The sequence below is a fragment of the Mediterranea massiliensis genome (assembly GCF_900128475.1).
Taxonomy (GTDB): domain Bacteria; phylum Bacteroidota; class Bacteroidia; order Bacteroidales; family Bacteroidaceae; genus Bacteroides; species Bacteroides massiliensis_E.
In genome coordinates, this window is the sequence record NZ_LT635836.1 from 369211 (window position 1) to 426881 (window position 57671).

The window sequence follows — 57671 nt, forward strand, 5'->3', positions numbered from 1 at the left end:
AACTATCCCAACTCCCCTCTTTCGGGAAGGAGGGGTTCCCAACGGGCGGGGTGGTAGGTTTTCGCGGGAGCTTATCAATCAACGCGTGATGTTTTTACCTACCACCTCCCCCTATCGGGGACTCCTCCTTCCAGAAGGAGGAGAGTTTCAGATGCTCCTGTTTTTTTGATACTTCCTTTATCCATATATTTATTTCAATTCTCCATTGACTTTACATTTTACTCAAAAAATCCTCCAGCGACACGATGTCCGTGAAGTAAACGTCGCGCGGCTTGCTGCCCTGCGCAGGCCCTACGATGCCCGCCTTCTCCAGCTGGTCCATCAGGCGGCCGGCACGGTTGTAGCCGATGGAGAACTTGCGCTGGATGAGCGAAGTGGAGCCTTGCTGGTGCGTCACGATGAGGCGTGCGGCGTCGTCGAAGAGCGGGTCCTTACGTCCCAGGTCCACATCGCCCAAGTCGCTGCCACTGGCGTTCTCGTCCACGTATTCGGGCAGGTAGAAGGCCGTCGGATAGCCCTGCTGGCGGGCAATGAATTTTGTAATCTCGGCCACCTCGGGCGTGTCGATGAAGGCACACTGTACACGCACAGGGTCGGCTCCCTGCAGGAAGAGCATGTCGCCGCGGCCTATCAGCTGGTTGGCGCCCGGCCGGTCGAGGATGGTGCGCGAATCGACCATCGCCGACACGCGGAAGGCGATACGCGCGGGGAAGTTGGCCTTGATGGTACCCGTGATGATGTTCGTCGTGGGTCGCTGCGTGGCGATGATCATGTGGATGCCCACCGCACGTGCCAGCTGGGCGATGCGTGCTATAGGCAGCTCCACGTCCTTGCCCGCGGTCATGATGAGGTCGCCGAACTCGTCGATCACCACCACGATGTAGGGCATGTACTTGTGTCCCTTCTCGGGGTTCAGGCGGCGGTTGATGAACTTCTCGTTGTACTCCTTGATGTTGCGCACGTGGGCCGCCTTCAGCAGATCGTAGCGCGTGTCCATCTCCACACAGATGGAGTTCAGCGTCTGCACCACCTTGGTGACGTCGGTGATGATGGGTTCGGCCTCGTCGGGCAGCTTGGCCAGGAAGTGGTGCTCGATGACGGAATAGATGCTGAATTCCACCTTCTTGGGGTCGACGAGCACAAACTTCAGCTCGGCGGGGTGCTTCTTGTAGAGCAGCGAGGTGATGATGGCGTTCAGGCCGACGGACTTCCCCTGACCGGTGGCACCCGCCACCAGCACGTGGGGCATCTTGGCCAGGTCCACCATGAACACCTCGTTCGTGATGGTCTTGCCCAGGGCGATGGGTAGCTCGTAGGTCGATTCCTGGAACTTCTTGCTGCCGATGATACTCTGCCCCGACACGATTTTGGGGTTCGAGTTGGGCACCTCGATACCGATGGTACCCTTGCCCGGTATGGGCGCTATGATGCGGATGCCCAGCGCCGAGAGGCTCAGGGCGATGTCGTCCTCCAGTCCGCGTATCTTCGAGATGCGCACACCCTGTTCGGGAGTAATTTCGTAGAGCGTCACCGTGGGTCCCACCGTCGCCTTGATGGAGCTGATTTCGATGCCGAAGCTGCGCAGCGTACTCACGATCTTGTCCTTGTTGGCATTCTGCTCGTCCATGTCGATGGTAGGCTCGGCGTTGTCGTAGTGCTTCATCAGGTCCAGCGTGGGGAAGTGGTAGTTCTCCAGGTCGAGGCGCGGGTTGTAGGGTTCCAGCTCGGGTCCCTGGTATTCCTCGTCCTCGCGCGCCTCCACCTCGAAGGCCGGTTCGGCGGCCGGATCGGGGGCGGCCATTTCGGGTTCGGGCGTCTCCACCGTCATGGCCACGTCGCCGCCGTCGGGGCGCGATGCGGGTGCCGTGCGGGGCAGGTCGTCCAGGTCGAGCGATATCTCGTGCGGGGCTTCCGCCTCGGGTTCTTCCGTTTCGGGTTCAGGTTCCTCTTCGGGCTCCTCGTGCCTGGGGGCTTCCGGCTCTTCCTCCGCCATCACAGGTTGGGGCGCAGGCGTCGGTTCGGGTCGGCGGCGTCCGTCGGCCGTCCACGAGGTGGTAAACTCCTCGGGCACCTCGCCCTCAGCGTCCGCAGCTCCCTCCGCCCCGCGCTTCTTCTTGAGGAAGTCCAGCGCAAAGACGCCGCGCAGCCACACGATGGTTTGCGCACTGAGGTAGATGAAGAAGCAGATGGCCGTCACCAGCAGCAGCATCCACACACCCGGCGCGCCGATCTGCGACACCAGCCAGCGGCTCACGTTGTAGCCGTGCATGCCGCCCAGGTAGATGAACGAGTCGGCATAGAGGCTGGCAAAGGCGAAACCGAAGAACACCGAGAACCACACCAGCAGCAGCGTGCAGCAGATGAACCAGCGCCTCAGCCGCAGGTGCCGCACCTTCATGAGCTTCAACCCGGCCGCGGCCATAAACACCAGGATGAAGAACGAGGCCACGCCGAAGCAGTCGTTGATGAGGTAGCTGGCCAGCTGTGCGCCGCGCGAGCCCGCATAGTTCTTCACGCCGTTGTCCACCGCCATGAGGTCTTCGGAACGCCCCGAGTCGATGACGCTCTGGTCCGCCGCCCCTGTGAAGAAGAACGACGAGAAGGCCAGCAGCAGGTAGACGGAGAAGATGACGAGCATCAGGCCCACGATGAAACGCAGTGTCTCGTTGTGCCAGGCGGCCGCCACCTTGCGGAAGAAGGAGGGCGATGCCGTCGTGTCTTTTTTATCTTTGTCCGATTTGTCTCTTTCTCTTTTCATTGTCTTTATTAGTAAGGATCTGTTTGTACGGGTTTTCTTTTTTTGCAGTACAAAAATACGGAAAAATAGGCGGAGAGACAAACGAAAAACCAAGTTTTCGGGGCCTCTTTTCCGAAGCACATCCATAAATATTATAAATAAGCTGGCTATCAGCTTGTTGCAAAGGCATTTTCAAGCCTCCGACAACACTTTTTCTTTTTCATACACCCCTGCCATACGGAGTCCCGCCTCCTGCCTGCATCTTCTCTCCTCGCCCAACTCGGAATTACAGATTCCAGTTTCCCGATAATGAAACTACCATTACAGAAAATGCTATTACGAATTACAGATTACAGTTAGCTAAAATCGAAAATGTGCGCGCCACTTATATAGTTATATTATATATATATTTATATATATAATATAAAATTCTGTACACACTTTTTCAAATCGAAATTCACTTACTGTAATCTGTAATTCGTAATAGCACGCTGTCTTTTCCTGGATTCAAAACGACTCTTACGAATTACAGATTACAGTTACCAGACAATCTTTTCACACTACTTCATAAAGAGCGCAAACGAAAGAGAACATCATGCCATCTGTAGAAAAACAATACTTTCCGCGCGCGAAAACGTCGCTTTTCACACTGTAAATCAATGCATTATTTTTATTAACACAATTCATCTGTTTCGTTAACACATTTTCACACACCAGCGGCCGTTTTTATTTGGCCAGCCGGAAAAGACCCCTTATATTTGCCTTTGCGAATGAGGAATGAAGAACGAAGAATGAAGAATTTGCCTGCGGCCAAGGCACCATCCATTCTCAATTATCCATTCTCCATTCTCAATTAACCAAACACAATTTAAAACAACAAAGCTATGTCAACAATCGGAACATTGAAGTACAGACGTTATCAGGCCAAGTCGCCTCAGAACCCCGACGCACCCGCCAAGTGGTACGCCCGCGCCGTGCAGGACCGCACGGTGGAATTCGAAGACTTCGTCACCCACATTTCTGAACACAACTCGCCCTACTCGCGCGGCGTCATCCACGGCGTGCTCATCGACATGCTGTCGTGCCTCAAGGAGCTGGTGCTCGACGGCAAGTCCGTCCGCCTGGGCGACCTGGGCCTGTTCTCCGTGGGCATCTCCTCGAAGGGCGCCGACACGGCCGACGCCTGGGACACCAGTCTCATCACCGGCGTCCACCTGAACGTGCGCAACACCAAGACCTGGAGCAACACCGAGCTGCGCAAGTGTACCCGCGTCACCGAGCTGGCCGTCTACACCGCCGGCGGCACGCTGACGGACGACGGCACCGAACCTGAGCCCGGCGGCGGTGACGACGGACAGGACGAGAGCCCTTTGTAAATTGAAAATGGAGAATTGAAAATTGAGAATGCGGCCGAAATTAATTCTCAATTCTCCATTATCAATTATCAATTAACGAAGATTTTCAATTCTCAACTTTCAATTGAATTAAAATTTTCAATTCTCAATTAAAGAAATGGACAAGAAAACTATTTGGAAAACCATCATCCAGACGCTGGTCACCATCCTGACCGCCATTGGAACTACGCTGGGCGTTACCAGCTGCTTGTAAACAATCAGCGGTGAACGGTAAGCGGTGAGTATCGCTAACCACTAACCGCTAAATAAAGCACCCGCCGCCTCAGAGAAGAATGAGGGGCGGGTGATTTTGTTTTAGAAATATCTTTCATTTATAGTGATTAGTTTCAAAAATGATTATCTTTGTAAAAAACGATATGGGAGCTTTAGTCATGTTTGCAATGGTGATTGTCATCGCCAACGTCGGCGGCTTTTATTTTCTGTTGAAGTATTTGCAACCAATTATTACTCAATATTTTGTGAGTTATAAGTCAGAAATATGGGCATAACCTTTAGGGGTACATTCTAAAAGGTGAAGATTTAACCTTTTTATAATTTCTTAACACTCAAAGAGCGGTGGTAGAGGGTATTTTCCCTCTTTTCGGTACTTTATTGATGGTTCGATGTTCCCATCTTTCCACATTGCTTGGCTCGTTCGCACAAGCCACTACAAAGGTACTACAATTTCCAATAAAGGCAAGAGGACAGCAATTCAAATCTATTATTTTTGAGGGAGTGAAATCTGCCGCTTGCCAAATTTCTCTCTGTCGAAAATAATAGTCCTCTGAAAAGAATGAAAACAGCATTGATAAAATTGCCTTATTAAGGGGGGGGCTATGCTGTTTTATGCTATTATTTCGTCAGTCGTTTATCTCCGTTGCCGGATGCAGTTTTCAGCCAAGCCGATGAATAAGAAAAGGTTTTGGAGCTGTTTACTCTCCAACGGAGGACGAAACTGCTCCAAATGGTTTACCGCTTGAACTTTTCGTTTTCTAAAAGAGGTTTGGCAACCTTTGCATCCGACAAAAGGAGATAAATGACCAGATATATAACAGTAGTATTACATTAAGGTAAAGAACAACCATGGTATAGTATTATTGCAATTTAACTATTTAAAGTTTGTTTATAATCAAATCATTTAAAGATTTTTGTCCTTCTATGATTTTTTGTATTTGATAAATGTCGTAATTAAATAAAAAAATATCACGCATAATGACTTTTTCTTTTTTCTAAATTTCCTCAAATGACAAATTATTGTTACCTTTGTAATGTAATGTAGTTAATGGTTGCGCTTATAAAGTCCTTGGAAAGGATTTATGTATAAAATTTACTCTGTTCTTGCCTGGATTATCAGCATCACTGATATGAAATAACAGAAAAAAATATACAATGGCTAAGCGGACGGACAGGCAGGGAAATAGTACAGATTCCCAATCCCCCTCTTTATAATACATTGCGTATAAGATTTATTAACTGTCTAGTCTGGGGAATCTACAGAGATTTAACGAATCAAGATGGGAAGAGTCAGTCTTTGTCTTGTCATAATGTTCTTCATCTGTAGTGCTCAAAAAATTGATGCACAAGTACAGAATATCAGAGAGAAACAAGATACCATTTCGGCGACTAAATCATTAGAGCATATCAGGCCCGAGAATATCAAGAAGGGACCATTGAATAATGCTTTGGATGTATTGAGTGGTCAGTCTGCCGGTGTGAACGTCACCACTAATGGGACTGACAGGCTCGCTATGCTGAATAGTATCCGTGTGCGTGGTACCACATCCATTATGGGTGGCAATGACCCGTTAGTAATTATTGACGGAGTGACATCTGACATCGCTACGCTATCTACCATATATCCCGCAGACATCGAGAGTTTCACTATTTTGAAGAATGCTACCGAAACGGCAATGTACGGTTCCCGTGGTGCTTCAGGTGTAATTGAGATTAAGACCAAGAAAGGAACGGGGCGAGGTTTCGAAATATCATATGATGGCAACTACGGATTCGAGTCAATGTATAAACATCTGCAAATGCTCAACGGCCCGGAGTATATAGCTACAGCAGAGGCACTTGGATTAGATTACAATAATGGTGGCTACAACACCAATTTTCACGATGTAATTACTCGTACGGGCTTGATACATCAGCATCACTTGGCTTTTAGCGGTGGTTCGGAAAACTCAAACTATCGAGCATCGTTCGGTTTTATGGATCATAATACAATTGTCAAAGTTAACGATTACCGAAATTTAGTGGTAAAACTTGATGCTACACAAAAGGCTTTCGATGGTCGCTTAGTTGGCGATTTTGGTGTATATGGCTACTCGTCAAAGATACACGACATTTTCGATACACGAATGCTGTTTTACTCGGCAGCTGCACAGAATCCTACATATCCAGCAGGAACTGATGTTAATGGCAACTGGGTGAAGAACTCGGCTGCATCACACATCAACCACCCCGGAGCACTCCTCTATGAGAAAAATGACTCCGAAGAACGGAATTTCAATACACATTTGGGGCTGAAATTTAATATCCTTGACAATTTGATATTGTCGGCTTTCGGCTCTTATTCATATTCATCTACGGGAAATGCTCAATTTTGTCCTACATGGGTGTGGGCGCAAGGCAATGTTTATCGTGGAGAGTTCAAGGGTGAAGACTACTTTACAAATGTGTCCCTCTCATATAACAATGCTTGGGGAGACTCACACCTTGATGCTGTTGTTGGCGCAGAATATCTTAAACAGGTAAGGACTGGTTTATGGGTGCAGGCAAAAGGAATAACAACAAATGATTTCTCCTATAATAACATCGGAGCAACATCATCGCGTCCTTTCGGTGGTACGAGCAGTAGCTATGAAGACCCGTCACTTGCTTCAATAATGGGTAGTGTCACATATAGTTACAAGGATAGATATTCTATTGCGGCAGCACTCCGTGGAGATGGCTCTTCAATGGTAAGCGATAACAATACTTTCGGATTCTTCCCATCAGTATCACTGGGTTGGGATGTAAAAAAAGAAGGCTTCCTCTCTGATACTGACTTTATAACAATATTGAAACTAAGAACCGGATATGGTCGGTCAGGAAATCTTGGAGGTATAACATCCTATACAACACTTAATACCGTAAAGGAGAATGGTATCGTATCCATCAACGGTGCACCTACCGTAACAATGGGAAGTATACGCAACACGAATCCGGAGCTTAAGTGGGAGACTCGTTCAACATTTAATATCGGTTTTGACTTAGGTATATGGGATAATCGGTTGATGCTTACCTCGGAATTATATTACTCAAAGACAACGGATATGCTCTATGAGTATGATGTTCCCGTTCCGACCTTTGCGTTCGATAAACTGATGGCAAATATCGGCTCGATGTCTAACCAGGGTGTCGAACTAGGAATCTCGGTAGTTCCCATTCAACGAAAGGATATGGAGATGAATATCAACTTCAATATGTCCTACCAGAAGAATAAGTTACTTTCGCTTAGTGGAGAGTATAATGGTATGCATATGACAGCTTCAGATATTACTCCGATTGGCTCGCTTTATGGTGCAGGTCAGAACGGTGGAGACAATAATGTAGTATATCAGATTGTAGGTCAGCCATTGGGGGTATTCTATCTACCTCACTGCAAAGGGCTTAAAGAAAATGAACTTGGTGGCTACAGTTACGATATTGAAGATTTGAATGATGATGGCGAGATTGATTTTAGCGATGGCGGAGACAGGTATATAGCAGGTCAGGCAACCCCTAAGGTAACTATTGGATCAAACATCAGTTTCCGTTACAAGTCCTTTGATATTGCCATGCAGATAAATGGTGCTTTCGGTCATAAGATATTCAATGGCACGGGCTTGGCTTATACCAATATGTCTATATTCCCTGACTACAATGTATTGAAGGGTGCTCCTGAAAAAAATATTATTGATCAGAATGTTTCAGACTATTGGTTGGAAAAAGGTGACTATGTAAATATTGAACATATTACCATAGGCTACAATATTCCAATGAAATCCAAGGCTGTGAAGTCATTGCGTCTTTCGGCAGGCATTAGCAACCTTGCAACAATCACAGGCTATAGCGGTCTTACTCCAATGATAAACAGTTATGTAGTAAGCAACACTTTGGGCATTGACGACAAACGCACCTATCCTTTATATCGTACCTATTCGTTAGGTCTTAGTATTCAATTATAACCGCTTACAGTTATGAAAAGATATATAAACATATTGATGGTTGCTTTGGCAACGATGATGACCTCTTGTCTTACTGAAGACCCTAGAAATCAACTTTATGAAGAAGACATTTACAACAATGCCAACAACATATATATTAATGCAGTGGCTGTGCTCTACAATTACATTGGTGGCAGTGCAGACAGTGAGGGTTTACAGGGGACCTGTCGTGGGATTTATGACTATAACACACTTACTACAGACGAAGCCATGATACCTATTCGTGGTGGCGACTGGTACGATGGAGGTTTGTGGGCGAATATGTATCAGCATAAGTGGAGTCCTAATGATTTACCACTCTACAATACTTGGAAATACCTCTACAAGGTTGTTGTGTTATCGAACAAATCTCTGCATATCATCGATAAGTATAGCCATAACCTATCTGAGGAGCAGAGAGTGGCCTACGAAGCTGAGGTGCGAGCTCTGAGAGCACTTTTCTACTACTACATTATGGATATGTATGGCAGAGTGCCCATCGTAACATCCTATGAACAACCGCAGGATGAAGTTGTGCAGAGCGAGCGTAGCGAGGTTTTCCGTTTTATCGTGAATGAGTTGCAGGAGGTTGCCGAGTTGTTGCCAAATGAGCGTAGTAATAAGATGGGTAACTACTATGGTCGTATAACAACACCTGTAGCTAATTTCCTTTTGGCTAAGTTGGCTCTTAATGCCGAGATATATTGTGATGATAATTGGACTGATGGCGTTCCACGGAACGGTAAAGAGATATTTTTCACCGTCGATGGTGAGAAACTCAACGCTTGGCAGACCTGTATCAAATATTGCAATAAACTTGCCGAGGTAGGTTATCGGTTGGAGGACGATTATAGCTATAATTTCTCTGTGCATAACGAGAACTCCAACGAAAACATATTCACCATTCCGTTGGATAAGAACCTCTATGCTGCGCAGTTCTGGTATCTCTTCCGATCACGACACTACAACCATGGCGGTGCGTTGGGTGGCTCATCGGAAAATGGTACCAGTGCCAATATCTCAACAGTCTTAGCCAACGGATACGGCACAGATGATGTAGATGCTCGCTTTGAAAAGAACTTCTATGCCGGCATCGTAGAGGTTGATGGAAAGCCTGTAATGATGGACAATGGACAGCAGTTGGAGTATTTCCCATTGGAGCTAAAGTTGAATCTTACGGGAAGCTCCTATGTCAAGACAGCTGGTGCTCGTATGGCAAAATATGAGGTTGATAGGACCTCACATTCCGACGGTAGACAACCGGATAACGACATCGTGCTATTCCGCTATGCCGATGCTCTCCTGATGAAGTCCGAGGCAAAGGTACGTAATGGTGAGGATGGCTCGTTGGAGTTGAACGAAGTCCGAGGTCGTGTTGGTATGCCATATCGAGAAGCTACGCTTGAGAACATATTGAAAGAGCGTTTGTTGGAGTTAGTATGGGAAGGCTGGCGACGACAAGATATGGTGCGTTTTGGAGTTTATCACAAATCATACGATCAGCGAGTCCAACTGGCTGATGAGAAAAATGGGTATACCACAGTTTTTCCTATTCCACAAAAAAGTATAGACTTGAACCCAAAATTGAAACAAAATGTTGGATATAAATAACTTTAGCCTATGAGTATTCAATTTGACATTGCAAAACAGATTATAGCTGAAACATGCCCTAATCGCAAACTTAAGTTGGAGAATATTCGCCTTTTTGCAGATATTATTCAGCCTAAGAAATATCAAAAAGGTGATATAATTCTAAATGAAGGTGATTTACTTTGTTTTCATCCATTCCTAAACAATACGGCCTTACTCACAGAAAAATTACAGTTAGCCGAAAGTGATTCGAGATTCTTCGCTGCGCTCCCTTAGACAGGTGGGGATAGAAGAATAAGACAGGCGGCACCTCCGAAGCAAAAGCTGAAAACTGTGTTTTCGCTTTGTGCTTCCCTCGGTTTGCACTATCTTTGCAAAACGTTACAATAAAAATACAGGTATGAAGAAAGATAGTCAAGTGATATTCGACCGAAACGTGATAGAGTTCGTCACCGTGGCGGCCGAGTTCTGCAAGTTCGTCGAACAGGCCGAGGGAAGCAAGCGCAAAGCCTTTGTGGACACCACCCTGAAGCTGCTGCCACTGCTCTACCTCAAGGCGTCCATGCTGCCGCCCTGCGAAACCATCGGCGACGAGGCACCCGAAACGTTCGTCACCGAAGAGACCTACGAGATAGTGCGCATGAACCTGGCCGACATATTGGCCGACCGAGACGACTATCTGGACGTCTTCGTGAGCGACATGAAGTACAGCGACCAGCCCATCACCCGATACATCTCCGAAGACCTGGCGGATATCTACCAGGACATACGCGACTTTATCTTCGTCTTCCAGCTGGGACTGAACGAGACGATGAACGACTCGCTGGCCATCTGCCAGGAGAACTTCCGCCTGTACTGGGGGCAGAAGCTGGTGAACACGCTCCGAGCCCTGCACGAGGTGAAGTACGGCGCACAGGACGACGAAGAGGGAGTTGAGAGTGGAGAGTTGAGAGTTGAGAGTTGAGGGTTGAGAGTGAAAAAAGAAAACTGAACCGTATGATTATAAAAAGAACCATTGCCAAAGAGGCATTGAACGATCTGCCCAAAGCGGCCTTCCCCGGCCAGATACACGTGGTGCAGACACCGCAGGAAGCCGAAAGGGCGGCCGCCTACCTGAAGACGTGCCCCATAGTGGGCATCGACACCGAAACCCGCCCCTCCTTCAGCAAGGGGCGGGTCTACAAGGTGGCGCTGCTGCAGGTGTCCTCCGAAGACCACTGCTTCCTGTTCCGCCTGAACCAGACGGGGCTCACGATGCCCGTCATCAAGCTGCTGGAAAGCCCCGCCGTGACGAAGGTGGGCCTCTCGCTACGCGACGACTTCATGATGCTGCACAAGCGGGCACCCTTCGAGCCGAGGGCCTACGTGGAGCTGCAGGAGTATGTGCGCCCCTTCGGCATCGAGGACAAGAGCCTGCAAAAGATCTACGGCATCCTGTTCAACGAAAAGATATCGAAGTCGCAACGCCTGAGCAACTGGGAGGCCGAGACGCTGACGCAGCCGCAACAGCTCTACGCCGCCACCGACGCCTGGGCCTGCCTCAACATCTACCACAAGCTGCAGGAGCTGAAGGAGACGGGGGACTTTATAATTGAAAATTGAGAGTTGAAAATTGAAAATTCATAGCTGACGGCCCAGTCATCCCGCACTTGATGCGGGATCCAAGCCACCCCCACGTATACGGAGAAGTGGATTCCGGCTCAAGGCCGGAATGACAACAACGAAAACAAACTGAACGGAAATTAATATTTGATATTTGATATTTAATATTTCATATTTGATATTTGACATTTGATATTTCATATTTGATATTTGATATTTGAACCCATGTATAAAGTATATCTGAAATCGGGCAAGGAAGAGTCGCTCAAGCGCTTTCATCCCTGGGTGTTCTCGGGCGCCATCGCACGCATCGACGGCGAACCCCAAGAAGGTGAGGTCGTGGAAATCTACACGTCGAAAAAGGAATTCATCGCCAAAGGCCACTACCAGATAGGGAGCATCGCCGTGCGCGTGCTCTCCTTCCGACAGGACGAGGCCATCGACAAGGACTTCTGGAAACGGCGCCTGACCGTGGCGCGCGACATGCGCCGCAGCATCGGCGTGGCCGGACGGGCCGACAACAACACCTACCGACTGGTGCACGGCGAGGGCGACAACCTGCCGGGCCTCGTCGTCGACGTGTATGGACGCACGGCCGTGATGCAGGCCCACTCGGCCGGCATGCACCTGGACCGCATGACGATAGCCGAAGCGCTGGCCGAGGTGATGGACGGCGAGGTGGACAACATCTATTATAAATCGGAAACGACCCTGCCCTTCAAGGCCGACCTCTACCCCGAAAACGGCTTCCTGAAGGGAGGCAGCGCCGACAACGTAGCCACGGAGTATGGACTGAACTTCCACATCGACTGGCTGAAGGGACAGAAGACGGGCTTCTTCGTGGACCAGCGCGAGAACCGCGCCCTGCTGGAGCGCTATGCCCGCGGACGCAGCGTGCTGAACATGTTCTGCTACACAGGGGGCTTCTCGGTCTATGCCATGCGCGGAGGGGCCAAGCTGGTGCACTCGGTGGACAGCTCGGCCAAGGCCATCGACCTGACGAACAAGAACATCGCGCTGAACTTCCCCGACGACACGCGCCACGCGGCCTATGCCGAGGATGCCTTCAAGTTCCTGGACCGCATGGGCGACCAGTATGACCTCATCATCCTGGACCCGCCTGCCTTTGCCAAGCACCGCGACGCCCTGCGCAACGCCCTTCAGGGCTACCGCAAGCTGAACGTCAAGGCGTTCGAGAAAATCAAGCCGGGCGGCATCCTGTTCACCTTCTCGTGCTCGCAGGCCGTCAGCAAGGAGAACTTCCGCACGGCGGTCTTCACGGCGGCAGCCATGTCGGGGCGCAACGTGCGCATCCTGCACCAGCTGACGCAGCCGGCAGACCACCCCGTAAACATCTACCACCCCGAAGGAGAGTACCTCAAGGGCCTGGTATTGTATGTAGAATAGGCCGAAAGGTTAAACAATGCTAACAAAACGCATTTTTTCGTCGATTTGTTATGTTGTATAACATAAACCGCTTACCTTTGCACTGTGTTTTTCATGGTATTAGATTTAAGGTTAATAAAGATTGGGTGTCTGGGATAGATGCCCTTCTTTTTTTTATATACCTTCCATCCCTGAATCGGCCCCCGGCCGACACCCGCCGCAGGAAAGAAAAAAACGGTGGGTCGCTTGTTTTTCTCCCCCTGGTATTGTACTTTTGCAAGGTTATGTCAAAAACAAAGAACTTGTTAATTTTTAAAACCCAAGCAAAAGAACTATGAACATCAAGATTCGCTTAGTCATCATGAACTTCCTGCAGTTTGCCGTGTGGGGAGCCTATCTGACATCCATGGGCAGCTACCTGGTCAACGTAGGCCTGGCCTCGCACATCGGCATCTTCTATGCCATGCAGGGCATCGTGTCCCTCTTCATGCCCGCCATCCTGGGCATCATCGCCGACCGCTGGATACCCGCCCAGAAGCTGCTGGGCCTGAGCCACTTCCTGGCGGCCCTGTTCATGGCTCTCACCGGTTACTACGGCATGACAAGCGGACAAGACGTGGACTTCGGCCCCCTCTTCACCTTCTACGCCCTGAGCGTGGCCTTCTACATGCCCACGCTGGCCCTCTCGAACTCCGTGGCCTACACGGCCCTCGACAAGGCGGGGCTCGACACCATCAGGCACTTTCCCCCCATCCGCATCTTCGGCACCATCGGCTTCATCTGCTCCATGTGGGCGGTCGACATCCTGGGGCTGCAGAACAACTACGGGCAGTTCTTCGCCTGCGCCGCCATCGGGCTGGTGTTCGCCTTCTACGCGCTGACCCTCCCCGCCTGCCCCACGAGCAAGGGCGGACAGAGCAAGTCGCTGGTCGAGGCGCTGGGGCTGCGCGCCTTCACCCTGTTCCGCCAGAAGAAAATGGCCATCTTCTTCCTCTTCTCCATGCTGCTGGGCGTGTCGCTGCAGATTACCAACGGCTTTGCCAACCCCTACATCAGCAGCTTCGGCAGCATACCCGAGTATGCCGACACCTTCGGCGTGCAGCATGCCAACATCCTGATATCGCTCTCGCAGGTGTCCGAGACGCTCTGCATCCTGCTGATACCTTTCTTCCTGAAACGCTTCGGCATCAAGTACGTGATGCTCATCGCCATGCTGGCATGGGTGCTGCGCTTCGGCCTCTTCGGAGCGGGCAATCCGGGCAGCGGCGTGTGGATGTTCGTCCTCTCGATGATTGTCTATGGCGTGGCCTTCGACTTCTTCAACATCTCGGGCTCGCTGTTCGTCGACCGCGAGACGGACAAGGACATCCGCTCGAGCGCGCAGGGGCTGTTCATCATCATGACCAACGGCTTCGGAGCCACCATCGGCACGCTGGGCGCGCAGGCGGTGGTGAACCACTTTGTGGACTTCGGCAGCGAGGCGTCGCAGGTAGCCCAGTGGCAGTCGGCGTGGTTCACCTTCGCAGCCTATGCCCTGGTGGTGGCCGTGGTCTTCGCGCTGGTGTTCAAATACAAGCACCGGCCTGAAAACGCCTGACGCGCCGCCTGCCCCTCACCACCACATACTACAAACAACTGAACAAGCAACGAATATGAACCGAAAGAAGACAGAATTGCAGGTGCTGAACATCTCCTACAGCAGTTCGCAGGGAGGTGGCGCCTATGCCCTGGTGCTGGGCGAGGTCGGCGGAAGCCGGCAGATGCCTGTCATCATCGGGGCGGCCGAGGCGCAAGTCATCCTGCTCGAAATCAGGGGCATCGTGTCGCCACGCCCCCTGACGCACGAACTGTTTGCCTCCGTACTCGAGGCACTGTGCACCCGCCTGCTGCGCATATTGATCTACAAGGCGGAGAAGGGGCTGTTCTACTCGTACCTCTACCTGCAGGCGGCAGACGGGAGCCTGGTCCGCGTGGACGCCCGCACGAGCGACGCCGTGGCCCTGGCCATGCGCATGGGATGCCCCATCCTGACCTACGACGACATCCTCGAGGCCGAATGCATCCGCATGGACGAAGGCGAAGCCCCCGAAAAGCGCGAGGAACAGACCCTCGAGGAGATGCAGAAGGAGCTGGACAAGGCCATCGAGCAGGAGGAGTATGAAAAGGCTGCCGCCCTGCGCGACCTGATAAACAAAATGAAAGATTCAAATACCCAAGACTGATGCACGTATTCTATACACCCGACATACAGACACGGGCCGAGCTGCCCGAAGAAGAAGCCGCCCACGCCGTACGCGTGCTGCGCCTGCAGGAAGGCGACGAAGTGATGCTGACCGACGGAGCGGGCAACTTCTACCGCGCCGCCATCAGCGCGGCCTCGAACAAGCGCTGCCTGGTGCAGGTCCTCGAAACCCTGCCGCAGGAACCCCTCTGGACAGGCCACCTGCACCTGGCCATGGCTCCCACCAAGAACATGGACCGCACGGAGTGGCTGGCCGAGAAGGCCACGGAGATAGGCTTCGACGAGCTGACCTTCCTCAACTGCCGCTTCTCCGAGCGCAGGGTCATCAAGACCGAACGCATCCAGAAGATACTGGTGTCGGCCGTCAAGCAGTCGCTCAAGGCCCGCCTGCCGCGCCTGAACGAGATGACGGACTTCCACCACTTCGTGAAGCAGCCCTTCACGGGGCAGAAGTTCATCGCCCACTGCTACGAAGGCGAGAAGCCGCTGCTGAAGGACGTGCTGAAGCGGGGCGAGGACGCGCTGGTGCTCATCGGGCCCGAAGGCGACTTCAGCGAAGAGGAAGTGCGGCTGGCCGTCGAGCAGGGCTTCCGCCCCGTCAGCCTGGGGCGCTCGCGCCTCCGCACGGAGACGGCTGCCCTTGTGGCCTGCCACCTGATGAACCTCTGCAACCAGATTAATTGAAATAGTTTCAACCTTCTAAAAAATTATCGTCACATGAAAACCTGTTTATTGAACCGTCTGTGGATGGGCGCCCTGGCCCTCGTGCTGGCCGCATCGTGCTCCCATCCGGGTGACTACACCAACGCCATCCCCGCCGAGGCCACCGAAGTGGTCTCCATCGACCTGCAGTCGCTGGCCCTCAAGGCCGGAGTGGATGATCCCCAAAACGCCGAAGCCTTGCAGAAGTTGAGCCAGACGCTGGCCAGCGGCGTGAGCGCCGATGCCCAAAAGGCCGTGGAAACGTTCTTCGACAACCCCTCGGAGGCAGGCATCGACTTCGGCAAGCCTGTCTACATCTTCCATTCGTCGGAAACCAACCGCCAGGGCTTCATCGCCGCCGTGGACGATACCGACAAGCTGAAAAACCTGCTGAAGGCCACGCAGAGCGAAACGCAGATGGCCGACGTGGTCGAGAAGGACGGCTACAACTATTGCTACAACGACCGTGCCTTCGTGGCCTTCAACGCCACCACCCTGCTCGTGCTCCCCACGACCGACACGCCCGACATCGCACAGCTGCACCAGGAAGTCGCCGCCCTGCTGGGACAAAAGGCCGAACAGAGCGTCCACAGCCAGCAGGCCTTCCGGCAGATGCAGGAAACCCAGGGCGACGTGCGCATGATGATGACCGCAAGCACCTTCCTCAAGTTCTACCCCGACCCCATGCTGAAATCCATGATGGACAGCCTGCACATGCAGAACATGAAGTACATCGGCGGCCTCTCCTTCGAACCCGGACGGATGGCCATCAACGCAAGCTACACGTCGGACGACCCTCAGGCACAGGCGTTCATCGAAAAGCAACTGAAGACGACACGCCCGCTCCAGAACACCTTCGCCTCCTACTTCCCCCAGTCGACCCTGTTCTACCTCACCCTGGGCATGGACGGCAAGGAAGTGTTCGCCCAGCTGGACGAGAACCCGCAGCTCAAGAAGGCCCTCTCCGACAAAGACAGGGAGCTGGTGAAGACGCTGGTGGCCTCGCTTGAAAACGACTTCACACTGGGCATCACGGGCCTCAACGCCCAAGGGAACCCCACGATACTGGCCTATGCCGAAACCAACAACACCGACCTGCTGAACCAGCTGTACGAAGCGACCAAGGGACAGGGCGGCAACGACCTCACCAAGCTGGACAACGGCGACTACCTGTACACGGACAAAGGCATGAAGGTATACATGGGCATGCGCGGCAAGCAGCTCGTCATGACCAACGACGAAGCCCTCTACCGCAACGCTGGCAAGGAAAGCAAGCCCTCCCTGCTCGACACGGACTTTGCCAAGGAAATCGAAGGACAACGCTTGGTCACCGTCGTCAATACCGAAGCCGTCTTCAACCTGCCCATCGTCAAGATGGCCACGGGCTTCCTCAACCCCCAATACCGCGCCATGGTGACCGCCGCCGAAAACATCTCCTACCTGGAGATGAGCAGCGAGGGCACGAAGGGCCTCGTCGTGCTGCAACTGAAAGACCAAAAGACCAATGCGCTGAAACAGATTGTAGACCAGGTGAAGGCATTGTCCAACCTGTAACAAAAGAACAACCGACTTTTCATCCCATGAAGGAGATTCATCTGCAACAAACCCTTCCCCAAATCTTTGCAGGTCGCGATGCCATTGCCTCGGAGGTGTGGCACCGCGACCTCACTTTCGAGCGGGGCAAACAGTACCTGGTCGAAGCAGCCTCGGGTACCGGCAAGTCATCGCTGTGCAGCTATCTGTATGGCTACCGCAACGACTACGAGGGCATCATCTGCTTCGACGGAAGCAACATCCGCTCGCTCAAGGCCGCCGACTGGACACGCCTCCACCGCCGCTCGCTCAGCATCCTCTTTCAGGAGCTGCGCCTCTTCTCCGAGCTGACCGCCCTCGAAAACGTGCTGCTCAAAAACCAGCTGACCCGCTTCAAGAGCCGGCGCGAGATAGACGCCCTCTTCGACGCGCTGGGCATCGGCGACAAGAAGAACGAACCCACGGGGCGCCTCTCCTTCGGACAGCAGCAGCGCGTGGCCTTCATCCGCTGCCTGTGCCAGCCCATGGACTTCATCCTGCTGGACGAACCCGTCAGCCACCTGGACGAGGCCAACGCCGCCGTCATGGCCTCCCTGCTGGACAAGGAAGCGGGCACGCAGGGGGCAGGCGTCATCGTGACCTCCATCGGCAAACACCTCGATATGGACTATAACAACGTACTGAAACTATGAACAGACTTGTCTGGAAACTCCTGCGCCGCCACATCAGCGGCGCCCAGCTGGCAGGGTTCTTCCTGGCCAGCCTCTTCGGCATGACCATCGTGCTGCTCGGCATCCAGTTCTACCGCGACGTGGCGCCCGTCTTCACGCAGGGCAACAGCTTCCTGAAGAAGGACTACCTCATCGCCACCCGCAAGATCAGCACCCTGGGCAACCTGACGGGACGGAGCAACACCTTCAGCGCCGCCGCCATCGACGACCTGCGCCGTCAGCCCTTCACCCGCAGCGTGGGCACCTTCACTCCTTCGCTGTTCAACGTGTCGGCCGGCATGGGCATGGAGGAGGCTGGCATCCGCCTGTCTACGGAGATGTTCTTCGAGTCCGTGCCCGACGAGTACATCGACGTCAGCCTCGACCGCTGGCACTTCGACCCGCAGAGCCGCACCATCCCCATCATCATCCCCCGCAACTACCTCAACCTCTACAACTTCGGCTTCGCCCAGAGCCGGAGCCTGCCCAAGCTGTCCGAAGGGCTGATGAACCTCATCCGGATGGACATCCGCCTGAGCGGAAACGGGCTGGCAGAAAACTTCAAGGGGCAGATTGTGGGCTTCTCCAACCGGCTGAACACCATCCTCGTGCCCCAGGCCTTCATGGAGTGGGCCAACCAGCGCTATGCCCCCGGCCGCGAGGCGCAGCCCTCACGCCTCATCGTCGAGGTGAACAACCCCACGGACACGGCCATCAACGACTACTTCAGCCGGAAGGGCTACGAGACGGAAGGCGACTCGCTCGACGCCGGCCGGGCCACCTATTTCCTCCGCCTGGTGACGGGCATCGTGCTGGCCATCGGAGGCGTCATCAGCCTGCTGGCCTTCTACATCCTGATGCTCAGCATCTTCCTCTTGCTGCAAAAGAACCGCACCAAGCTGCAGAACCTGCTGCTCATCGGGTACGGTCCATCGCAGGTGGCCCTGCCCTACTGCCTGCTGACGGCCACCCTCAACCTGGCCGTCCTGCTGCTCTCGACGGGCTGCGTGGTGCTGGTGCGCCATGCCTACCTGCCTTTCCTGGAAGAGCTCGTACCCCAGCTGACAGGCAGTTCGCTGCTCCCCACCGCGCTGACAGGCCTGCTGCTGTGCGTCCTCGTCTCGACGCTCAACATGCTGGCCATCCGACGCCAGCTGCCGCGGGTCTCCTCCGCCGCCCGAAGCTGACGTAAAGTCCCCGCGGACACCTGTGCCCCAGGTACCTAAAAAAAAGCAAACGGCCGAACCATCGCTTCCTTTCCCTTGTTTTACCTGTCACAACATCGAGAAAATAGGAAGAGATATGAAACTGATTATGAGTGACAGACCCATCGACACCAGCCTGCTGGCGGGCAAGGACATCACGTACTTCGACCTGTCGACCCTGAAGATAGCCCCCTGCGTGGGCTGCTTCGGCTGCTGGACCCGCACGCCGGGCAAGTGTGTCGTACGCGACGATGCCACCCGCATCTATCCCTGCATTGCCCGAAGCAACCGGGTACTATACATCAGCCGCCTCCGCTACGGGGGCTATGACACCGTCATGAAAACCATGCTCGAGCGGGCCATCCCCGTGCAGCAGGCCTTCATCCGCATCCACGAGGGCGAGACGCACCACGTGCAGCGGGCCGTGGCCCTGAAGCAGGCCACCATCCTGGCCTATGGGGCACAGACGGAGGAAGAGCAGGACATCTTCCGCCAGCTGGTGGCCCGCAACGCACGCAACATGAGCTTTGAGAGTCATAAAATCGTATTTACCACCGAAGCCCTGCTGGAGAGCATGGTGAAAAACGTATTGCAACAATGGGAAAAATCATGATACTGAACGGAAGCCCGCGGGCTCCGAAGTCCAACTCCCTGCGCTATGCCGAGCTGTTCATGAAGTACAGCCGGCAGGCAGCCGACTACTACCCCATCACGAAGACCAACCACAGCCGCCTGCTGGAAAAAATGGCCGGCTATTCGGACGTACTCCTGGTGTTTCCGCTCTATGCGGACGCCCTGCCCGTCAGCCTGCTGAACTTTCTGAAGTCGCTCGAAGCCTGTCCGCCCCCGCGCAAGCCGGTCGTCTCCATCCTCATCAACTGCGGATTTCTGGAGCACACCCAAAACGAGGTAGCCGTGCGCATGCTGGAGCTATTCTGCAGGCAGAACAGCTACGAGATGGGCTCCGTCCTGATGCTGGGCAGCGGCGAAGCTATACTGGACACGCCCTTCAAGTATGTGGCTGCCCGTGCCATACGCAAGCTGGCCCGGGCGGTCGACGAAGGGAGCCGCCTCCGCCTGGCCGCCACCATGCCGCTGGGGCCGAGGCTGTTCAAGATGGCCGCCACCGTCTACTGGACCCGCTACGGACAGCGTTTCGGCACGTCGAAGAAGCAGATGCAGACGATGGGAATAGAGGGGAACGACTAAAAAAAAGAGAAAAACAGGAAGAAAAATCACTAACACAAAGCGCTTACAACCAACAAATTACAGAAAACCTGCGAAAAAAAACGATTTTTTCAGGGGAAGCAGATAGGGGATTTCGGCAGGGGCTGCGTTATACCAGTGAAAGCGGCCCCGGCCGGACGCTCTCAAAGAAACAAGCCAATAAGTATTCACCTAAAAAAAAGAAACGTTATGAAATTCAAATTTATCGCATTATCTTTGTGTATGGTTGCCAGTGCAAATATCGTAAAGGGACAGAACAACGACAAGAAGTTCAGTCCGTCCGACAATCGTCATGAGTTCCGCGTTGCCGCCAGCGACGGGCTGACCCTGACAACAGTCGATGTGCTCGGCATGGGATTGTCCGACGCCCTCACCGGCACCAAGCGCTCCAACGAAAAGGGCACGATGGTCTACAGCGTAGGTTACCGCTATGCCCTCAACCGCTTCCGTCTGGGAGGTGACCTGGGCTTTGCCAAAACCAGCAGCCAGCTGATGCTGAACGGCGAGACGTCGACGTCCATCAAGGAAAAGGAACTGAACTTCCTCGTACTGCCTACCGCCGAATTCGTCTACTTCAAGCGCAATCTGGTAGAGCTCTACGGATCGGCAGCAGCAGGTGTAAACCTCGTTCGCCACACCGAGAAGGGCCTCACCGATGCCGGCAAGTCTGCCGCCCAGAAAGCCAGCCTGAGCACCAACTTCGCCTATCAGGTGAACCCCATCGCCATCCGCGTAGGCAACGACCGTATAGGCGGATTCCTGGAAGCAGGCTTGGGCCACAAAGGCTTCCTCACGGCAGGTGTCAGCCTGAGATTCTAACTTCCCTAAACAACATTGCAATGAGTACAGACAGGAAAGAACTTTTCAAGGTCCGATTCGAAAAACATTATCCGAGGCTATGCTCCATAGCCTACGGATATGTTTCAGACCGCGACGACTCGGAAGACATCGTCCAGGAGACGTTCATCCACATCTGGGACAAGGGCAAGGACGACTTGTCCGAACAGGACTTCGTGGCCTACCTGACCACCGCCGTCAAGAACCGCTGCATCTCCTTCCTGCGGCGGAAGAAGGACGACACCGTGTCCATCGACGACCTTCCGCCGGCCCTCCACCATCCGTCCGACGACCTCCCCGCCGACGGCGAAGCGCCCCGCTCGCCCGAAGAGGTGATCGAGGAAGCCCTCGCCACCCTGCCCCCCAAGTGCAAGGACATCTTCCTGATGGCCAAGCTCAAGGGCATGAAGTACCGCGAGATAGCCCGCGAGCTGGGCATCTCCGAGAAGACCGTCGACAACCAGATGACGAAAGCCGTCAAGCTGCTGCGTGCCTATGCGGCCGAAAACCCTTTCCTGATGACTGCCATCGGCGCCATCGTATTATCCATCCTTGTAAACAGCCACTGACCATGAAACAGAACGAAGACATCAACGACCTGCTGGCCCGCCACCTGGCTCACGAGAGCATGACCGAGGCACAGCAACAGCAGCTGGACGCATGGACAGCCGCCCACCCGACGGAGTACCGACGCCTGATGCGACTGACCGACGCCCTCCGCCCGCAGGCGGACGAAAGCGACTTCGACGCCCGCCAGGCCTGGCTGAAGGTGGAGCCTCGGCTGAAGGGCAGAACGATGGAACTGCACCGCAGGCGACGCTTCATCACCTTCTGCTCCATAGCCGCCTCGCTGCTGCTCCTGCTGGGCACGGTCACCGTCTACCTCTTCCGCCAACCTGCCGTGCACTACGTGAACAACGGCCGGACGGCCCGCCACCTCCTCCTGCCCGACAGTTCGGAAGTGACCCTCTACCCGAAGACCACCCTGAGCTTCCGCTACGGAGCCCACCGCAGCGAACGCCTGGCCCGCCTCGAAGGCAAAGCCTTCTTCCACGTGAAGAAAGCCGCCGGCAAGCCCTTCCGTGTGGAGACCGAGGAAGTGGAAGTGGAAGTGCTGGGCACCTCGTTCCTCGTAGACGCCACGCACACAGAGCGCACTGCCGTCTTTGTGGAGAGCGGACGCGTAAAAGTCACCGCCGACGACAACGGCCTCGAACTCCACGCACACGAAAAGGCCGAACTCAGCAGAGGCAGCCTGCAGAAAGGCGTCATCGACGACCCGGCCACCTTCTTCAACCGCAAAAAACCGAAGATGGTGTTCAACCAAACGCCCATCGGAGACGTTATAAAGGAAGTGGAGAAGCACACGGGCATCCGCATCGAGCTGGGACGGGGTGTAGAGGAGAACACCGTCACCACCCGCATCGACCCCGACGATGCCGAGGGCATCGCGGCCGAGCTGGCTTTCCTCTGCGGATGCAAGTGCGACACGCTGAAACGTGGAAAACTTTACCGGCTACACTATGAGTAGAAAAAACGGGGCCTGCTGGCCCTGCTGACATTCTTATTTGCCACGCTGCTGCACAGCCAGGAAATCCCTGCCGGGCAGCCGATAGCGGAAGAGCGGATTCAGGTGACCGCCTCTTCCGCTACCGTCTTGCAATGGTTCGGGTACATCGAACGCCAGCTGGACCTCACCCTGTCCTACAACCCCTCGCTCATCGACCTCCACAAGACCTGCCGCATCAGCGCTTCGGGGCAGATGACCGTGTCCCAGCTGCTCGCCCTGGTGCTGGAAGGCTACCGTTTCCGCACCACCTTCATCCCGCCGCGCAAACTGGCCATCCAGATTCATCGCCCGCAGACCTACTGCCTCAGCGGGAGCGTCGCGGAGGAAGGCAGCGGCGAACGGCTCTATGGGGCCGTCGTGGTGCTGGACGACGGCAAAGAAGGCAAGTGGCACGCCCTGACCGATGCCGACGGGCGCTTCCGCCTCTACCTGCCCGAGGGTTACTACCGCATGAACATCAGCTACATGGGCTATCAGCCCTACACCCAGCCCGTCCGTGTGGACCGCGACCGCACGCTCCGCCCCGCGCTCACGCCCCAGCTGTTCGAGATAGCCGAGGTCACTGTGAAGTCTTACAAGAACGGCGGCGAGCTGGGCGAGCTCACGCCTTCGAACCTCCTGTCGTTCAGCGGCAACGACCTGTTCTAGCAAATCTGGATACTGCCGGGCGTGACGGGCCTCCCCACCGGCTGCAACTTCCAGGTGGACGGCGGCAGCAGCGACGAAAACCAGCTCTTGCTGGACGGCGTGCCAGTCTACCACCCCGGCCACATCAACTCCCTGCTGCCCGTGTTCAACGGCGATGCCGTCAGGAGCATGGTCTTCCACAAAGGTTTCTTCCCCACCCGCCTCGAGGGCCGGCTCTCGTCGGTCACCGAAGTCAACCTCAAGGAAGGTAACCTGCAGGAGCACGTCCGCACCCTGACGCTCGACATGCCTGCCGCAGGCATCACCCTCGAGGGGCCCATCCTCAAGGACAAGCTGTCCTATCTGGTAAGCGCCCGCCGCAGCTGGCTCGACTTCTTCGACAACCTGCTGTCCGAAGACAGCCGCATGAACCACTCCACCTACGACTACAACGCCAAGCTGTCCTACCACCTGTCGCCCTCCAGCACGCTCCGCCTCATGGCCCAGGTGGGCGTACACTTCGTGGGCTACCTGCCCCGCCACCACCGCTCCTACTACAGCATCCAGCCCCGCTTCTCGCTGAAATACCAGCCGGCGGAAAAGGAGCTGCTCTACCTCCACTTCTCGCGGATGGAGCAGTTCTACCACAACCTGCGCTTCGACTACCTCTCCCTGCCCACCGACTTCCGCATGCCCAGCATCGACGGCTTCAGGCCGCGCTCGTCGGAGCACTACGAAGTGGGCTGGAAGCACTTTCTGGAGAACGGACAGCTGGACGTATCGGCTTACTACAAGACACGCCGCCACGTCGTGGCCCTGAGCCCCGACACCTCCATCGAAGATGCCCGACGGGACCAGTACATCATGACGGGCAACGGCGACAGCTATGGCGCCAAGGCCTACTTCTACAACACCTGGAAGCGCTGGACGCTCCAGCTGTCCTACGCCTATACGCGGAGCCGCGAATGGTTTCCCCGGCTGGAAGACCGCGGCAAGCTGCCTTCGCTCTACGACATCCCCCACCAGCTGGGAGCCGCCCTTTCCTGCCAGATAGGCCGCCACTCTTCCCTTTCGCTGGGCGGTACCGTGCGCTCGGGGCGGATTATCGAGTTGGACGAATTTCTCGACCCGCTTCCGGCCAACCGCTTCCGCACCGAGCGCGAACGCACCCGCTACCGCCTGGACGCAGGCTACTCCTTTCGGAAAGACGTCGGAGCCGACAAGTTGCTGTTGCTCCGCCTGGGCCTGTACAACATCGTGGGCAATCCGTCCGAAGAAGAGGTCCTGAGCTACTACTCCGTCCACTGGTATGGCAACTGCCTGCCCTACGCCTCGGTCAGCTTCAAGTTCTGACGAACAGGACGTATACAAGCGGCCGGCAGGATGTGGATTTTCTGTCTGCAGACCGTACGGTTCCTGAGGATGTGTCAAAATAAATCCATCATCCAAAATCATTGGTCCAAATCCCGCCGAACAAACTTCCGAATGCTTCTATGGGAATGTTTCAAACCCAAGGGGGGAATGTTTCAAACATTCGACCCCGATGTTTCAAACATAGAGGGTTTAGGATTCAAACCCAAATTCAGGGTGGCTTCATACAAAATCGGAAATTTCCCCTATAATGTAATTCTTTTTCACCATCATTGTCATCGCATAACGGAGAAGCAGACAGAAGAACCACCCTAAAATCAGAAATTATCCGAACATCCCCTGTACATCGTTCTATTTCCTTGCGTTTTACCGAGGTTATTCCAAAGAAATTGCGTAAGTTTGCCGACAATCGAAAAAACAACGATACGTATGCCAAACGACCTCATCGCCATTCTGGGCCCCACGGCCTCGGGCAAGACTCCCTTTGCGGCAGTACTGGCAGCCACGCTGGGCACGGAAATCATCAGTGCCGACTCGCGCCAGGTGTACCGCGGTATGGACCTGGGCACAGGAAAAGACCTGGCCGACTACCGCGTGGACGGACAGGATATCCCCTACCACCTGATAGACATCGCCGAGCCGGGCTACAAGTACAACGTCTTCGAGTACCAGCGCGACTTCCTGACGGCCTACGAAGACATCCGCCGCCGGGGCATGACACCCATCGTCTGCGGAGGTACAGGGCTCTACCTGGAAGCGGTGCTCAAAGGTTACCGCCTGCTGCCCGTACCCGAGAACCCCGAGCTGCGTGCCCGCCTGGCGGACAAGTCACTGGAGGAACTGACCGAAATATTGAAGACCTACAAGACCCTGCACAACACCACGGACGTGGACACGGCCAAACGCGCCATCCGCGCCATCGAGATAGAAGAACACTACCTGCATACGCCCGTGGACGAACGCTCGTTCCCCCAGCTGAAGAGCCTCATCATCGGCGTGGACATCGACCGCGACCTGCGCCGCGAGAAGATAACCCGCCGCCTGAAGCAGCGGCTGGACGAAGGGATGGTGGATGAAGTGCGCCGCCTGCTGGAGTGGGGCATCGCGGCGGAGGACCTCATCTACTACGGACTGGAATACAAGTACCTGACGCTCTACGTCACCGGCCACCTGACCTACGACGAGATGTTCCACGGGCTGGAGACGGCCATCCACCAGTTCGCCAAGCGGCAAATGACCTGGTTCAGGGGCATGGAACGGCGCGGATTCACCATCCACTGGATGGACGCACGACTGCCCATGGAAGAAAAGATTGCATTTGTCAAGCAAAAACTCAAAGAGAATTTGTAAATTTGCAGGAACAACGGCGGCGAAGGGAAGATTCCCCCTCGACACCACCTAACGAAAGGACAAAGAGCTATGACGAAATCACCCGAAAAATGGGGGGTGATATACAACCCCAAGGCCGGCACGCGCAAGGTGCAGAAACGGTGGAAAGAAATCAAGGAATACATGGACAGCCGGGGCTTGGCCTACGACTACGTGCAGTCCGAAGGATTCGGCTCGGTGGAACGGCTGGCAGGCATCCTGGCCAACAACGGCTACCGCACCATCGTCATCGTGGGCGGCGACGGCGCACTGAACGACGCCATCAACGGCATCATGAACTCCGACGCACCCGACAAGCAGAACATTGCCCTGGGCATCATCCCCAACGGCATCGGCAACGACTTTGCCGACTACTGGGAGATGAGCGACGACTACAAGGAGGCGGTGGACTGCATCGCACACGGACGTCATCGGCGCATCGACGTGGGCACATGCTACTACTACGACGGGCAGAAGCACCTGACTCGCTACTTCCTGAACGCCATCAACATCGGCCTCGGAGCCCGTATCGTGAAGGTAACCGACCAGTGCAAGCGCTTCTGGGGCGTGAAACCACTGTCCTACTTCATGGCCCTGCTGTCGCTCATCTTCGAACGGAAGCTGCACCGCATGCACCTGAAGATAAACGGCGAACACATCCGCGGACGCATCATGACGGTGTGCATCGGCAGTGCGCGCGGCTACGGACAGGTACCCAGCGCCGTGCCCTACAACGGCTGGCTGGATGTCTCCGTCATCTACCGCCCCGAACTGCGCCAGCTGCTCAGCGGCCTGTGGATGCTGATACAGGGACGCATCCTGAACCACAAGGTGGTGCACCCCTACCGCACACAGCACGTCAAGGTGCTGCGCGCCCAGAACGCCGCCGTCGACCTGGACGGGCGCATCCTGGACCGCCACTTCCCGCTGGAGATAGGCATCCTGCACGAAGCCGTCACACTGATTATACCGGAATGAAAAGTAGCGGTTAGTGGTGAGCGGTGAGCGGTGAGCATCCCCACTTCCTGCTAACCACTAACCTTTCACCGCTAACTACTAACCCCTAAATAAATGAACAACCTGATTGAACAACTGACCCATAACCCGGCAGGCAACTTCTTCCTGCTGGCAGGCCCCTGCGTCATCGAAGGCGAAGACATGGCCCTGCGCATCGCCGAAAAGGCGGTAACCATCACCGAAAAGCTGAACATCCCCTACGTATTCAAGGGCTCGTACCGCAAAGCCAACCGCTCGCGGCTGGACTCCTTTACCGGCATCGGCGACGAGAAGGCGCTGAACATCCTGAAGAAGGTGCACGACACCTTCGGTATCCCCACCGTGACCGACATCCACACCGCCAGCGAAGCCGCCATGGCCGCCGAATATGTGGACATCCTGCAGATACCCGCCTTCCTGTGCCGGCAGACCGACCTGCTGGTGGCCGCCGCACAGACGGGCAAGACCATCAACATCAAGAAAGGACAGTTCCTCTCGCCCCTGGCCATGAAATTTGCCGCCGAGAAGGTGGTGGAGGCCGGCAACCCGCAGGTGATGCTGACCGAGCGCGGAACGACCTTCGGCTACCAGGACCTGGTAGTGGACTTCCGCGGCATCCCCGAAATGCAGACCTTCGGCCACCCCGTAGTGCTCGACGTGACCCACTCCCTGCAGCAGCCCAACCAGACCAGCGGCGTGACGGGCGGCATGCCCCAGCTCATCGAAACCATCGCCAAGGCCGGCGTAGCTGCCGGAGCCGACGGCCTCTTCCTGGAAACGCATGAGAATCCGGCCGTGGCCAAGAGCGACGGAGCCAACATGCTGCGCCTGGACCTGCTGGAAGACCTGCTGACCAAGCTGGTGCGCATCCGGCAGGCCATCCGATAAACGAATAAAAAAATCGGGCGGGCCGTGTGACTTTCGTCCACCCCCTCCGACTGATACATACAGAAAACCTAAAAAATGAGTTATGAGACATTTATTTAAGAAAACTCTCCTGGCCGCAGTCATCATCTGCGGCAACATGGGCATCCTCTTCGCCCAGCAGATGCCGCCCGTCCCCATGGACGCGCAGGTACGCGTGGGCAAGCTGGACAACGGACTGACCTATTACATCCGTCACAACGAAAAACCTGAAAACCGTGTGGAATTCCATATCGCACAGAAGGTGGGCTCCATCCTCGAAGAACCGCAGCAGCGCGGACTGGCCCACTTCCTGGAGCACATGGCCTTCAACGGCACGAAAAACTTCCCCGGCGACGAACGCGGCCTGGGCATCGTGCAGTGGTGCGAAACGAAAGGCATCAAGTTCGGCGTGAACCTCAACGCCTACACCTCGGTGGACGAAACCGTCTACCGCATCAGCAACGTGCCCAGCACGGACGCAGCCGTAGTAGACTCCTGCCTGCTCATCCTGCACGACTGGAGCAACGCCATCCTGCTGGCCGACCAGGAGATTGACAAGGAGCGCGGCGTCATCCGCGAAGAGTGGCGCAGCCGCAACAGCGGTATGCTCCGCCTCTACACCGAAGCACAACCCGTCATCTATCCCGACTCGAAGTACAGCGACTGCATGCCCATCGGCAGCATCGACGTCATCAACAACTTCCCCTATCAGGACATCCGCGACTACTACGCCAAGTGGTACCGTCCCGACCTGCAGGGCATCATCATCGTGGGTGATATCGACGTAGACCAGATGGAAGCCAAGATCAAGTCGGTATTTGCCGATGTGAAGAAGCCCGTCAACCCCGCCGAACGCATCTATTACCCCGTGCCCGACAATGCCGAGCCCCTTATTTATATAGGTAAGGACAAGGAGATAGACAGCCCCAGCATCGACATCTACTTCAAGCACGACGCCACGCCCGACTCCATCAAGGGTACCATGGCCTACCTGGTACAGGACTACCTGATGAGCGCCATCACCATGATGATGAACGAGCGCCTGAGCGAACTGGCACAGAGCGCCAACCCGCCCTATGTGAACGCCGGCTGCTATTACGGCAACTTCTTCCTGTCCAAGACGAAGGAAGCCTTCAACATCTCGGGTACCGCCAAGGACAACGGCCTGAAGGAAACCCTGGCTGCCCTGCTGACGGAAGTGGAACGCATGCGCCGCTACGGCTTCACGGAGTCTGAGTATGCACGTGCCCGTGCCAACATCCTGCAACGCATTGAGTCGTCCTACAACGAACGTGCCAACACGAAGAACGACACGTACGTGAACCAGTGCATCCAGAACTTCCTCGACGCCGAACCCATGCCGGGCATCGAATACGAATACACGGTCTACAACCAGATAGCCCCCAACATCCCGGTGGCACTGGTGAACCAGCTTGTACAGCAGCAACTGATTCCCGACAACAACGAGGTGGTCATCATATCGGCCCCCGACAAGGAAGGCGAAGTAATCCCCACCCAGGAAGAGGTGCTGGCACAGCTCAACGGCATGAAGCAGCTCGACGTGAAGCCTTATGAAGACAAGGTGAGCAACGAACCGCTGATGAAGGAAGCTCCCAAGGGCGGCAAGATTGTATCAGAGAAGGCTGACGCCATCTACGGCACAACGGAGCTGACCCTGTCGAACGGCGTGAAGGTCTACGTGAAGAAGACCGACTTCAAGGCCGACGAAATCCGCATGAGCGCCTTCAGCCTGGGCGGAACGAGTCTGCTGCCCGACAGCGACAAGCTGAACTTCAACCAGGGTATCCTGAACGGCGTCATCTCGGCCGGCGGACTGGGCGACTTCAGCAACGTGGAACTGACCAAGATGCTGGCCGGAAAGAAGGTATCGGTTGATGCAGGTGTAGGCGGCACGCAGGAATACGTACACGGCAACTGCTCGCCCAAGGACTTCGAAACGATGATGCAGCTCACCTACCTGAGCTTTACCGCTCCGCGCAAGGACATGGAAGCCTTCGCCTCCTTCAAGACACGTCTGAAAGCACAGTTGGAAAACGCAGCTGCCAACCCGCTGTCGAGCATCAACGACACCATCAGCGCAATGATGTACGGCAACCACCCGCGTTACCTCTCGCTGAAGCCCGAACTGATTGACCAGATTGACTACGACCGCGTGCTGCAAATCTATAAGGAACGCTTTGCCAATGCGGGCGACTTCACCTTCTTCCTCGTGGGCAACATCGATCTGGAGCAGACGAAGCCCCTCATCGAACAGTATCTGGGCAGCCTTCCCTCGACCGGAGCCAAGGAAACCGTACGTGACAACCACATGGACATCGCCAAAGGTATCCTGAGCAAGACCTACGCCAAGGAACAGCAGACTCCGATGGCCACCGTCTTCATGCTCTACAGCGGCGACTGCAAGTACAACCAGCAGAACAACCTGCTGATGAGCTTCCTGACACAAGCCCTCAACATGGTCTATACCGAGGAAGTCCGCGAGAAGGAAGGCGGCACGTACGGCGTCAGCTGCTACGGAGGCCTGAACAAATATCCGACGGAAGACGTGATGATGCAGATTGTATACCAGACCGATCCTGAGAAATTCGAGAAGCTGAACGCCGTCATCGACCGCGAAATGCAGAAGATGGCAGCCGAAGGCCCGAGCGACGAACACCTGCAGAAGATCAAGGAATACATGCTGAAGAAGTATGGCGACAACCAGAAGGAAAACAGCTACTGGGTAAACAACCTGAAGGAATACTTCTGCAACGGTGTGGACAACACGAAGGACTATGAGGCTGCCGTCAATGCCATCACCAAAGCCGACGTGCAAAAGTTTGCCGCCGACCTGCTGAAGCAAGGCAACAAGATTACGGTAGTGATGACCGTACCCGAAAAGAAGTAATATTTTAAAGCTACGAGCTACAAGCTACAAGTGACGAGCTACTGGCGACAAGTGACAAGTATGAAATGTAACAACTCATAACTCGTAGCTTGTAGCTCGTAGCTCGTCACTTGTAGCTAATAACCAATAACTAAAACATGAACCTGTTTCTCGAACTGCGCCGACATGGCAAGCTGGCCGACAAACGCCATCCCATGTACGACAAAAACAAATTCGGCCGATTCTGGATGTATCTCATGGCCGCCTTCTGGGCCGGTTACCTGATATTCTTCGGCACAACATTCGCCTTCGCCCTGAGCGACGAGTCGCGCGAACCCTACCAGATCATCAACGGAGTCCTGATTATCATCCTGGCTCTCGACTTCCTCATCCGTTTTCCTTTCCAGAAAACCCCTACACAGGAGATGAAACCTTATCTCTTGCTGCCCATCCGACGCAAGCGGCTAATAGACTGCCTGCTGCTGCGCTCGGGACTGAGCACATTCAACCTCTTCTGGCTCTTTTTCTTCGTGCCGCTGGCCATCATCAGTGTGGCACGCTACTACGGCGTGGCAGGTGTCGTGACCTACAGCATCGGCATCTGGCTGCTGATGGTGATGAACAACTACTGGTTCCTGCTGTGCCGCACGCTGATGAACGAACGCGTCTGGTGGGCCTTCCTGCCGGTTGCCGTCTACGCCGCCATCGGCTGCGCCCTGTTCATTCCCGATGACAGCCTGCTGCTCGACGGGTCCATCACGCTGGGCGAAGGATTCATTACCGGCCATCCGCTCTGCTTCCTCGGAGTCATTGTCGCCATCGCCCTCCTGTGGCTGGTCAACCGCAAGGTGATGCAGGGGCTGGTGTACAACGAACTGAACAAGGTGGAAGATACGACGGTCAAGGTACGCAGCGTATCGGAATACCGCTTCCTGGACCGCTACGGCGAGATTGGTGAATACATGCGCCTGGAGCTGAAGATGCTGCTGCGCAACAAGGTATGCAAGGCTTCGCTGCGATCCATCATCATCGTCGTAGTGGCTTTCAGCCTCATCCTCAGCTTCACCGAAGCCTACGACTCCGCCGGAATGAAAAGTTTCATCATGGTGTACAACTACGTCATCTTCGGCATCATGTTCCTGCTGAGCATCATGAGCTACGAAGGCAACTACATCGACGGGCTGATGAGCCGCAAGGAGTCTATCTACTCGCTGCTGCGTGCCAAGTACATCCTCTACAGCATAGCCATCCTGATTCCCTTCCTGCTGATGATTCCCGCCATGGTGACGGGCAAGCTGACAGTGCTGAGTTGCCTGTCCTGGGCCATTTTCACCGCCGGGGCCATCTACTTCTGCCTGTTCCAGCTGGCTGTGTACAACAATCACACCCTGGACCTCAATACCAGGCTGACCAACCGCAAGAACATGGGAACGGGACTGCAGAACCTCATCTCCTTTGCCGCCTTCGGTCTGCCCCTGCTGCTGAACTTCATCCTCAACCTATGGCTGGGCGAAACGACAACAGGCATCGTGCTCATCATCATCGGCCTGGGATTCATCCTCACCTCGCGCTTCTGGCTGAAGAACATCTACCACCGCTTCATGAAGCGCCGCTACAAGAACCTCGAAGGATTCCGCGACAGCCGGCAGAAGTAAAACCCGGACAGCAAATCATTTAACACTATATACCTATAATATATGATAACCATCAACCAACTCCAAAAGAAATTCGGCGAAAAGACCGCCGTCAACATAGAAAACTATACCATCAACCAGGGTGAGATGCTGGGCCTCGTAGGCAACAACGGTGCGGGCAAGACGACCCTCTTCCGTCTCATCCTGGACTTGCTGCAGGCCGACCGCGGCAACGTCACCATTGACGGGACCGACGTCAGCAAGAGCGAAGACTGGAAAACCTTCACCGGCGCCTTTATCGACGACGGCTTCCTTATCGACTATCTGACACCCGAAGAATACTTCTACTTCATCGGCCGCATGTACGGACTGAAGAAGGAGGAAGTGGACGAACGCCTCCGCCCCTTCGAACGCTTCATGAACGGCGAAGTGCTGGGGCAGAAGAAATTCATCCGCAACTACTCCATGGGCAACAAGCAGAAGATAGGTATCATTTCAGCCATGCTCCATCATCCGCGCCTGCTCATTCTGGACGAACCGTTCAACTTCCTGGACCCTTCGTCGCAGGCCATCATCAAGCACCTGCTGAAACGCTACAACGAAGAGCATAAGGCCACCGTTCTCATCTCGAGCCACAACCTGAACCATACGGTGGACATCTGCCCCCGCATCGCCCTGCTGGAACACGGCGTCATCATCCGTGACATCGACAATACCGACGGCTCGGCCGAAAAGGAACTGGAAGATTACTTCAATATAGGAGTAAAGGAAGAGGAACTGGAGGAAGAACAAGAAGGAACCGGACAGTCCCAGGACGCCCCAACCTCTGAAACAGCCCAGCCCCAAACGGAGGCAGAAGCATGATGGGCCGTCTGTACAGACTGCTGCTGCCAGCCTTGTTGCTGCTCTGCCTAAGCTCCTGCCACACGTCGGCCCCACGGCTGGACTACCGTGCCCTGGCCCGCGCCTCGGTGCGGCTGAGCATGGATATCGGGCCGAAGGACAACCACCGCCTGTACCTCACCGCCGCCGAATGGATAGGCACGCCCTACCGCAACGGCGGACATACGAAAAGGGGAACGGACTGTTCGGGGCTGGCAGGAGAAATCTACCGGAAGGTGTACCATGTCCGCCTGCCACGCAGCACCGGCGAACAGATGAAAGCTTGCCGGAAAGTGGCACGCCGCCAGCTGAAGGAAGGAGACTTGGTGTTCTTCCACAACGGAAAGTCACGAAAGAAGGTGACGCATGTAGGCATCTACCTGAAAGACGACAAATTTGTCCACGCCAGCACCAGCCGGGGCGTCATCGTGAGCAGCCTCAACGAAGACTACTGGCACCGCTGCTGGATGCGTGGCGGACGCCCCTAAATCATTTGCACTTCTTATAATCGGCAATCAACCCCTCACGCATCCAGTTGGCCAGTGCCTGGCGGTTGTCGCTGATGACGAAGCGGCGCTGGTCGAAGCTGTTCTGGATGTTGCCCAGCTCCACGAACAAAGCCGGCGGCGTAGAGTTGAGCAGCACATACAGGTTGCGACTGCTCACCGTCCCCTCGAAACCACGGTTGGGCTGATGGCGGTCGTACTTCCGTTCGAACGTGTTCTTCATGCCACGTGCCAACTGCTCGCCATACTTGCTGCCCGGCGCATGATAGAAGAAGACATCGGTCTGTGCCCGCTTGCTGCGACTGTCCACATGCAGGAAAACCGAACGGCAATACTTGTACTTCTTACGGTCACTGCGATAGAGTTCGTTGATCTTGACACAACGCTGTTTCAGACGTTCCACCTGATTGAGCGGAATGGGGTCGCCCATACACGTTTCGCGCTTGCTGTTCTTCAGGTAGTTTCCGTCACGGATGCCGTCCTTTTTATCTTGAATGATAATATGTACTTCCGCACCTTCCTGCATCAGGTTGCGAGCCAGGCGGAGAGCCACGTCGTAGGCATATTCGTCCTCGTGCAGTTCGTGACCGTTCAGACGCCCGATGGCGCCGGGATCGGGTCCGCCATGGCCGCTGACTATGTAGAAGCAGGCTCCAGCCAGACTGCTGCCCGTCACTTTGACATGCGAAAGTTTCTTGCCGAACAGCGGCTCCTTTATTTCCCGATTCTTTGCCGGAGCAGAGGCTCCTCCTTTCCCTTTCAGCGGAGGAAGCACGTAGCGTACCCCCAACAACAGTTCCCGTTTGCCTTTCAGCTTCTTCTCGTTCAGCCGCAGGAATTCCTTATAATAAGCCCGGCCGGGGCGGTGATTGCGCTGGAGGAACGAAGAAATACCCTCGCCTCTGCGAGGGGTGTCGGTAGTCTGCTGGGCTGCCACAGAGAGGGTGAACAAGGCCAATACAAAGGAAAGTAAAAAATGTCTCATTCTATTAAATCCACTAAAAATCCTGTTTCAGCCGACAAAATTACAGTATTTTCCGTACTTTTGCGAGAAATAATTGCATATAAAATACTAAAAACGATACAAATATTTGATTATGACCAAGCGATTCAAACCCGAAACCCTGTGTGTACAGGCCGGCTGGTCTCCCAAGAAAGGAGAACCCCGCGTACTCCCCATCTACCAGAGTACAACCTTCAAATACGAGACAAGTGAACAAATGGCCCGCCTCTTCGACCTGGAAGACAGCGGATATTTCTATACCCGCCTGCAAAACCCCACCAACGATGCCGTAGCAGCCAAGATTGCCGCTCTCGAAGGTGGTGTAGCCGCTATGCTGACATCCAGCGGACAGGCTGCCAACTATTATGCCATCTTCAACATCTGCCAGGCCGGCGACCATTTTGTCTGCTCTTCGGCCATCTACGGCGGTACGTTCAACCTTTTCGGCGTAACCATGAAGAAACAGGGCATCGACGTGACGTTTGTCAACCCCGACGCCTCGGAAGAAGAAATCTCGGCAGCCTTCCGGCCCAACACCAAGGCGCTGTTCGGCGAAACCATCTCGAATCCGGCACTCGAAGTGCTCGATATCGAGAAATTTGCCCGCATCGCCCACAAGCACGGTGTACCCCTGATTGTAGACAATACGTTCCCCACGCCCATCAACTGCCGTCCCTTCGAATGGGGAGCCGACATCGTGGTACACTCCACCACCAAGTACATGGACGGACATGCCACCAGCGTAGGCGGCTGCATCGTGGACAGCGGTAATTTCGACTGGGATGCCCATGCCGACAAGTTCCCCGGCCTCTGCACCCCCGACGAGTCGTACCACGGCCTGACCTACACAAAAGCTTTCGGCAAGATGGCCTACATCACCAAGGCTACCGCCCAGCTGATGCGCGACCTGGGCAGCATCCAGTCGCCCATGAACGCCTTCCTGCTGAACCTGGGACTGGAAACTCTGCACCTGCGCATGCCGCAACACTGCAAGAACGCACAGGCCGTGGCCGAGTACCTCGAAAAGAACGACCGCGTGGCATGGGTCAACTATTGCGGACTGCCCAGCAACAAATACTACGCACTGGCACAGAAATACATGCCCAACGGTTCGTGCGGCGTCATCTCCTTCGGTCTGAAGGGCGGACGTGACGTAGCCATCAAGTTCATGGACCACCTGAAACTGGCCGCCATCGTGACCCACGTGGCCGATGCCCGTACGTGCGTGCTCCATCCTGCCAGCCACACACACCGCCAGCTGACCGACGAACAGCTCATCGAAGCCGGCGTACGCCCCGACCTCATCCGCTTCTCGGTAGGCATCGAGAATGCCGACGACATCATCGCCGACATCGAACAGGCACTGAACGCCTGACAAACATCGTCCAACGAAACAACTAAGAAGATATGGTAAAGATTACGAAAGAAGCCGCTTTGCTCTATCACTCGATGGGCAAACCGGGAAAGATTGAAGTGGTGCCCACCAAACCGTACACCACGCAGACCGACCTCTCGCTGGCCTACTCGCCCGGCGTAGCCGAACCTTGTCTCGAAATCGAGAAGAATCCGGAAGATGCCTACAAGTACACAGCCAAAGGCAACCTGGTGGCCGTCATTTCGAACGGTACCGCTGTGCTCGGACTGGGCGACATCGGTGCCCTGAGCGGCAAGCCGGTCATGGAAGGCAAGGGACTGCTGTTCAAGATTTATGCAGGAATTGATGTGTTCGACATCGAAGTGAACGAAAAGGACCCTGAAAAATTCATCCAGGCAGTAAAAGCTATCGCTCCTACCTTCGGAGGCATCAATCTGGAAGACATCAAGGCTCCCGAATGCTTCGAGATAGAACGTAGGCTGAAGGAGGAACTAGACATCCCCGTAATGCACGACGACCAGCACGGAACGGCCATCATCTCGAGCGCCGGGCTGCTGAACGCCCTCGAAGTGGCCGGCAAGCGGATTGAAGACGTGCGCATCGTGGTGAACGGTGCCGGCGCATCGGCCATCTCGTGCACCAAGCTGTACGTGTCGCTCGGCGCCCGCCGTGAAAACATCCTGATGCTGGACAGTAAGGGGGTCATCACCAGCGACCGCGAAAACCTGACCGAACAGAAACGCTTCTTCGCCACCGACCGTCGTGACGTACACACACTGGCCGAAGCCATCAAGGGAGCCGACGTCTTCCTCGGCCTGTCCAAAGGCAACGTGCTGACGCAGGACATGGTACGCTCGATGGCCGACCATCCCATTGTCTTCGCCCTGGCCAACCCCACTCCGGAAATTTCCTACGAAGAAGCCATGGCCGCCCGCCCCGACGTGCTGATGTCTACCGGCCGTTCGGACTACCCCAACCAGATCAACAACGTCATCGGCTTCCCCTATATCTTCCGCGGTGCGCTCGATACGCACGCACGTGCCATCAATGAGGAAATGAAAATAGCCGCCGTACACGCCATCGCCAACCTGGCCAAACAGCCCGTACCCGACGTCGTGAACGAAGCCTACCACGTGAACAACTTCACCTTCGGACCGGAATACTTCATTCCGAAACCCGTTGACCCGCGTCTCATCACGGAAGTATCGTGTGCCGTAGCCCGTGCCGCCATGGAGAGCGGTGTGGCCCGAAAGGAAATCAAAGACTGGGACGCCTACTGCCTGCAGCTGCGCGAACTGATGGGCTACGAAAGCAAGCTCACCCGCCAGCTCTACGACACCGCCCGTCGCAACCCACAACGCGTGGTCTTTGCCGAAGGCATTCATCCCAACATGCTGAAAGCTGCCGTCGAAGCGAAAGCCGAAGGCATCTGCCATCCCATCCTGCTGGGTAATGACGAAGCCATCGTGAAGCTGGCCAAAGAACTCGACCTGAGCCTCGAAGGTATCGAAATCGTCAACCTGCGCCACCCCGACGAAGCACCGCGCCGCGAACGCTATGCACACATTCTGGCGCAGAAACGTGCCCGCCAGGGTGTCACCTACGAGGAAGCCAACGACAAGATGTTTGAACGCAACTACTTCGGCATGATGATGGTCGAGACGGGTGAAGCCGATGCTTTCATCACCGGCCTCTATACCAAGTACAGTAACACCATCAAGGTAGCCAAGGAAGTCATTGGTATCCGCCCTGAATACAAGCATTTCGGCACCATGCACATCCTCAACTCCAAGAAGGGTACTTACTTCCTGGCCGACACGCTCATCAACCGTCACCCCGATACGGACACGCTGATCGACATCGCTAAGCTGTCGGAACACACTGTCCGCTTCTTCAACCACACGCCGGTAATAGCCATGCTGAGCTACTCCAACTTCGGTGCCGACACAGAGGGAAGCCCTGTCAAGGTACACGAAGCCGTAGACTACATGCAACAGAACTATCCCGAACTGGCCATCGATGGCGAAATGCAGATGAACTTCGCCATGAACCGCGAGATGCGCGACAAGAAGTACCCCTTCACACGTCTCTTCGGGAAGGATGTCAATACACTGGTGTTCCCTAACCTCAGTTCGGCCAATTCGGCCTACAAACTGCTGCAGGCCATGGACACGGACGCCGAACTCATCGGCCCGATACAGATGGGACTGAACAAGCCCATCCACTTCACCGACTTCGAAAGCTCCGTGCGCGACATCGTGAACATTACTGCCGTAGCCGTTATCGACGCCATTGTCGACAAAAAGAAAGCTGAACAATGAAAAAGCCGCTATCCAAATCACAAATAGTCTGCATCACGCTGCTTTGGGCGTTACTTTGCTACTATGTTCTGGTGTACAGCGAACGGATTGACGGTCCGGTCATCCTGATGATACTCATTTCGGCAGCCTTGGTATTCATCCCCGTCATCCAGTCACTGAAAAAGCGGTAATATATTATCTTATTTCCATTAAAAGCGAGATAAAACAACAAATATGACGTTTTATCTCGCTTTTTATTTATAATTTGTTTGTTTATGTCATTTTTATATTTACATTTGCAACCGCAACTAAAAAAACAACTATAAAACAACTAATAAACAAAGATTATGAATGCAGCTAAGGTATTAGAAGATTTGAAAAGACGGTTCCCCAACGAACCGGAGTATCATCAAGCCGTAGAAGAGGTATTGGGTACCATCGAAGAAGAGTACAACAAACACCCGGAATTCGACAAAGCCAACTTGATTGAACGTCTGTGCATCCCCGACCGCGTCTATCAGTTCCGCGTCACTTGGGTGGACGACAAAGGCAACGTACAAACCAACATGGGTTACCGTGTACAACATAACAATGCCATCGGCCCGTACAAGGGTGGCATCCGTTTCCACTCGTCCGTCAATCTGGGCATTCTGAAGTTCCTGGCTTTCGAACAGACCTTCAAGAACTCGCTGACAACCCTCCCGATGGGTGGCGGCAAAGGTGGTTCCGACTTTTCTCCGCGCGGCAAGTCGAATGCCGAAGTCATGCGTTTCTGCCAGGCTTTCATGCTGGAACTGTGGCGTCACATTGGTCCGGACATCGACGTACCGGCAGGCGATATCGGTGTAGGCGGTCGTGAAGTGGGCTTCATGTTCGGCATGTACAAGAAGCTGACGCGTGAATTCAGCGGTGTACTGACTGGTAAAGGCCGTGAATTCGGTGGTTCGCTCATCCGTCCCGAAGCAACCGGCTATGGTAACGTCTACTTCCTGATGGAAATGCTGAAAACTAAAGGCATGGACCTGAAAGGCAAGTCTGTCCTGATTTCCGGTTCGGGCAACGTAGCCCAATATACGGCTGAAAAAGTACTGCAGCTGGGTGGCAAGGTACTGACCATGTCCGACTCGGACGGATACGTGTACGACCCCGAAGGTATCGACCGCGAAAAGCTGGACTACATCATGGAACTGAAAAACCTCTACCGCGGCCGCATCCGTGAATATGCCGAACAGTATCCAGGCGTGAAATATGTAGAAGGTGCCCGCCCCTGGGGAGAGAAAGCCGACATTGCCCTGCCTTCGGCTACGCAGAACGAAATCAATGGCGACGACGCCCGCAAACTGATTGCAAATGGTGTAATTGCCGTATCTGAAGGTGCCAATATGCCTTCTACACCGGAAGCCATCCGCGTCTTCCAGGAAGCGAAGATACTCTACGCTCCGGGCAAGGCAGCCAACGCTGGCGGTGTATCGGTATCAGGTCTTGAAATGACACAGAATTCCGAACGCCTGTCCTGGAGTGCCGAAGAAGTGGACCAGAAGCTGCACTACATCATGGAAAACATCCACGAAAATTGCGTGAAATATGGTACTGAACCCGACGGCTATGTAAACTACGTGAAGGGTGCCAATGTGGCCGGCTTTATGAAAGTGGCCAACGCCATGATGGCTCAAGGAATTGTATGATGCGAAAACAAGATAAGCCATAGACACATACAACGTAAACAAAGTAGAGAAGCGGAAGGCAGTGATGCCTCCCGCTTTTTCTATATTAAAAGAGAACAAGACCATCACTCTCGTTACATATCATCCTACAAATGATACATGAAACAAAAATGCCCGAGGATGTAACATCCCTTACAGCCTGCAATATTCCCATCCGATAACTTTGTAACCAGAAAATCAATTTTTTATTTACTAACGCCATGAAAAAGGTAGCTATGAAAATCCTTTCCTGCCTTCTCTTTATTATAATAATGGGAAGTGCGGCGGTTCAGGCCCAGAACCGACAGATATCGGGCACAGTTATTTCAAAAACAGACAATTATCCGGTTATCGGAGCAACCGTTGTCGAAAAAGCCAATCCAGCGAACGGAGTGATTACCGATCTGGACGGTAATTTTTCCATCACAGTGGCACCCAATGCCGAACTGACCTTTTCCTATGTAGGTTACAAGAGCGTTACCCTGCCTGCCACAGACCGTATGAACGTAGTGCTGGAAGAAGAGAACGAGCTGTTGCAGGAAGTCGTAGTAGTCGGTTACCAAACCCAGCGCAAAGCCGACCTGACCGGGTCTATCGCCGTTGTCTCGACCGATGAAATCAAGACCACCTCGAACACCGACCCGATGCGCGCCCTCCAAGGAAAAGTGCCGGGTATGACCATTACGGCCAACGGTTCGCCCAGCGGTGTAGGTACAGTGCGTATCCGTGGTATCGGTTCGTTCAACTCTTCACAAGATCCTCTCTACATTGTGGATGGTGTGCCTACGACCCGTGCCCTGAACTCACTGAATGCAAACGACATCGAAAGCATGCAGGTACTGAAAGACGCCGCTTCGGCCTCCATCTATGGTTCACGTGCCTCCAACGGTGTCATCATCATCACCACCAAACAAGGCAAAAAGTCCGAAAAGGTGAAAGTAGACTTCTCCGCCAATCTGACTGCCCAATTCTATTCGAATCAGTCGACAATGGATTTGTGTAATTCTGCCCAATATGCTACGGCTATGGCCCAGGCAGCTCTGAACGACGGAATCGACCCCGTAACTTATGCTAGCGGTTATGGATTGAATCTGAATGCGGCCCAAGGTACTCCCATCACGGTATGGAACCCGGCCACCAACAGCTATGTGAACTATACGGTAAACGGACTGTATGACGGTTACGTCAATGCGAAGAAAACCATGAAATACTCCGACACCGACTGGCTGGACGAAATATCCCGCACCGGTTTTTCACAAAATTACGATCTATCCATCTCGAACGCTACTGACAAACACTCCACCATGTTCTCCCTGGGATACAAGAAGAATACCGGTATCATCAAATATACGGATTTCGAAAACATCGCAGCCCGTATGAATTCTTCTTATAACATCAACAAATATGTGACCGTAGGCGAGAACTTCACCGTCACCTATTCCAGCCAGGTTGATGTGGCCCCGATGGAAAATGCGTTGAAGATGGCCCCTATCCTACCAGTTTACGAAAACGACGGAACGACATTCAGCGGCCCTGTAGGCAGCATGAGCGACCGTCAGAATCCACTGCGCGAAGCCTACCAGAACCGCAACAACGCACTGAACTACTGGCGTCTGTTCGGTAATGCGTACGCTGAGCTGAAACCCATCAAAGGACTGACGTTGCGTACCAACTTCGGTATCGACTACTATTCGTCGTTCATCAACGCCATGACCCTCACCTACCATTCAGACATCGTCAACAACGACATTGCCAAGACCACCCTTTCGCACAACAACGAAGTGAACTGGACCTGGAGCAACACGGCCAACTACAATTTCCGCTTGGCCGACAAGCACGACATCACTGTGCTACTGGGTACGGAAATGAACAAGCAGACAGTCGTAGACTTCTCGGCCTACTCGGAAGAATATGCGCTGGAAGACCCCGACTACATGTGGCCCAACGCCGCCACCGGATCCATGCGTAACTCAGGTGCCAAGTTCGGCTACCGTCTGGCCTCCTTCTTCGGCAAAGTGGACTATAATTACGACGACTTTATTCTGGCCTCCTTTACCATCCGCCGCGACGGTTCTTCACGCTTTGGTAAAGACCACCGTTGGGGTACCTTCCCGGCCGCCACACTGGGTTTCCGCCTCTCCAAACTGATACAAAAAGATTGGCTGGACGACTGGAAAGTACGTCTTTCCTGGGGACAAACCGGTAACCAAGCCATCGACAACAATGCCCAGTTCGGACTCTATGTGGCTGACTATGGCCTGGATCGCGTGACATCCACCGCTTACGACATATTCCTGCAAGGATCGGGTACGTTCCCGTCGGGTTATCGGGCTACTCAATACGCCAATCCGAATTTGAAATGGGAATCGGCAGAACAATTCAACGTCGGTACAGATTTCACATTGCTGCAAGGCAGTCTCTACGGTAGCATCGACGGTTATGTAAAGGATGTGGACGACATGCTTATCAGTCCGGCCTTCCTGGGTGCACTGGGCGAAGGTGGAAATTCCTGGCAAAACGGTCCTTCCTTGCGCAACTGGGGTATGGAATTTGCCTTAGGCTACCGCAAAACATTGGCCTGTGGACTGGGCATCGACCTCAACGCCAATGTAGATTTCTTCCGTAACAAGGTAACCTACCTGCCCGAAACGACTACCGGTTCGTATGCCCATACCTCCCAAGAAAATCTGGTGGAAGCCGGTGTTTCCTATGGTTCTATGGTGGGCTACGTAGTAGAAGGACTTTTCCAAAATCAGGAAGAGGTAGATGCATCGGGACAACCCAATGCCCGTGTCGGCGGACTGAAATATGCCGACCTGGATGGCAACCACGAAATCAATGCCGACGACCAGACCTGGATTTACGATCCCGTACCGGCCTTCTCCTACGGCTTGAATATCGCACTCAATTACAAGAACTTCGACCTGAGCATGTTCTGGCAGGGAGTATGCAACCAGGATGTGTACAACAACCAGAAGTTCCAGACAGACTTCTGGGGTGTGAACGACCCGGGCTCCAACAAGGGCGAACGTGTGCTCCAGGCCTGGACGACCGCCAATACCAGCTCGACTATCCCGGCACTGAGTACCCTAAATACAGCCGACGAAGGACGTGCCTCAAGCTACTTCGTTGAAAACGGTTCTTACCTGAAGCTCCGCAACCTGCAAATCGGATACAGCATACCTGCCAGTTTCCTGTCCAAATTCAAAATGAGCAGTGCCCGCTTCTACGTTGCCGGACAAAACCTGCTCACCGTCAAGAGCAAGAGTCTGACATGCACCGACCCGGAGAATCCCAACTGGGCATACCCGCTCGCTACTTCTGTCTCGTTCGGTCTTCAAATAGGTTTTTAAGATAAAAAGTTCAGGTTAACAATCCCAATTTCAATATTAAACAAGAGAATCATGAAAAAGAAAAAAATATATACCATACTCGCTGCCTGCTTCATGGGGCTGACACTAACCAACTGCGACAGTTTCCTGGATTACAATCCGACCGCAGTGATTGACGAAGACAAAGCATTTTCCGATCCCGACGCCATGGTAACAGCCGCCTACGCCATGCTGGGTGACTGCTGGTACACCTATCCCTTCAACCTGTGGCCATACGGTGACCTCACGTCGGACGACTGCCTGAAAGGAGGCTGGGGTACAGGAGACACCAACTACCATCACCTGGAAATCTGGACCTCGCTGACTGCCACCAATCCCGACCACATGGACGAGCTGTGGTATCGCCTCTATTGCGCCATATCTCGCTGCAACCGTGCCATCGTAGCGCTTCAAAGAAACGGTGCTTCCACATTGGGTGAAGACGTCACCAACCAACGCCTGGCAGAGGTGAAGTTCCTCCGTGCACACTTCTACTACAAACTCATTACCGTTTTCCGTCAAGTACCTTGGGTCGATGAAGTAGTATTTGAGAACAATACTGTAGAGCAGGTACGCAATGATCAGTATAGCTACGAAGAACTGTTTGGCAAAATCATTGACGACTTCCAGACCGCCTACGATGTGCTGCCGGCCAAGCAAGAAGACGGTGGCCGCGTCAATAAGATTGCCGCAGCCTCTTACCTGGCCAAATGTTACTTGAACTTGGCGTGGGGCGACGGCTACGAAGCCACGACCGGCGTTAGCCATATCAACCGCGACTATATGCAGAAAGTCATCGACTACACCGATGCAGTAGTAAACTCCGAGTATGGCTACCTGGAAGATTTCGGCGACATCTTTCTGCCCGACTACAAGAATAGCAAGGAATCCATTTTTGCCGTACAGGCCTCTGACTATGCCGACGACCACACTACCTACGGACGTGCCAACTGGTCGAATATGCTGAACGGATGCTGGGGAATCTGGACATGCGGATGGGACTGCCACAAGCCTTCCCAAAATCTGGTGAACGCCTTCAAGACCCGGAATGGTCTGCCGATGTTCGACGACTTCAACGACGAGATAGCCTATCCCGTCAACGGCGAGCCTACCGACCAGAAGTGGGATCCACGCTTGTTCCATACTGTCGGCATGCCTTCTTTCCCCTACAAATACGAAGCTGAATATACGCTGGATGCCAGCAAGAATGCCCGTGCTGCCAGCGTATACGGCTACTACTCTTCGATGAAGGAAGTTCCCCAACGTTCGAAAGGTGAAACCTATAATGGCAGCTGGCAGGCCTTTGCGATGAACGACTATGTATTCCGTTACACCGATGTCATGCTGATGCGGGCTGAGGCACTGATTGAACTTGACCGCTTGGAAGAAGCCCGTACCATCATCAATGCCATCCGTCAGCGTGCCGCCAACTCGGTCAGCAAGCACATTGCCTATGCCGCCGACCAATGCGAGATAGCCCTCTATCCTGCCTCCTACTTCCAGGACAAGGAAACGGCCCGCAAGTGCCTGCGTTGGGAACGCCGATTGGAGATGGCCATGGAAGGAAACCGCTACTTTGACCTCCGCCGCTGGGGTATTGCTTCGGAAACGCTGAACGCCTTCTTTGCCAGCGAACAGAACGACTCCTACACATATGTAAACTCCGAAACCGGAGAGACCATTACACAACCTTATGGTCAGTATTACAAGGATGCCCACTATACTGCCGGCAAGAATGAGTTCTTCCCCATTCCCTACAACCAGCTGTTCTACATCCCGGGACTGTACGTACAGAATGCAGGATATTAAAAGAAAAGTTTCACACCAGCTTCCTTCCACATTTCCTCCAAGAAGCGTGGAAGGAAGCCGATACACCTCTTCAAGGGACCTCATAATATAATTGTTCCGTCAACTAAGATAAATGTTTCATGTAACCTCATTGACAGAGTATGAAACATATCTTTCAGTCCGATTACAAAGAACACCTTATCTTTGCATTGGTATTCGAGCGGGCAAAAGCTCGATACTGAATTTAAACTTAAAACAATTTAATGACAATACCATGAAAGGTATTATGAAACATTCAGTATGCTATCGCACCGCGGCAGCTCTGTTGCTGCTCGGTCTGACTTGCGGGAATTCCTTCGCGCAAGAAGAAAAGAAGTCAACGGAACCGCAGACGGAAAACTCCAGCAAGGAGGAAGGCAACCGTAACGTAATGCTTAACGCAGCCAGCGCAAACGGTCCGCGTGAAATCCAGATCGGCCTGCCATCGGCCGACGTCAATGTATTGGAAAATGGCATTCCAGTCACCTATGCCACCAATCCACATTCAGTCAACTCACTTTGGCGTGCCGATGCCAGCCTGAGCCACGTGGGACTGCTGAAGATTTCGGAAACAGCCATCACCACCGGTAACATCGGATATGCCGTCAACTCATTTACCCAATTAGGGCAGAAGGGGTTTCACGGCACACTGAACTATAAGAGCAACCACTTTGGCATGCAGGAATTCTCACTTAATGTGAACGGCGATATCGCCAAAGACTGGTTCTACAGCGGAAGCATTTACCAAGATTTCGACCCGGGAACATTCAAGATCAAGTCTACCCCCTTCCAGGACCGTACACAAATCTATAAATTCGCTCTCACCAAGAAGTACAACGACAACCGTGGCGAACTGACTGCTATCTACCATTACAGTAACAGCCATCCCGTCTATAACTATGCCACTCAGTCAGCCCCCTTCATTTATGTAGGTGACGGTAGTGTAAAAGAGTTCGGCAAGTTTGCCCTCGGAACGACTTCCTATCTGCCAGTCGATAATGAAATGATGTACCGAGACATGCGTACAGGCGAAATCAGGAAAACAAACCTCTACGACGCCACTCAGAACAAAGGCAGTGAATTCACGCTGATGAACGACTACACGTGGGACAACGGCCTGAACTGGAAGACTGTCATGAAGTATGACCACTCCACCGGTTCATTCGTTTACCAGACACCGATGTCACTCGACCAGAACGAAGCCGGCATCAACTACCTGTACGAAGCAGCCGACGGAAGCATGCAACCTTATACGGGTGACTACGTACAGAGCCGCATGTCTTGCCTGAACCGTGGTTTCATCGACTCCTTCATGTTCACTACCGAACTGTCGCGCAACGTGGGTAACAGTACCTGGCGCCTGGGCTTGAACGAATGGTATTATGATATCGACTACACATCGGCCACGACCATGTACGACCAGTCGGTACCCATGGACGGCAGCTATCCTGTACGACTCTACAACGCAGACTATGCCACATACGCTGACCGTACTTACGCAGGAAACGGTTATTACTACGATTTCAACAAGAACGCTTCAGAGTACTACAAAGGACATGAGAACAAGGTAGCCCTCTACTTCACTCACGACTGGGACATCACCGACCAGTTGAACCTCTACTACGGCGCCCGTCTGGAATACCAGGCCCTGCGCGGCGAAAATGCTGCAGTAAAGAATGCCGAGGGTGAATATGTAGGCCGCTTTGCCAACTATTATCTGGGGACGACAGCTCCTGACGGAACCCAAATAGCCCCAACACCCATGAGTTACGACTGGCTGAACTACGCCCTGACTGCCGCCGCTACCTACAAGCTGACCAAGGCTTTCGGACTGACAGGCGACTTCACCTACATCACCCAACATCCGAAGATTGAAAGTTTCGCGCCTGCCACCATGCCGAACACGGATAAGATTTCCGTTCCGCTGGGACGCGCCGGAATCTACTACAACAACAGTTGGTTGAGCTTGACTTCACTCTTCTCTTACATCTCGAAGACGAACAATAACTCGACCCTGAACCTGCAACATAAAACGCCGACCGGACAGACTGAAATCATGGCAGCCCCGCTGACCTACGATATCAAGACACTGGGTTGGACTACCGACGTGGTAACCCATCCGCTCAAAGGATTCGATTTCCACTTCCTTTTTACCTACCAAAAGCCGACTTACAAGAAGTATGAAACATCAGTCACCTTCTCCGATGGCTATGTAGGCCAGATCAACGCAACGGGCAACATCGTAGCCGAGATTCCGCAAATCATTGTCGAAATCGACCCCAGTTACATGATTACCAAGGACCTGAAAATCTGGACCAGCTTCCGCTACTTCAGCAAGACCTATGCCAACATCAACGACGCTTACTACTTCAACGGCCGTTGGGAAACCTTTGGCGGACTGAACTGGCAGGTGAACAAGAAACTGGCTCTGGGCTGCACCGTCGTCAACTTCCTGAACCAGACAGGTGCCAAAGGTAGTATCGCCGGTGCCGAGCTCATCGAGAAAGAAGATGCCGGACAATATGCGGGACATGTCATGGCCGGCAGCTACATCCGCCCTTTCACGGTTGAGTTCAGCGCCAGTCTGAAATTCTAATAAATCAATTAGCATAGGTATTAATATTCAGGTAAAAAATTGTTTCGGATAACATTTAATTTGTAAATTTAATCACTCAAAAAAATAGCAACCATGAAAATAAAATTTCATCAACTGACAATGGCTTTGGCAACAGCCACCGCACTGGTAGCCTGCCAGCCTCAAGGTAGCAACCTCCGCCTGGAACACCAAGGTGACACGCTTACCATCGTTCACATCACAAACCCATCCAAATATCTTATTCTTCCCATCCAGGAATCGTGTGGCGAAGCTAAAGTAAAACTGGATACAGGCAGTCCTGCCGATGTAGCAATGGACGTACGTTTGGCCAAGGACAGCGTAGAATACTACGTTCCCTTCGTCTTACCACAAGGAGTCAAAGAGGCAACAGTAAGAATTAGCCGTATGGCATCCAATGCCATTTGCTGGGACAGTATCCGTCTGTCTGACACCTTCGACACCACCAATACCGACTATTACCGTCCCGTCTATCACCACACGCCGCTCTACGGCTGGATGAACGACGCCAACGGACTGGTGTACAAGGACGGCGAATATCACCTCTACTTCCAGTACAACCCCTACGGATCGAAGTGGGGCAACATGCACTGGGGACATTCCGTCAGCCGTGATCTCATCCATTGGGAACACCTCGCTCCCGCCATCGCCCGCGATACGCTGGGACAAATTTTCTCGGGCAGCTCCGTGGTCGACAAGAACAACAGCGCCGGCTATGGCAAGGACGCTATGATTGCCTTCTACACCTCGGCCAGCGACGAGCACGGACAGATTCAGTGCATGGCCTACAGCACCGACAATGGCCGCACTTACACGAAGTACGAAAAGAATCCTATCCTGACACCCTTCGACGGGCTGAAGGACTTCCGCGACCCGAAAGTCTTCTGGTATGAACCGGCACAGAAGTGGTACATGATTGTTTCGGCCGACAAGAACATGCGCTTCTACTCGTCCTCTGACATGAAGAACTGGGAATACCTGAGCCAGTTTGGCGAAGGTTACGGCGTACAGCCCAACCAGTTTGAATGCCCCGACTTTGTGCAGCTACCCGTCGATGGGAACAAGAACAACATGAAGTGGGTGATGATTGTCAACATCAACCCCGGCTGCCCCTTCGGCGGTAGCGCTACGGAATATTTCGTAGGCGACTTCGACGGCAAGGAATTCAAGTGCGACAACGACAAGAGCGTTACCAAGTGGCTCGACTTCGGCAAGGACCACTACGCCACCGTCTGCTTCTCCAACACGGGCGACCGCACCATTGCCGTACCCTGGATGAGCAACTGGCAGTATGCCAACGTAACCCCCATCCGTCAGTACCGCGGTGCCAACGCCCTGCCTCGCGAGCTTTCACTCTACACCAAGGACGGTGAAATCTACATGGCCGCCAATGCTGTGAAGGAGACCGAAGGCCTGCGCAAAGGCACTACCGACGTCAACGACTTCACCCTGACAGACGAACACCTGGTAAGCCCGCTGGTTACAGGAACCGAAGGTGCCTGTGAACTGGAAATGGACGTTACTCCCAACAAGGCCCAGACCGTCGGTTTCCAACTGTTGAACGACAAAGGCGAGAAGGTGGACATCTACCTCGATCTGAAGAGCGGACGCATCGTGATGGACCGCAGCCAAAGTGGACTGACAGCCTTCGGTGAGAAGTCCGAACCCCACTTCAAGGAAACCGATGACCACCGTAAGGTTCTTTCGGTGAACTACGTCAACGATTTCGCCCTGGGCACGTGGGCACCGCTCTCGCTTTGCGAAGGCAAGACCTACCACCTCGATGTATTCGTAGACAAGTGCTCCGTTGAAATCTTCGTGGACGGTGGACGCATCGCCATGACCAATCTTGTGTTCCCCACCCAGCCCTACAACGCCCTGCGTTTCTACACCCAAGGCGGTGAGGCCGAAGTGAAGAACCTGAAAGTACACCAATTAGGATTGTAATATTTTTAAACCTCTTTCAACCATGAAACACTTCATCGCAACGGCAGCACTCACCCTGCTCGCCACTACGTTGAATGCCAGTGACATGAAACAGATACGCATCTCCACCGACCGCACCGACCTCGTGCTGCAAGTAGCCGAAAACGGTCGCCTCTACCAGAGTTATCTGGGTGAGAAGCTGCTGAACGACGCCGACCTGAAAGAACTGGGTTGGAGCGTACATCCGGCCTCGGACGGCAGTGTCAGCCGGCGCGGTTGGGAGGTTTGCAGCGGTTCGGGCAACGAAGACTTCTTCGAGCCCGCCCTCGCTGTGACCCACAACGACGGCAATCCGTCAACATGGCTCTACTACGTTTCCTCCTCCTCGCACGCCGTAGAGGGGGGCGTACAAACCGACATTGTGTTGCGCGACGACCAATATCCTGTAGAAGTCACCCTGCACTACGTAGCCTATCCCAAGGAGAATGTCATCAAGACGTGGAGCGATATCCGCCACGAGGAGAAAAAACCGGTTACCCTGTCGACTTACGCCACGACCATGCTCTACTTCAGCCGTCCGGCCTATTACCTGACCGAGTTTAGTAGCGACTGGGCCAAGGAGGCACAAATGAGTACTCAGCCGCTGCAGTTCGGCAAGAAAGTGATTGATACTAAACTGGGCAGCCGCGCCGCCATGCATACGCACCCCTTCTTTATCGTGGGCCTGGACCAACCGGCCAACGAACGGCAAGGCGAGGTATTGATGGGCACGCTGGACTGGACAGGTAATTTCCGATTCACTTTCGAAGTGGACAATGTAGGCAACCTACGCATCATTCCCGGCATTAATCCCTATGCATCGGCCTACCGACTGGAACGCGATGAAGTGTTCACCACCCCCGAATTCATCTTTACTCTGAGCAACGAAGGGACGGGCCAGGGTAGCCGCAATCTGCAGGCTTGGGCACGCAACTACCAACTGAAAGATGGCAAAGGAACCCGCCTGACCCTGCTCAATAACTGGGAGAATACGGCCTTTGATTTCAATCAGGACATTTTGGCTGAACTGATGAAGGAAGCCAAAGACTTGGGTGTAGACATGTTCCTGCTGGACGACGGATGGTTTGGCAACAAATACCCCCGCAAGAACGACCGTGCCGGCCTGGGCGACTGGGAAGTGACGCACGACAAGTTGCCGGGTGGCATCCGCGCCCTGACCGATGCCGCAAAAGAAGCAGGCGTAAAGTTCGGTCTCTGGATAGAGCCCGAAATGGTGAATCCCAAGAGCGAACTCTTCGAACAACATCCCGACTGGGCCATTCACTACCCCAACCGTGATACCTACTACTACCGCAACCAACTGGTGCTCGACCTGAGCAACCCGGCTGTACAGGACTACGTCTATGGCGTTGTGGACAAGTTGCTGAAGGAGAATCCGGACATCGCCTACTTCAAATGGGACTGTAACAGCCCCATCACCAACATCTACTCGCCCTACCTCAAGGCCGAACAAGGACAGCTCTACATCGACCACGTGCGTGGCGTCTACAACGTGATGCGGCGGGTCAAGGACAATTATCCCCACGTGCCCATGATGCTCTGTTCGGGTGGCGGCGCACGGTGCGACTACGAGGCGCTGAAGTACTTCACCGAATTCTGGTGTAGCGACAACACCGACCCTGTGGAACGTGCCTACATCCAATGGGGATTCTCTCAGTTCTTCCCGGCCAAAGCCATGTGTGCCCATGTTACGAGCTGGAACAAAGCAGCTTCCATCAAGTTTCGTACCGATGTAGCATCCATGTGTAAGCTGGGCTTCGACTTGGGGCTGCAGGAGCTGAGCGCCGATGAACTGCTCTATTGCCAGACGGCGGTGGCCAACTGGAAACGCCTCCAGTCCGTCATCCTGGACGGAAGCCAATACCGGCTGGCATCACCCTATGAGAGCAACCACATGGCTGTGAACTATGTAAGCACGGACCACGACAAGGCCGTACTATTTGCATACGACCTCTATCCGCGCTATCAGGAGAAACTGCTTCCCGTACGTTTACAGGGATTGGATCCGATGAAACGCTACCAGGTGAAGGAAATCAACCTGATGCCCGGTACACAGTCGACCCTGACCGCCGATGGGAAAGTCCTTTCCGGCGACTATCTGATGAAGATAGGACTGGACGTCTTCAGCTTCCACCCCATGCAAAGTCGGGTAGTGGAACTGACAGAGGTGAAATAAGTATTCGTCTATAATCTTTCCAAACCACTTAAACTTTTATCAAAAATGATTGCTAAACAACAAATGAAATATGGAAGGCTGATACCTGTCATGCTCTGCTTCTTCGCCATGGGCTTTGTAGACCTGGTGGGTATTGCCTCCAATTATGTGAAGGCAGATTTGGGATTGAACGACTCCCAAGCCAATATTTTCCCGTCGCTCGTGTTCTTCTGGTTCCTCATCTTCTCCGTGCCCACGGGCATGCTGATGAACCGCATCGGGCGCAAGCGCACCGTGCTGCTCAGTCTGATTGTGACTGCCGTGTCGCTGCTGCTCCCTCTCTTCGGTGATGGCTACGGCCTGATGCTCTGCTCCTTCTCGCTGCTGGGCATTGGCAACGCCTTGATGCAGACCTCGCTCAATCCACTGCTGAGCAACATCATTTCGGGTGACCGCCTGGCCAGCTCACTCACCTTCGGACAGTTTGTAAAGGCCATTGCCTCGTTCTTGGCTCCTTATATCGCCATGTGGGGGGCCACTCAGGCCATACCGACCTTCGGACTGGGCTGGCGTGTACTTTTCCCCATCTATATGGTAGTGGCCGTCATCGCGGTCCTGTGGCTCTCGTCTACACCGATTGAAGAAGAAAAGCCCGACAAGGCTTCCAGTTTTGCCGACTGCCTGCGCCTGCTGGGACAGCCTTTTATCCTGCTATGCTTCATCGGCATTGTCTGCCACGTGGGCATTGATGTAGGTACCAACACCACTGCCCCCAAGCTGCTGATGGAACGCGTAGGCCTGACCCTCGAAGAAGCCGGCTTTGCTACCAGCCTCTATTTTATCTTCCGTACGGCTGGCTGTCTGTTGGGTACGTTCATCCTGCAGCATCTTTCGGCACGACGCTTTCTGGGCATCAGCGTGGTCTGCATGCTGATAGCCATGGTCGGACTGCTGGTATCCGATGCCCACTACATCATCTATGTCTGCATTGCCCTTATCGGCTTCGGTAACTCCAACGTCTTCCCCATCATCTTCGCACAGGCGCTGACTGCCGTTCCCAATAAAAAGAACGAAGTCTCGGGCCTGATGATCATGGGTCTTTTCGGCGGTACAGTATTCCCGTTACTTATGGGTGTGGCCAGTGACGCCATTGGCCAAAGTGGTGCCGTAGCTGTCATGACCGTCGGAGTGCTTTACCTGATAGTCTATACGTTGAAACTGAGAAAAGCCTGATTTTAGTAAACAAGAAACCAAGTGAACGAGAACACAAGGGGGACAGCCCTTACAGGCTGCCGCTTTGTCAACTCGTATACTATCAAAACAACAACAACCATGAATAATCATCCAATCGTAGTCGGAATGGGCGAAGCACTGTGGGACGTGCTGCCCGAAGGAAAGAAACTGGGTGGAGCACCCGCCAACTTTGCATACCATGTATCACAATTCGGACTGGAAAGCCGTGTCGTAAGCGCAGTCGGCCAGGATAAACTGGGAGCTGAGATACTGGAAAACTTCCGTCAGAAAGAACTGTACGGACTGATAGAAACAGTACCCTACCCCACCGGTACGGTACAAGTGGAACTGGACGCTGAAGGTGTACCCTGCTATGACATCAAGGAAGGCGTGGCGTGGGATAACATTCCCTACACACAAGCCCTTGAAGGACTGGCCCACCAAACAGGTGCCGTCTGCTTCGGCTCGCTGGCACAGCGCAGCATCGTGTCGCGTCAGACCATTCACCGCTTCCTCGATGCCATGTCCGACGATGCCGATACACTCCGCATCTTCGACATCAACCTGCGTCAGAGCTTCTACACCAAAGAAATCCTATGCGACTCGTTCCGACGCTGTAATGTATTGAAAATAAACGATGAGGAGCTGGTTACAGTCAGTCGCATGTTTGGTTATCCCGGCATCGACCTCCAGGACAAGTGCTGGATTCTGCTGGCCAAGTACAACCTGAAGATGCTCATCCTGACCTGTGGCGTCAACGGCAGCTATGTCTTTACGCCGGGCAACATCTCGTTCGTCGAGACTCCCAAGGTACAGGTAGCCGACACCGTAGGTGCAGGCGACTCGTTTACCGCCGCCTTCACTGCCGCCATCCTCAGCGGCCGCTCCGTAGGTGAGGCACACAGACTGGCCGTCGACACCTCGGCCTTCGTCTGCACGCAGCAGGGTGCCATGCCCGTATTGCCCAAGTCTTTGACGGAAAGACTGGCCTAACCATACAAGTTTCATGGAATTTTCCTATCTTTGTGCACTCTAACCACAAGAAGGGAATTCCATGAAACACTTATATTGTCTGATTAACCTACTCATCCTTTGCCTGTTCCTTACTTCCTGCGAACAGGAAGAGACCCGTTACATCATCGGCGTGTCGCAATGCAGCGACGACGAATGGCGCAACCAGATGAACAAGGAAATTCTCCGGGAAGCCCTGTTCTATCCGGGAGTAGAAGTGGAAATCCGCTCGGCTGGAGATAACAACCAGCGCCAGATAGCCGACATCGAATACTTTATCCACAAAAAAGTCGACTTGATAGTCGTAGCTCCCAATGAAGCCGAAGCCATCACTCCCATCGTGGAAAAAGCCTACAGCCAAGGGATTCCTATCGTACTGGTAGACCGCAAAATCAACTCGGAACATTACACAGCCTATATCGGTGCCGACAACTATGAAATGGGACGCCAAATAGGCATCTACATTACCAGCCGCCTGCGAGGTGAAGGCAATATCGTTGAACTGACGGGACTGAAAGGTTCCACTCCGGCACGGGACCGCCACCGCGGACTGATGGACGCGCTGGCTGATGCTCCCGGCATTCATATTATAGCCCAAGCTGATGCCGGATGGTTCAGACAATCTGCCCGACATGCTTTTGACTCCATCCTCACCCAACAACCGCGCATCGATCTTGTTTTTGCCCACAACGACCGTATGGCGTCGGGGGCACACGATGCCGCGATACAGAAAGGCCGCGACAAAGACATGCTCTTCGTCGGTGTAGATGCCCTGGCTGGGAAAGGAATGGGAGTGGAAATGGTTACCGACGGCACACTCGATGCCACCTTTATCTATCCTACGGGAGGCGACCGCGTCATGCAAGTGGCCATGGACATCCTGGAAGGAAGAAACTATCCACGCGAAACTCTTCTCTCCACCGCTTTGGTAAACCGGCAAAATGCGCGTATCATGCAGATGCAGACGACGCACATCACCACCCTCGACGAAAAAATTGAAAAGCTCGACAAACAGCTGGACGCTTTTCTTCTCCGATATTCCGCCCAGCGCATGTTTCTCTATGCCTGTATTGTCATCCTGCTGCTGGTAGGAGTATTATTGGTCTTCGTCGTACGCGCCTTTTGGACCAAAAACCGACTGAACGCCGAGCTTTCCAAACAAAAGCAGCAACTGGAAGAGCAGCGCGACCAGCTTATCATGCTGTCCAGACAATTGGAAGATGCCACACATGCCAAACTGTCTTTCTTTACCAATGTGTCGCACGACTTCCGCACCCCGCTGACCCTTATTGCCGACCCGGTAGAACAACTCCAGCAAAGCCACAACCTGAACGAGCACGAACGATTCCTTCTCAACATCGTCCACAAAAATGTCACCGTACTGCTCCGCCTGATCAACCAGATACTCGATTTCCGCAAGTTCGAAGACGGGAAACTTCAGCTACGCCTCAGCCGGTTCGACCTGCGTACCTTCCTGCTGGAATGGACCGATGCTTTCCGCACGCTGTCTTTCCGCAAACACATCCACTTCCGCATCATGGCCGACGAACAGGCCGACTACACCGTGACAGCCGATGCCGAGAAACTGGAACGCATCCTCTACAACTTGCTCTCCAATGCCTTCAAGTTCACCCCCGAAAACGGCAGCATCAGTGTCAGTCTGTCCCTATTCAATAAAGACGGCGAGCCCTCTGTTCGCCTGCAAGTAACCGACACAGGTGTAGGCATGCCAGCCGAACACGTGCAACACATTTTCGACAGCTTCTACCAGATAGATGTTCACCATGCAGGCTCCGGTATCGGTCTGGCTCTGGTAAAGGCATTTGTGGAAATGCACCGCGGCACGATCCATGTAGATACCACCGTAGGACAAGGAACCTGCTTCACCATCGAAATGCCAGCCTGTCAGAAAGGCGCGCTCGCCCCCGACACCACCCGAAGTGCAGCACTGGCCAACCTGAAAGAAGGCGCCGTCCTGGCAGCCGACCAGGAAACCCTATACACGACCGACAGCGCGACCTCTCCCGAGGACAAAGAAACCGTCCTCGTGATAGACGACAACCAGGATATCCGCGACTATGTCCGCTCCGTTCTTCAGGACGAATACAATATCATAGAAGCCGCCAATGGACAGGAAGGCATCCGCATGGCCATGAAGTATGTACCCGACGTAATCATCTGCGACGTCATGATGCCCGTTATGGACGGTATGGAATGCTGCCGCCGGCTGAAATCGGAATTGCAGACCTCACACATCCCCGTCATGATGCTCACCGCCTATGCGGTAGACGAACAGAAGATAAAGGGCTATGAATGCGGTGCCGATTCCTACATATCCAAACCTTTCAGCGCCCGCCTGCTGACCGTACGCCTGCGTAACCTCATCGACAACCGCCACCGCCTGCAACAGGTATTTGCTGACGGCAGCAGCGCTTCGCTCCAGAAAGTCTCCGTAAGCGATGTAGACAAAGGGTTCCTGGAAAAACTGCGCCAGCTCATCGACCAACGTCTGTCCGACCCCAATCTCAGCGTGGAAGAACTGGGCGAACAAATCGGCTTGAGCCGAGTACAGCTCTACCGGAAGAGCAAGGCCCTCTGCGGCTATGCGCCCAATGAGCTGTTACGCATCGCCCGCCTCAAACGGGCTTCCTCATTGCTGGCCTCTACCGACAAGACAGTGGCCGAAATCACGTATGAAGTGGGATTCAGTTCTCCCTCCTACTTCACCAAATGCTACAAGGACTACTTCGGTGAAAGTCCCACCGAATTTTTGAAACGGAAAAAAGGAGATGCATAATGTAACAAAAAAAATGTAATTTTGCACCCGCAAACAGAAAGCATATCCTACAATCATGAAACTGAAAGAAATTCCCATACTGCTGCTCACCGGCTATCTGGGCAGTGGCAAAACGACTTTAGTCAACCGTATTCTGGCCAACAAACGTGGTATCC

At 53.9% G+C, this 57671-nt stretch carries 44 protein-coding genes (1 of these 44 running past the window's edge); 42 read left to right on the top strand and 2 right to left on the bottom strand.

The annotated features are described in order from the left end of the window. Window positions 1–211: 211 nt before the first annotated feature. Window positions 212–2758, bottom strand: coding sequence for an FtsK/SpoIIIE family DNA translocase (locus BQ7483_RS06295; RefSeq protein ID WP_072545261.1), 2547 nt, complete (start codon window positions 2756–2758; stop codon window positions 212–214). Window positions 2759–3621: 863 nt separating this feature from the next. Between BQ7483_RS06295 and BQ7483_RS06300 the strand changes: the two genes are divergently transcribed. From BQ7483_RS06300 to BQ7483_RS06440, 29 genes are all read left to right on the top strand, one after another. Further along, window positions 3622–4113: an HU family DNA-binding protein gene (locus BQ7483_RS06300; protein ID WP_072545262.1), complete on the top strand. Its 492-nt coding sequence runs from the start codon at window positions 3622–3624 to the stop codon at window positions 4111–4113. 136 nt (window positions 4114–4249) lie between these two features. Further along, window positions 4250–4345: a smalltalk protein gene (locus BQ7483_RS17720; RefSeq protein ID WP_154673570.1), complete on the top strand. Its 96-nt coding sequence runs from the start codon at window positions 4250–4252 to the stop codon at window positions 4343–4345. A gap of 163 nt (window positions 4346–4508) precedes the next feature. Continuing rightward, the gene (locus BQ7483_RS18145) at window positions 4509–4640 is read left to right on the top strand and encodes a hypothetical protein (RefSeq protein WP_262493914.1); all 132 of its coding nucleotides are present in this window, start codon (window positions 4509–4511) and stop codon (window positions 4638–4640) included. A 1005-nt stretch (window positions 4641–5645) separates the two neighbouring features. Beyond that, window positions 5646–8342: a SusC/RagA family TonB-linked outer membrane protein gene (locus tag BQ7483_RS06310; RefSeq protein WP_072545263.1), complete on the top strand. Its 2697-nt coding sequence runs from the start codon at window positions 5646–5648 to the stop codon at window positions 8340–8342. 12 nt (window positions 8343–8354) lie between these two features. Then, window positions 8355–9971 (top strand): RagB/SusD family nutrient uptake outer membrane protein, encoded by a 1617-nt coding sequence (locus tag BQ7483_RS06315; protein ID WP_072545264.1) that lies wholly within the window; start codon window positions 8355–8357, stop codon window positions 9969–9971. A 9-nt stretch (window positions 9972–9980) separates the two neighbouring features. Beyond that, window positions 9981–10226 carry a hypothetical protein gene (locus tag BQ7483_RS18000; protein ID WP_235847312.1) on the top strand — a complete coding sequence of 82 codons (246 nt, stop codon included), beginning with the start codon at window positions 9981–9983 and terminating at the stop codon, window positions 10224–10226. A gap of 124 nt (window positions 10227–10350) precedes the next feature. Next, window positions 10351–10914, top strand: coding sequence for a DUF5063 domain-containing protein (locus BQ7483_RS06325; protein ID WP_072545265.1), 564 nt, complete (start codon window positions 10351–10353; stop codon window positions 10912–10914). Window positions 10915–10946: 32 nt separating this feature from the next. Further along, window positions 10947–11552: a 3'-5' exonuclease gene (locus BQ7483_RS06330; RefSeq protein WP_072545266.1), complete on the top strand. Its 606-nt coding sequence runs from the start codon at window positions 10947–10949 to the stop codon at window positions 11550–11552. 225 nt (window positions 11553–11777) lie between these two features. Then, window positions 11778–12959: a class I SAM-dependent rRNA methyltransferase gene (locus BQ7483_RS06335; RefSeq protein WP_072545267.1), complete on the top strand. Its 1182-nt coding sequence runs from the start codon at window positions 11778–11780 to the stop codon at window positions 12957–12959. 313 nt (window positions 12960–13272) lie between these two features. Continuing rightward, window positions 13273–14535, top strand: coding sequence for an MFS transporter (locus BQ7483_RS06345; protein WP_072545269.1), 1263 nt, complete (start codon window positions 13273–13275; stop codon window positions 14533–14535). A gap of 55 nt (window positions 14536–14590) precedes the next feature. Continuing rightward, the gene (locus BQ7483_RS06350; protein ID WP_072545270.1) at window positions 14591–15160 is read left to right on the top strand and encodes a bifunctional nuclease family protein; all 570 of its coding nucleotides are present in this window, start codon (window positions 14591–14593) and stop codon (window positions 15158–15160) included. Beyond that, complete coding sequence (locus BQ7483_RS06355) at window positions 15160–15864, top strand: 16S rRNA (uracil(1498)-N(3))-methyltransferase (RefSeq protein ID WP_072545271.1); 705 nt, start codon at window positions 15160–15162, stop codon at window positions 15862–15864. Before BQ7483_RS06350 ends, BQ7483_RS06355 begins: the two co-directional genes overlap by 1 nt. Window positions 15865–15897: 33 nt before the next feature. After that, a complete protein-coding gene (locus tag BQ7483_RS06360) occupies window positions 15898–17436 on the top strand; it encodes a DUF4836 family protein (RefSeq protein ID WP_083535664.1) in 1539 nt (512 codons plus the stop codon). 26 nt (window positions 17437–17462) lie between these two features. Next, window positions 17463–18107: an ATP-binding cassette domain-containing protein gene (locus BQ7483_RS06365; RefSeq protein WP_072545273.1), complete on the top strand. Its 645-nt coding sequence runs from the start codon at window positions 17463–17465 to the stop codon at window positions 18105–18107. Continuing rightward, entirely contained in the window at window positions 18104–19312 is a 1209-nt protein-coding gene (locus BQ7483_RS06370) for a hypothetical protein (protein WP_022020483.1), read from the top strand. The genes BQ7483_RS06365 and BQ7483_RS06370 overlap by 4 nt, the downstream gene beginning before the upstream one ends. A gap of 115 nt (window positions 19313–19427) precedes the next feature. Continuing rightward, complete coding sequence (locus BQ7483_RS06375) at window positions 19428–19943, top strand: flavodoxin family protein (RefSeq protein WP_072545274.1); 516 nt, start codon at window positions 19428–19430, stop codon at window positions 19941–19943. Then, window positions 19928–20539: a hypothetical protein gene (locus BQ7483_RS06380; RefSeq protein WP_022020481.1), complete on the top strand. Its 612-nt coding sequence runs from the start codon at window positions 19928–19930 to the stop codon at window positions 20537–20539. Before BQ7483_RS06375 ends, BQ7483_RS06380 begins: the two co-directional genes overlap by 16 nt. Window positions 20540–20746: 207 nt before the next feature. After that, entirely contained in the window at window positions 20747–21376 is a 630-nt protein-coding gene (locus BQ7483_RS06385; protein ID WP_022020480.1) for a hypothetical protein, read from the top strand. A 20-nt stretch (window positions 21377–21396) separates the two neighbouring features. After that, entirely contained in the window at window positions 21397–21963 is a 567-nt protein-coding gene (locus BQ7483_RS06390) for an RNA polymerase sigma-70 factor (RefSeq protein ID WP_072545275.1), read from the top strand. Between the two features lie 2 nt (window positions 21964–21965). Continuing rightward, complete coding sequence (locus BQ7483_RS06395; protein ID WP_072545276.1) at window positions 21966–22925, top strand: FecR family protein; 960 nt, start codon at window positions 21966–21968, stop codon at window positions 22923–22925. A gap of 102 nt (window positions 22926–23027) precedes the next feature. Next, window positions 23028–23612, top strand: a complete 585-nt coding sequence (locus BQ7483_RS18005; RefSeq protein WP_235847313.1) for a carboxypeptidase-like regulatory domain-containing protein — start codon at window positions 23028–23030, stop codon at window positions 23610–23612. 21 nt (window positions 23613–23633) lie between these two features. Continuing rightward, the gene (locus tag BQ7483_RS06400; RefSeq protein WP_235847314.1) at window positions 23634–24944 is read left to right on the top strand and encodes a TonB-dependent receptor domain-containing protein; all 1311 of its coding nucleotides are present in this window, start codon (window positions 23634–23636) and stop codon (window positions 24942–24944) included. Window positions 24945–25391: 447 nt separating this feature from the next. After that, window positions 25392–26312 carry a tRNA (adenosine(37)-N6)-dimethylallyltransferase MiaA gene (gene miaA / locus BQ7483_RS06410; RefSeq protein ID WP_072545278.1) on the top strand — a complete coding sequence of 307 codons (921 nt, stop codon included), beginning with the start codon at window positions 25392–25394 and terminating at the stop codon, window positions 26310–26312. Window positions 26313–26381: 69 nt separating this feature from the next. Next, window positions 26382–27308 carry a diacylglycerol/lipid kinase family protein gene (locus BQ7483_RS06415; protein WP_072545279.1) on the top strand — a complete coding sequence of 309 codons (927 nt, stop codon included), beginning with the start codon at window positions 26382–26384 and terminating at the stop codon, window positions 27306–27308. A gap of 93 nt (window positions 27309–27401) precedes the next feature. Beyond that, on the top strand, window positions 27402–28214 hold the full coding sequence (gene kdsA, locus BQ7483_RS06420) for a 3-deoxy-8-phosphooctulonate synthase (protein ID WP_022020473.1): 813 nt from the start codon (window positions 27402–27404) through the stop codon (window positions 28212–28214). A gap of 82 nt (window positions 28215–28296) precedes the next feature. Then, complete coding sequence (locus BQ7483_RS06425; protein ID WP_072545280.1) at window positions 28297–31140, top strand: M16 family metallopeptidase; 2844 nt, start codon at window positions 28297–28299, stop codon at window positions 31138–31140. Window positions 31141–31277: 137 nt separating this feature from the next. After that, the gene (locus tag BQ7483_RS06430; protein WP_022020471.1) at window positions 31278–32774 is read left to right on the top strand and encodes a DUF5687 family protein; all 1497 of its coding nucleotides are present in this window, start codon (window positions 31278–31280) and stop codon (window positions 32772–32774) included. A gap of 42 nt (window positions 32775–32816) precedes the next feature. After that, window positions 32817–33617, top strand: coding sequence for an ABC transporter ATP-binding protein (locus tag BQ7483_RS06435; protein ID WP_022020470.1), 801 nt, complete (start codon window positions 32817–32819; stop codon window positions 33615–33617). Then, a complete protein-coding gene (locus BQ7483_RS06440) occupies window positions 33614–34123 on the top strand; it encodes a C40 family peptidase (RefSeq protein ID WP_072545281.1) in 510 nt (169 codons plus the stop codon). The genes BQ7483_RS06435 and BQ7483_RS06440 overlap by 4 nt, the downstream gene beginning before the upstream one ends. A 1-nt stretch (window position 34124) precedes the next feature. Here BQ7483_RS06440 and BQ7483_RS06445 read toward each other — a convergent pair whose 3' ends face one another. Continuing rightward, complete coding sequence (locus BQ7483_RS06445; protein ID WP_022020468.1) at window positions 34125–35126, bottom strand: N-acetylmuramoyl-L-alanine amidase family protein; 1002 nt, start codon at window positions 35124–35126, stop codon at window positions 34125–34127. A gap of 112 nt (window positions 35127–35238) precedes the next feature. On the opposite strand from BQ7483_RS06445, the gene BQ7483_RS06450 reads away from it, so the two are divergent. The 13 genes from BQ7483_RS06450 to BQ7483_RS06505 all read left to right on the top strand — a co-directional run. Continuing rightward, entirely contained in the window at window positions 35239–36519 is a 1281-nt protein-coding gene (locus BQ7483_RS06450) for an O-acetylhomoserine aminocarboxypropyltransferase/cysteine synthase family protein (protein WP_072545282.1), read from the top strand. Between the two features lie 32 nt (window positions 36520–36551). Next, a complete protein-coding gene (locus tag BQ7483_RS06455; RefSeq protein WP_072545283.1) occupies window positions 36552–38840 on the top strand; it encodes an NADP-dependent malic enzyme in 2289 nt (762 codons plus the stop codon). Beyond that, window positions 38837–39010, top strand: a complete 174-nt coding sequence (locus BQ7483_RS17880) for a hypothetical protein (protein WP_022020465.1) — start codon at window positions 38837–38839, stop codon at window positions 39008–39010. The genes BQ7483_RS06455 and BQ7483_RS17880 overlap by 4 nt, the downstream gene beginning before the upstream one ends. A 156-nt stretch (window positions 39011–39166) precedes the next feature. After that, window positions 39167–40504, top strand: a complete 1338-nt coding sequence (locus BQ7483_RS06460) for an NADP-specific glutamate dehydrogenase (RefSeq protein WP_022020464.1) — start codon at window positions 39167–39169, stop codon at window positions 40502–40504. A 239-nt stretch (window positions 40505–40743) separates the two neighbouring features. After that, window positions 40744–43875 carry a SusC/RagA family TonB-linked outer membrane protein gene (locus BQ7483_RS06465; RefSeq protein ID WP_072545284.1) on the top strand — a complete coding sequence of 1044 codons (3132 nt, stop codon included), beginning with the start codon at window positions 40744–40746 and terminating at the stop codon, window positions 43873–43875. A gap of 51 nt (window positions 43876–43926) precedes the next feature. Beyond that, window positions 43927–45702, top strand: coding sequence for a RagB/SusD family nutrient uptake outer membrane protein (locus tag BQ7483_RS06470; RefSeq protein ID WP_072545285.1), 1776 nt, complete (start codon window positions 43927–43929; stop codon window positions 45700–45702). Between the two features lie 265 nt (window positions 45703–45967). Next, complete coding sequence (locus BQ7483_RS06475) at window positions 45968–48316, top strand: TonB-dependent receptor (protein WP_139247554.1); 2349 nt, start codon at window positions 45968–45970, stop codon at window positions 48314–48316. Window positions 48317–48409: 93 nt separating this feature from the next. Continuing rightward, window positions 48410–50281, top strand: a complete 1872-nt coding sequence (locus tag BQ7483_RS06480) for a glycoside hydrolase family 32 protein (protein WP_072545287.1) — start codon at window positions 48410–48412, stop codon at window positions 50279–50281. A 22-nt stretch (window positions 50282–50303) separates the two neighbouring features. Further along, window positions 50304–52496, top strand: a complete 2193-nt coding sequence (locus tag BQ7483_RS06485; protein ID WP_072545288.1) for an alpha-galactosidase — start codon at window positions 50304–50306, stop codon at window positions 52494–52496. A 63-nt stretch (window positions 52497–52559) separates the two neighbouring features. Beyond that, a complete protein-coding gene (locus tag BQ7483_RS06490; RefSeq protein WP_235847315.1) occupies window positions 52560–53708 on the top strand; it encodes an MFS transporter in 1149 nt (382 codons plus the stop codon). Between the two features lie 99 nt (window positions 53709–53807). Further along, the gene (locus tag BQ7483_RS06495; RefSeq protein WP_072545290.1) at window positions 53808–54701 is read left to right on the top strand and encodes a carbohydrate kinase family protein; all 894 of its coding nucleotides are present in this window, start codon (window positions 53808–53810) and stop codon (window positions 54699–54701) included. A 61-nt stretch (window positions 54702–54762) separates the two neighbouring features. Then, window positions 54763–57516, top strand: coding sequence for a hybrid sensor histidine kinase/response regulator transcription factor (locus BQ7483_RS06500; protein WP_072545291.1), 2754 nt, complete (start codon window positions 54763–54765; stop codon window positions 57514–57516). A 55-nt stretch (window positions 57517–57571) separates the two neighbouring features. Next, window positions 57572–57671 carry the start of a GTP-binding protein gene (locus BQ7483_RS06505; RefSeq protein ID WP_072545292.1) on the top strand. Its footprint extends 1139 nt past the window's final position, so 100 of the gene's 1239 nt are visible here — the first part of the coding sequence; it begins with the start codon at window positions 57572–57574; its stop codon lies beyond the right edge, outside the window.

Excerpts from the sequence above, each read along its gene's own strand:
- BQ7483_RS06395 (WP_072545276.1), top strand. The coding sequence starts at position 21,966 with ATGAAACAGAACGAAGACATCAACGACCTGCTGGCCCGCCACCTGGCT.
- BQ7483_RS06385 (WP_022020480.1), top strand. The coding sequence starts at position 20,747 with ATGAAATTCAAATTTATCGCATTATCTTTGTGTATGGTTGCCAGTGCA.
- BQ7483_RS06310 (WP_072545263.1), top strand. The coding sequence starts at position 5,646 with ATGGGAAGAGTCAGTCTTTGTCTTGTCATAATGTTCTTCATCTGTAGT.
- BQ7483_RS06370 (WP_022020483.1), top strand. The coding sequence starts at position 18,104 with ATGAACAGACTTGTCTGGAAACTCCTGCGCCGCCACATCAGCGGCGCC.
- BQ7483_RS06475 (WP_139247554.1), top strand. The coding sequence starts at position 45,968 with ATGAAACATTCAGTATGCTATCGCACCGCGGCAGCTCTGTTGCTGCTC.
- BQ7483_RS06300 (WP_072545262.1), top strand. The coding sequence starts at position 3,622 with ATGTCAACAATCGGAACATTGAAGTACAGACGTTATCAGGCCAAGTCG.
- miaA (WP_072545278.1), top strand. The coding sequence starts at position 25,392 with ATGCCAAACGACCTCATCGCCATTCTGGGCCCCACGGCCTCGGGCAAG.
- BQ7483_RS06365 (WP_072545273.1), top strand. The coding sequence starts at position 17,463 with ATGAAGGAGATTCATCTGCAACAAACCCTTCCCCAAATCTTTGCAGGT.
- kdsA (WP_022020473.1), top strand. The coding sequence starts at position 27,402 with ATGAACAACCTGATTGAACAACTGACCCATAACCCGGCAGGCAACTTC.
- BQ7483_RS06375 (WP_072545274.1), top strand. The coding sequence starts at position 19,428 with ATGAAACTGATTATGAGTGACAGACCCATCGACACCAGCCTGCTGGCG.
- BQ7483_RS06435 (WP_022020470.1), top strand. The coding sequence starts at position 32,817 with ATGATAACCATCAACCAACTCCAAAAGAAATTCGGCGAAAAGACCGCC.
- BQ7483_RS06315 (WP_072545264.1), top strand. The coding sequence starts at position 8,355 with ATGAAAAGATATATAAACATATTGATGGTTGCTTTGGCAACGATGATG.
- BQ7483_RS06465 (WP_072545284.1), top strand. The coding sequence starts at position 40,744 with ATGAAAAAGGTAGCTATGAAAATCCTTTCCTGCCTTCTCTTTATTATA.
- BQ7483_RS06495 (WP_072545290.1), top strand. The coding sequence starts at position 53,808 with ATGAATAATCATCCAATCGTAGTCGGAATGGGCGAAGCACTGTGGGAC.
- BQ7483_RS06350 (WP_072545270.1), top strand. The coding sequence starts at position 14,591 with ATGAACCGAAAGAAGACAGAATTGCAGGTGCTGAACATCTCCTACAGC.
- BQ7483_RS06430 (WP_022020471.1), top strand. The coding sequence starts at position 31,278 with ATGAACCTGTTTCTCGAACTGCGCCGACATGGCAAGCTGGCCGACAAA.
- BQ7483_RS06490 (WP_235847315.1), top strand. The coding sequence starts at position 52,560 with ATGAAATATGGAAGGCTGATACCTGTCATGCTCTGCTTCTTCGCCATG.
- BQ7483_RS17720 (WP_154673570.1), top strand. The coding sequence starts at position 4,250 with ATGGACAAGAAAACTATTTGGAAAACCATCATCCAGACGCTGGTCACC.
- BQ7483_RS06425 (WP_072545280.1), top strand. The coding sequence starts at position 28,297 with ATGAGACATTTATTTAAGAAAACTCTCCTGGCCGCAGTCATCATCTGC.
- BQ7483_RS06330 (WP_072545266.1), top strand. The coding sequence starts at position 10,947 with ATGATTATAAAAAGAACCATTGCCAAAGAGGCATTGAACGATCTGCCC.
- BQ7483_RS06380 (WP_022020481.1), top strand. The coding sequence starts at position 19,928 with ATGGGAAAAATCATGATACTGAACGGAAGCCCGCGGGCTCCGAAGTCC.
- BQ7483_RS06415 (WP_072545279.1), top strand. The coding sequence starts at position 26,382 with ATGACGAAATCACCCGAAAAATGGGGGGTGATATACAACCCCAAGGCC.
- BQ7483_RS18000 (WP_235847312.1), top strand. The coding sequence starts at position 9,981 with ATGAGTATTCAATTTGACATTGCAAAACAGATTATAGCTGAAACATGC.
- BQ7483_RS06470 (WP_072545285.1), top strand. The coding sequence starts at position 43,927 with ATGAAAAAGAAAAAAATATATACCATACTCGCTGCCTGCTTCATGGGG.
- BQ7483_RS06480 (WP_072545287.1), top strand. The coding sequence starts at position 48,410 with ATGAAAATAAAATTTCATCAACTGACAATGGCTTTGGCAACAGCCACC.
- BQ7483_RS06460 (WP_022020464.1), top strand. The coding sequence starts at position 39,167 with ATGAATGCAGCTAAGGTATTAGAAGATTTGAAAAGACGGTTCCCCAAC.
- BQ7483_RS06325 (WP_072545265.1), top strand. The coding sequence starts at position 10,351 with ATGAAGAAAGATAGTCAAGTGATATTCGACCGAAACGTGATAGAGTTC.
- BQ7483_RS18145 (WP_262493914.1), top strand. The coding sequence starts at position 4,509 with ATGGGAGCTTTAGTCATGTTTGCAATGGTGATTGTCATCGCCAACGTC.
- BQ7483_RS06440 (WP_072545281.1), top strand. The coding sequence starts at position 33,614 with ATGATGGGCCGTCTGTACAGACTGCTGCTGCCAGCCTTGTTGCTGCTC.
- BQ7483_RS06360 (WP_083535664.1), top strand. The coding sequence starts at position 15,898 with ATGAAAACCTGTTTATTGAACCGTCTGTGGATGGGCGCCCTGGCCCTC.
- BQ7483_RS06455 (WP_072545283.1), top strand. The coding sequence starts at position 36,552 with ATGGTAAAGATTACGAAAGAAGCCGCTTTGCTCTATCACTCGATGGGC.
- BQ7483_RS06485 (WP_072545288.1), top strand. The coding sequence starts at position 50,304 with ATGAAACACTTCATCGCAACGGCAGCACTCACCCTGCTCGCCACTACG.
- BQ7483_RS06295 (WP_072545261.1), bottom strand. The coding sequence starts at position 2,758 with ATGAAAAGAGAAAGAGACAAATCGGACAAAGATAAAAAAGACACGACG.
- BQ7483_RS06445 (WP_022020468.1), bottom strand. The coding sequence starts at position 35,126 with ATGAGACATTTTTTACTTTCCTTTGTATTGGCCTTGTTCACCCTCTCT.
- BQ7483_RS06450 (WP_072545282.1), top strand. The coding sequence starts at position 35,239 with ATGACCAAGCGATTCAAACCCGAAACCCTGTGTGTACAGGCCGGCTGG.
- BQ7483_RS06500 (WP_072545291.1), top strand. The coding sequence starts at position 54,763 with ATGAAACACTTATATTGTCTGATTAACCTACTCATCCTTTGCCTGTTC.
- BQ7483_RS06355 (WP_072545271.1), top strand. The coding sequence starts at position 15,160 with ATGCACGTATTCTATACACCCGACATACAGACACGGGCCGAGCTGCCC.
- BQ7483_RS17880 (WP_022020465.1), top strand. The coding sequence starts at position 38,837 with ATGAAAAAGCCGCTATCCAAATCACAAATAGTCTGCATCACGCTGCTT.
- BQ7483_RS06335 (WP_072545267.1), top strand. The coding sequence starts at position 11,778 with ATGTATAAAGTATATCTGAAATCGGGCAAGGAAGAGTCGCTCAAGCGC.
- BQ7483_RS06390 (WP_072545275.1), top strand. The coding sequence starts at position 21,397 with ATGAGTACAGACAGGAAAGAACTTTTCAAGGTCCGATTCGAAAAACAT.
- BQ7483_RS06345 (WP_072545269.1), top strand. The coding sequence starts at position 13,273 with ATGAACATCAAGATTCGCTTAGTCATCATGAACTTCCTGCAGTTTGCC.